Below are 57,224 nucleotides of genomic sequence, written 5' to 3' on the forward strand. Positions count from 1 at the left end.
CCGATGCTCTCGGACGGATCGTATTACAAGGCCTCCGACACCTACATAGAAATGTGCGCTGACACGCTGGATTTCTATGCCGAAAAGGGCGCGCCGCTGGACAGCGGCAACGACCCCGCCAAGGGTTGGATCAAGTGGGTGTTTGTGTTTGTCATTCCGCTGGCAGTGGCGAGCATCGTCTGCGGCATCTTCTACGCGCAGATGAAAACCGCCAACGAGCAGACCCACGCCAACGCCTACATGCCCGCCGAGGGCCTGGCGCTGTCCGTGGTGGAGGACACCTACACCCACACCACCGAAACCGAGCGCTACGACCCCGTCAAGGACGACAGCAGTTCCAGCGGGTCGAGTACCGACAGCGACGGTTTTGGCGGCAGCTCGGGCGGAAAATTCTGATAGGGGTACAGCAAAAGGCTGCCGCAATGCGGCAGCCTTTTTGGGTGTGTCAATAAACTGAATGGGACGATTGCGAATTTTCGGTAGGTTTGTAGGGGACGCATATATGCGTCCCGTGCGGTTTACCCGGTATACCGCATGATCGGGACGGCTGCGGCGGGCGGCATAGTAGCCGTGCCTACAAGCCACCCCATTATGTTCATTATAGTATATGGTCGCGGGCGGGGCGTGCCCCGCCCCTACAAGAGTTTTTCGGCAGCCTTTTTGCTGTGCTTACGCCTCAAACTGCTTGGCAACGCGCTTGAGGTTTTCGATGATGGGCAGGTGCTGCGGGCATACGCTCTCGCACTGGCCGCAGCCAATGCAATCACTTGCCTTGCCGAATTTCAGCGTCAGGTTGTCGTAGTAGGCGCCTTGGGAGGTAAAATCCTTGTCCTTCAATTCCTGCAAATCGGCGTTGTACAGCGAAAAATACTTGGGGATGGCAATGTGCATCGGGCAGCCTTCCGTGCAGTAGGCACAGCCCGTGCAGGGTATGGCGATGCTGGCGTTGATGGTATCCACTACCTGCGCGATGACCGCCTGCTCCTGCTGCGTCAGCGGGACAAAATCCTGCATAAAGCCTGTGTTGTCCAGCAGCTGCTCGGTGCTGCTCATGCCCGAAAGCACCATTTTAACGTTGGGCAAACCGGCGGCGAAACGCACCGCCCAGCTGGGAACAGATGCCTCAGGGTTTGTGGCGCGCAGCAGCTTTTCGGCAGCGGCGGGCAGCTTGGCCAGCGTGCCGCCCTTGACAGGCTCCATTACAATAACGGGCTTGCCGTGCTTGGTCGCAACCTCGTAGCATTTGCGGGACTGCACGCCCTCACTGTCCCAATCCAGGTAGTTGATCTGCAGCTGCACAAACTCCATCTCGGGATGCTCGGTCAAAATCTTGTCCAGCACCTCGGCGGTATCGTGGAAAGAAAAGCCCATGTGCTTGATCAGCCCCTGGCGCTTTTTCTCAGCAATCCAGGCAAAGCAGTCATACTTTTTGTAGATTTCGTAATGCTCGGCGCCCATATCGTGCAGCAGGTAGTAGTCAAAGTAATCGACGCCCGTCTTTTCGCGCTGGGTGTTAAAAATAGCGTCGCGGTCGTCCAGGCTGTGGATATACGCCGCATGCAGCTTGGTGGCCAGGGTGTAGCTTTCGCGCGGGTGGCGGGAGGTCAGCACGTCCTTGACGGCGTTCTCGCTCTTGAAGGCGCAGTACATCCACGCGGTGTCAAAATAGGTAAAGCCGCGCTGCAAAAAGGTGTCCACCATCTGTTTGGTCTGTTCCAGGTCGATGCTGCCCTCATCGTTGGGGTTCAGGCGGGGCAGACGCATCAAACCAAAGCCCAGCTTTTTGGCGTTGTTAAAAATATCCATTTTCGTTGCCTCCGTTTTTGTATGTGTTATCCTATTATACACCCTTACCCCCGTATATCGTCAAGCCTTTGCGGGCATAGAATAGGCTTGTAACCGCGCAAAAACTATGCTATAATAAATTGTTTATAGAACAAATCTTTTTAGCGGGGTGAGTCAGCTATGGATTTTGAGAAGCATTGCTGGGTCGAGATCGACCTGGACGCTCTGCGCAGCAATTTTGCCTATATACAAAAAGCGGTGGGCGGCGACATCTGCGCCGTGGTCAAGGCCGATGCCTACGGCCACGGTGCCGCTGAAGTTGCCGAGGTTTTGCAGCAGGAAGGGGCCGCCGGTTTTGCCGTAAGCAACCTGAACGAGGGGTTGTACCTGCGGCGCCACGGCATCAACAAGCCCATCCTGATTTTGGGCTACGCCGCGCCCGACCGCGCCGCCGTGCTCGCCAAAAACAATATCGCTGCGGCGTGTTTTTCCACCGAGTATGCGCGGGCGCTTTCCGCCGCCGCTGCCGCCGCCGGGGTGCAGGTGCCGGTTCACTTAAAAGTAGACACCGGCATGGGGCGCATCGGCTTTGCGGTGCGTTCCGGCTTTGAGGAAACCCTGCGCGAGATGGAGGCGCTGTACGCCCTGCCGGGGCTGAAGATCAGCGGCGTGTTCCAGCATTTTGCCGTGGCCGACAGCGAAACCCCCGAAAACCGCGCCTACACCGAAGAACAGCACGACCTGTTCGCCGCCGTTCTGGATCGGCTGCAAACAGACGGGTTCCCCACGGGCACGGTGCATTGCGCCAACTCCGCCGCGCAGCTCTGCCACCCCGAATGGCGCTGCGATATGACCCGCGCGGGCATTATCCTGTACGGGCTGGACCCCAGCGACGAGGTACACTTCCCTGCCCTGCAGCCCTGTATGACGATGAAAACCGTGGTTTCCTTTGTCAAAACGCTGCAGCCGGGGCAAAGCGTCAGCTACGGGCGTACCTTTACCGCCCGCGCACCGATGCGGGTCGCCACCGTCTGTGTGGGTTACGCCGACGGCTACAGCCGCGCACTGTCCGGCACGCTGCGGCAGGGGCTGATGCTGGTCAACGGCAAGCCCGCCCCCGTTTTGGGCCGCGTGTGCATGGATCAAACGCTCATCGACGTCACCAACATCCCCGGTGTCGCCATGGGCGACGAAGTCACGGTATTCGGCCCCGGCGGTGCCGACACGGCGGACACTCTCGCTGCCAAGCTGGGCACCATATCTTATGAAATCATCTGCGGCATTTCGCGCCGCGTACCCCGCGTTTATCTGGAAAACGGCAAGCCCGTAAAAGTCTGCAACAACTTGGAGGAAACCTGATGGCACGCAAGAACATCCGAAATTTCTGCATCATTGCCCACATCGACCACGGCAAATCCACCCTGTCCGACCGTATGCTGGAGCTGACCGACAGCGTGGACAAACGCACCATGACGGATCAGGTTCTGGACAATATGGACTTGGAAAAAGAGCGCGGCATCACCATTAAGGCGCGCGCCGTCACCATGCGCTACAAGGCGGACGACGGCGAAACCTATGAGTTTAACCTGATCGACACCCCGGGTCACGTGGACTTTCAGTACGAGGTCAGCCGCAGTCTGGCCGCCTGCGAGGGCGCGGTGCTGGTCGTGGATGCCAGCCAGGGCGTGGAGGCGCAGACCCTTGCCAACTGCTATCTGGCGTTGGATCACAACTTGGAGGTCGTGCCGATCCTGAACAAGATCGACCTGCCCAGCGCCGACCCCGACGCGGTTGCCAAGGAGGTCGAGGACGTCATCGGTCTGCCCTGCATGGAGGCACCGCGCGTGTCCGCCAAGATGGGCATCGGCATCAAGGACGTGCTGGAGAGCGTGGTGCAGAACATCCCCGCCCCCACCGGCGACCCCGACCTGCCGCTGAAGGCGCTGGTATTTGACTCGGTCTACGACAGCTACAAGGGCGTTATCGTCTACATCCGCGTGTTTGAGGGCAGCGTGAAGCCCGGCGATACCATCCGTTTGATGAACACCGGCGCGGAATTCCAGCTGGTGGAGGTCGGGCATATGGGCGCGACCCAGCTAAGCCCCTGCGACAAGCTGGAGGCGGGCGAGGTCGGCTACCTGACCGCCAGCATCAAGACCGTGCGCGACACCCGCGTGGGCGATACCGTGACGCTGGCCAATAACCCCACCGCAGAACCGCTGCCCGGCTTCCGCACCGTGACGCCGATGGTGTTCTGCGGCATCTACCCCGCCGACGGTGCCGATTACCCCGATTTGAAGGACGCGCTGGAAAAGCTGCAATTGAACGATGCTTCGCTGACTTTTGAGCCGGAAACCAGCGCCGCGCTGGGCTTTGGCTTCCGCTGCGGCTTTTTGGGGCTGCTGCATATGGAGATCATCTCCGAGCGGTTGGAGCGCGAGTTTGACCTGGAACTGATCACCACTACTCCCGGTGTCCAGTACCGCCTGACGCTGACGGACGGCACCGTGGAGGTCATCGACAACCCGTCCGCCTACCCCGACCCGACCCGCATTGTCAAATCGGAGGAGCCGTTTGTCAACGCCCACATCTACACCCCCAACGAGTATGTGGGCCCCCTGATGGACCTTTGCCAGACCAAGCGCGGCATTATGGTCGATATGAAATATATGGACGAAACCCGCGTGGACCTGCATTATCTGATCCCGCTGGGCGAGATCGTCTATGACTTCTTTGATGCCATTAAATCCCGCAGCCGCGGCTACGCCAGCTATGACTACGAGTGGGAGGGCTGGCACGAGAGCAAGCTGGTGCGTATGGACTTTTTGCTCAACGGCGAGGCGGTGGATGCGCTTTCGATGATCGTATTTGCCGACAATGCCTACGCCAAGGGCCGCCGCATCTGCGAAAAGCTGAAAGAAAATATCCCCCGTGCGCTGTTTGAAATTCCCATTCAGGCAGCCGTGGGCGGCAAGGTCATTGCGCGCGAAACCGTGAAGGCGATGCGCAAGGACGTTTTGGCGAAGTGCTACGGCGGCGACATCAGCCGTAAAAAGAAGCTGCTGGAAAAGCAGAAGGAAGGCAAAAAGAAGATGCGCCACCTCGGCAGCGTGACCCTGCCCAGCGAGGCGTTTACCGCCGTGCTGAAATTGGACAGCGAATCGTGATATCCGGGCGGTTGCCACGGGCGGCATAGTAGCCGTGCCTACGAACGACCCGTTATATTCGTTATAACATATACGGTCGCGGGCGGGGTGCTTGCACCCCGCCCTTTCCTTATCTTAACTCTGAAAAAGCGGGTGCCCGCCGTATGGCGGGCACCCGCTTTGTTTAGCATAGCAAAAATTACATCAGGCTGCGGTACAGGGCCTCGATCTCCTCGACGCTGGTGTCGCGGGGGTTGCCCGGGCAGCAGGCATCGGCAAAGGCGGACTCGGCGAGGAAATGAACGTCCTCTTCCTTCAAAATGCTCTTGAGGTCGGTGGGGATGCCCACATCGGCGCTCAGCTTCTTGACGGCGGCGATGGTGGCATCGGCGGCCTCGGCGTCGTTCATCTCGTCAATGCCGACAACTCCCATGGCCTTGCCGACGGCGCGGTAACGCTCGCCCGCAACGTCCTTGTTGTACTCCAGACCCGTGGGCAGGATGATGGCGCAGGCCACGCCGTGGGGGGTGTCATACAGGGCGGACAGACCGTGCGCCATGCTGTGCACAATGCCTAAGCCCACGTTGGAGAAGCCCATACCGGCAATGTACTGGCCCAAAGCCATACCCTCGCGGCCTTCAGGGGTGTTGGCAACGGCGCCGCGCAGGTTCTCGGCAATCAGCTTGATGGCTTCCAGATGGAACATATCAGAGATGGTGCAGTGACCCTTGGTGATGTAACCCTCGATGGCGTGGGTCAGGGCGTCCATACCGGTAGCGGCGGTCAGGCCCTTGGGCATGCTGGACATCATATCGGGGTCAACGACAGCGACCTCAGGGATATCGTTGGTGTCAACGCAGACAAACTTGCGCTTTTTCTCGACATCGGTGATGACGTAGTTGATGGTGACTTCGGCAGCGGTGCCGGCGGTGGTGGGCACGGCGATGGTGAACACGGCGTGCTTCTTGGTGGGGGCCACGCCCTCCAGGCTGCGGACATCGGCAAACTCGGGGTTGTTGATGATGATGCCGATAGCCTTGGCGGTGTCCATGGAGGAGCCGCCGCCGATGGTCACGATGCAGTCTGCCTCGGCAGCCTTAAAGGCAGCGACGCCGTCCTGTACGTTCTGAATGGTGGGGTTGGGCTTGATCTCGCTGTAAACAGCGTAGGCAAATTTGGCAGCGTCCAGCAGGTCGGTGACCTTTTTGGTGACGCCGAACTTGATCAGGTCGGGGTCAGAGCAGACACAGGCCTTCTTGTAGCCGCGGGCGGTCAGTTCGGGAACGATGTTCTCGATCGCGCCGTGACCGTGGTAGGAAATGGTGTTCAAAACAATGCGACTTGCCATAATAATATCTCCTTTTTTTATCCGGCAAAACGCCGGTTTTTCCTTGGATAACTTTAGGCAACACCGCACAATTCCCGCCTTACGGCTTAAGCACCGCTCCGGCGGCTGCGGCACGGCATCTGCGTTGCCAAAATGCTCGATAAGACATCCAGTATTATCTGCGCTTTTGGCTTAGCAGCTGCCGCACCTCGCTCGCCGTATCGGCACTTAGAATTATGTGGTATTACCTTTAGTATACCGCATTGGACAGTTTGTTTCCATCTGTAAAATCTGCGCAGACTTTGTGAAAATTCTAGTGAACCTCGGCGGTTTCCGGCTGCGGCTCCGGCTCAGCGGTGGGCAGGGCGTGACCAAAGGCGGGTACATACAGATACCGGCGGATGATGAAAATCAGGGCGATGGCACCCACGCTGATCAGGTTTTGCAGCGCGTCGCCGTGCCCGACGATCATATTACGGGCAATGGCGGTCAGCAAAACCTCCAGCACACTGCCGGGGCTGTGCTTGGCAAGCATCTTGACGAACTCGATGCCGATGACAATATCCAACGCATGTACGAGAAAATCATGCACCCCTACCCCGTTATCGTCGATAAACAGGCTGGGCAGCAGCTCGATGAGCGGGACGATGCTGATCAGCAATGCAATCAGCACAATGATGGCAAGCAGGACCTCCAAAAGCCCGGCAATGCCCGCCAGTTGGTTGCGCAGCACGTTTTTGATATGCTCCTCTTTGCGGCGCAGCCCTGTGTTGGTTACGATGTGGTTTCCCAATTTCATAGTTTTCATACTCCCCTATTTGATAGTCTTATCATACCACAAAAGCAGTGTCCGCGTCTTGTAAAAAATGTAAACATTTTTTTGTGCAATCTGCCATGCCGACAGCGGCAGCGGGAGCGCAGGATTTGATATCTTTTTCACATTGTGAAAGTCGTACTTCTGCTGTCAAAACCTCATCAAAAACGACAAAAAGCGCTGGTGAAAACCGTTTTCGGTTGTTTTTTGGCTGAAAAACGCCCCCGCATCTTGCATTTTTTCGCCGTTGGCTTTACACTAATCTTACAAGGGAACCACAGGGATACACACTCAATGAGGAGGTACCGCTATGATCGGCAAAAAACAGAATCTCGGTTGCGGTATGTCCTACCTGTACCCTATCCGCAGTATAGTATAAAAGCGCAGTGTACCGTTCTATCGGTTGCTGCGCTTTTTTGTTTTTCCGGAAAGGAAGGTCGCATTATGAAAAAAGTTGCCGTCATTATGGGTTCCGACAGCGATTGGCCGATTGTAAAAGGTGCCTGCACGGTGCTGAAGGATTTCGGCGTACCGTTTGAGGCCCACATTCTTTCGGCGCATCGCACCCCCGAGGCTGCCGCCGCCTTTGCCAAGTCTGCCCGCGCCAACGGCTACGGCGTGATTTTGTGCGCCGCCGGTATGGCTGCCCACCTCGCCGGGGCTTTTGCCGCCAACACCACCCTGCCGGTGGTGGGCATCCCGATGAAGGGCGGCGCCGTGGACGGTCTGGACGCCCTGCTTGCCACCGTGCAGATGCCCGGCGGTTTCCCCGTTGCCACCGTTGCCCTGAACGGCGCCAAGAACGCCGCCTATCTGGCGGTGGAGATCCTCGCCCTGAGCGATGACAGCCTTGCCGAAAAGCTGGATGCCTTCCGCGCCGACACCGCCGCCGCCATCGCCAAGAAGGACGCCGCCATCGCCGCCGAGGCTGCCGCCCTGTAAACCCGACACCCTACCTTATTTAATATTAAAACATACACAAACATAAAAGGAGCGTTTCTTATGAATTACGAAGTTAAAGAGCAGATGTACGAAGGCAAGGCCAAGCAGGTTTTCGCTACCAGCGACCCCAACGTTGTTATGGTCCACTACAAGGACGATGCCACCGCCGGTGACGGCGAAAAGCGCGGCACCATCCGCGACAAGGGCATTGTCAACAACAAGCTGTCCAACGCTCTGATGCAGAAGCTGGAAAAAGAGGGCATCCCCACCCATTATATCGAGGAGATCAACGACCGCGACACCTTTGTCAAGAAGGTCGAGATCGTGCCGCTGGAGGTCATCGTGCGCAACGTTGCCGCCGGCCACTTCAGCCTGCGCATGGGCGTACCCGAGGGCAAGGTTTTCAAGACCCCCATTCTGGAGTACAGCTACAAGAACGACGACCTGCATGACCCGTTCATCAACCACTACTACGCGCTGGCTCTCGACCTGGCCACCCAGGAGGAGCTGGACACCATCGCCGCTTATGCCTTCAAGGTCAACGAAGTGCTGAAGAAGATCCTGCTGGATGCCAACATCCGCCTGATCGATTTCAAGCTGGAGTTCGGCCGCCTGGCGGACGGCACCATCATTCTGGCGGACGAGATCAGCCCCGACACCTGCCGCTTCTGGGATGCCACCACCGGCGCACACCTCGACAAGGATCTGTTCCGCCGCGGTATGGGCGGCGAGGCAGACGCTTATCAGGAAGTTATGAAGCGCCTGCTGGGCTGATTTGCCCCGCATTTTACAGAGTTGGGAGAACGTGAATGAACGAAATTTCCGAATACAGCCAAGGTCTGCACGAGGAGTGCGGCGTCTTTGGCATCTACGATAAAACCGGCGAGACCGATATGGTCAGCGCCGTGTACAGCGCCCTGTATGCCCTGCAGCACCGCGGGCAAGAAAGCTGCGGCATTGCCCTGAACGTGGACGGTGTGCTTTCCGGCTACCGCGACCTGGGTCTTGTCAGCGAGGTTTTCACCAAGCGCGTGCTGGAGGAGCTGCCCCAGGGCGCCAAGATGGCGACCGGCCATGTGCGTTACGCCACCGCCGGGCAGCGCAGCCGCTCCAACGCCCAGCCGATGATTTTGCATCACTGCAAGGGCGCCATGGCGGTCTGCCACAACGGCAACCTTGTCAACGCCGCGCAGCTGCGCCGCAAGCTGGAGATGAGCGGTTCCATCTTCCACGGCACCTCGGACACCGAGGTCATTGCCTATCTGCTGACCCAGAACCGTCTGGTGACCCCCAACATTGAGATGGCCGTCAGCCGCACGATGGACGACATCGAGGGTGCGTACAGTCTGGTCATTATGACCCACACCAAGCTGATCGCCGCGCGCGACCCCCACGGCTTCCGCCCGCTGTGCATCGGCGCTTTGCCCGACGACAAGGGCTGGGTCTTTGCCAGCGAAACCTGCGGTCTGGATGCCGTCGGCGCCAAGTTTGTGCGCGACGTGCGCCCCGGCGAGGTCGTGATCGCCGACCGCCACGGTCTGCGCAGTCTGGACAGCCACTGCGGCATTGCCCCCCACACCCTGTGCGTGTTCGAGTACATCTACTTTGCCCGCCCCGACAGCGTGATCGAAGGCACCTGCGTACACGAAGCCCGTCTGCAGGCCGGACGTTTTCTGGCGCAGGAGCATCCCGTGGAGGCCGATGTCGTCATCGGCGCGCCGGACTCCGGTCTGGACGCCGCGCTGGGCTACGCCCAGGAGAGCGGCATTCCCTACGGCGTGGGCTTTATCAAGAACAAGTATGTCGGACGTACCTTTATCCAGTCCACCCAGGCCCAGCGCGAGAGCAGCGTGCGCATCAAGCTGAACGCCATCTCCGCCACCGTCAAGGACAAGCGCGTTGTCTTGGTCGATGACTCCATCGTGCGCGGCACCACCAGCGCCCGCACCATCCGCCTGCTGCGCGAGGCGGGCGCCAAGGAAGTGCATTACCGCATCAGCGCCCCGCCCTTTGTCCACCCCTGCTATTTCGGCACCGACATTCCCGACGAAAAGGACCTGATCGCCACCGGGCACACCGTCGAGGAGATCAACAAACTGGTCGGCTCGGATTCCCTTGGCTACCTGAGCATTGAACACGTTCAGCAGCTGGGCATCCACAGCAGCTGCGGCTACTGCACCGGCTGCTTTACCGGCAAGTATCCCGTTGCCCCGCCGACCGAACCCTTGGAGATCGTCTACGATAAACCCCTGAGCCAGTCCAACCCCAGCAAGATGCTGTGATGACATAACGAATGTAGGAGTTTGCAATGGAAAAGAGTTATTCTGCCAGCTACGCCGCTGCCGGCGTGGATATTACCGCCGGGTACCGCTCGGTGGAATTGATGAAGCAATACGTTGCCCGCACCATGACCGAGAACTGCATCGGCGGCCTGGGCGGCTTCGGCGGCCTGTTTGAGCTGGATTGCACCGGCATGGAGCATCCCGTGCTGATCTCCGGCACCGACGGCGTCGGCACCAAGCTGCGCGTCGCCATGCTGCTGGACCGCCACGACACCATCGGCATCGACTGCGTTGCCATGTGCGTCAACGACGTCATCTGCGCCGGTGCCAAGCCGCTGGTGTTTCTGGACTACATCGCCTGCGGCCGCAACATTCCCGAAAAGATTGCCGAGATCGTCAAGGGCGTTGCCGAGGGCTGCGTGCAGGCAGGCTGCTCCCTCGTGGGCGGCGAAACCGCCGAGCATCCCGGCATGATGCCTGAGGACGAGTACGACCTGGCCGGCTTTACCGTGGGCGTTGTGGACAAGGCCAAGATCTTGTCCAACGCCGATATGCAGGCGGGCGACGTGCTGATCGCCCTGCCCAGCACCGGGGTACATTCCAACGGTTTCTCGCTGGTGCGCAAGATTTTTGACATTGACAACCACCCCGAGGTTCTGCAAAAAACCTTTGATGGCATGGACAAGCCCTTGGGCGAAGCCCTGCTGGCACCCACCCGCATCTATGTCAAGCCCGTGTTGGCGCTGCTGGATGAAGTGAAGGTCAAGGGCATCAGCCACATCACCGGCGGCGGCTTTTATGAGAACATTCCCCGCAGCCTGAAGGACGGCTGCGCTGCCCGCATCGCCAAGGCGGACGTGCGCACCCCTGCCCTGTTTGACGTGATGCAGCGCGAGGGCGGCATCTCCGAGCATGACATGTTCAACACCTTCAATATGGGCGTAGGCATGGTCGTGACCGTCGCCGCCGAGGACGCCGACAAGGCGATTGAAATTCTGCAGGCACACGGCGAGGACGCCTACCGTCTGGGCACCGTCGTCGAAGGCAGCGGGGTCGAGCTGGTATGAAGCGTGTAGCGGTTTTGGTTTCCGGCGGCGGCACCAATTTGCAGGCGCTGCTGGACAGCGAGCGTCGGGGCGAAAACCCCAACGGCAGCATCTGTCTGGTGCTGGCCAGCAAGCCTGGCGTGTACGCTTTGCAGCGCGCCGCCGATGCCGGGGTAAAAAGCGTGGTGGTCAGCCGCAAGGCGTTTGCCACCGCCGAGGAATTTGACGAGGCGCTTTTGTACGAGCTGCAATCCAACCGCATTGACGTGGTGGTGCTGGCAGGTTTTTTGAGCGTTCTGGGCGAAAAGGTCATTGCGGCCTACCGCAACCGGATTTTGAACGTCCACCCCAGCCTGATCCCCAGCTTTTGCGGGCCGGGCTATTACGGCCTGCGCGTACACGAGGCCGCCCTGGCGCGCGGCGTAAAAATCACCGGTGCCACGGTGCATCTTGTCAACGAAGAATGTGACGGCGGGCCGATTTTGCTGCAAAAGGCCGTGGCCGTGCAGCCCGACGACACCCCCGAAACTTTGCAGAAACGCGTCATGGTGGAGGCCGAATGGCAGCTTTTGCCGCAGGCCCTGGCCATGGTTTGCCGTGATGAGGTATAATGATGAAGAAAAATCTGAACAAGTTCCTGGCCGGAAACGATTACCCCGGCCGCGGCATTGTGCTGGGCCAAAGCCCCGACGGCGAAAAGGCCTACGTTGCCTACTGGATCATGGGCCGCAGCTCCAACAGCCGCAACCGCGTGTTTGAGCCGATTCCCGGCGGTATCCGCACGGTAGCCGCCGACCCCGCCAAGCTGGAGGACCCGCACCTGATCATCTACAACGCCGTGTTGACCCTGCGCGAGACCACCGTGGTGACCAACGGCGACCAGACCGACACGATTGCCAAGTTTATCAGCGGCAATCTGTTCCCCGGCTACAGCTTTGAGGCCGCGCTTGCCACCCGCACCTACGAGGACGATGCCCCTAACTTCACCCCCCGCATCTCCGGCGTGGTGGACAACCGCACCGGCGCATACAAGCTGTCCATCTTAAAATCCTGCGAGGGCAACGCCGCCAGCGTGCAGCGCCAGACCTTCGACTATCCCCAGCCCGTGGCCGGCGAGGGGCATTTCATCAGCACCTACCAGAAGAACGGCAGCCCCATCCCCAGCTTTGCGGGCGAGCCGATGCGGGTAGCCATTGACGAGAACGACCCCGACAAGTTTGCCTACAAGCTGTGGGATTCCCTGAACGATGACAACAAGGTCAGCCTGTTTGTGCGCAGCATCAGCCTGGCGACCGGCACCTACGAGGATATGATCCTGAACAAGTACACCGCTGTGGAGGGTTAATCAATGAACGAGTTTCAGCTGAAATACGGCACCAACCCCAACCAGAAGCCCGCCCGCATCTACATGGCGGACGGCTCTGACCTGCCCGTGACCATTCTGAACGGCCGCCCCGGTTATATCAATTTCCTGGACGCCTTCAACTCCTACCAGCTGGTGCGCGACCTGAAAAAGGCGCTGGGTCTGCCCGCCGCCGCCAGCTTTAAGCATGTCTCCCCCGCCGGTGCCGCCGTGGGTCTGCCCCTGGACGACACACTGCGCAAGATGTACCACATCGCCCCCGAGACCGAGCTGTCCCCCCTGGCCTGCGCCTACGCCCGCGCCCGCGGTGCCGACCGTATGTCCAGCTTCGGGGACTGGATCGCCTTGTCCGATGTGTGCGATCTGTCCACCGCCAAGCTGATCCAGCACGAGGTATCCGACGGCATCATCGCCCCCGGCTACGACGCCGACGCGCTGGAGGTTCTGAAAAGCAAGAAGAAGGGCAACTACGCCGTGGTCGCCATCGACCCCGACTACACCCCCGCCCCGCTGGAAACCCGCACCGTCTTTGGCGTGACCTTTGAGCAGGGTCGCCAGGATCTGGAAATTTCCAACGAAACGATGCTGCAGAACATCGTGACCGAGAACAAGGTCATCTCTGACGAGCAGCGCCGCGATCTGGTCATGAGCCTGATCGTGCTGAAATACACCCAGTCCAACAGCGTCTGCTATGTGCAGGGCGGCCAGACCATCGGCGTCGGCGCCGGGCAGCAGAGCCGCGTACACTGCACCCGTCTGGCGGGTCAGAAAGCCGACAACTGGCAGCTGCGCCATATGCCCAAGGTGCTGGAGCTGCCCTTCCGCGACGATATCGCCAAGCCCAACCGCGACAACGCCATTGACGTGTACATCGGCGACACGCCGGAGGACGTCATCGGTGAGGATGTCTGGGCCGAGACCTTCACCCGCCGCCCTGAGCCGCTGACCGCCGAGGAAAAGCGCGCCTGGCTGGACAAGGTGACCGGCGTATCCTTGGGCAGCGATGCCTTCTTCCCCTTTGGCGACAACATTGAGCGCGCGCGCCGCAGCGGCGTGACCGCTATTGTGGAGCCGGGCGGCTCCATCCGCGACAGCCAGGTCATTGATACCTGCAACAAGTACGGTATCGCCATGGCATTCTGCGGCATCCGCCTGTTCCATCACTAAACCCAAATCCAACTTGCCTGCGCTGAAAATTCTCCGCGGGCTGTTGGTGTTTTATACGGAGGGATCTTTTATGAAGATTTTAGTTGTGGGCGGCGGCGGCCGTGAACACGCCATTATCCGCGCCCTGAAAAAAAGCCCCCGCTGCACCGAGATCTGGTGCGCCCCCGGCAACGGCGGTATCAGCTATGACGCCAAGTGCAAGGCCATCGCCGCCACCGACGTGCCCGCCATGGTCGCCTTTGCCAAGGAGGAAGCCTTTGACTACGTTGTGGTAGCGCAGGACGACCCGCTGGCACTGGGCATGGTGGATGAGTTGGCCAAGGTGGGCATCCCCGCTTTCGGCCCCGACAAGGCTGCCGCCCGCATTGAGGCCAGCAAGGTGTTCAGCAAGGACTTGATGAAGAAATACGGCATCCCTACGGCCAAATACGAGACCTTTGACGATGCCGCCAAGGTCATGGACTATATCCGCGCCGAGGGCAAGTACCCCGTTGTCATCAAGGCGGACGGTCTGGCGCTGGGCAAGGGCGTGCTGATCTGCCAGAACGAGCAGGAGGCCGCCGACGGTGTCAAGGAAATTATGCTGGACAAAAAGTTCGGTGCCTCCGGCAACCACGTTGTGGTGGAGGAATTCCTGACCGGCCCCGAGGTCAGCGTGCTGAGCTTCTGCGACGGCAAGACCGTCAAGCCGATGGTTTCCAGCATGGACCACAAGCGCGCCCTCGACTACGACGAGGGGCTGAACACCGGCGGTATGGGCACCGTGGCCCCCAACCCCTACTACACCGCCGAGGTTGCCGACCGCTGCATGAAGGAGATTTTCCTGCCCACGGTCGCCGCCATGCAGGCGGAGGACTGCCCCTTCAAGGGCTGCCTGTACTTCGGCCTGATGCTGACCCCCGACGGCCCCAAGGTCATTGAATACAACTGCCGTTTCGGTGACCCTGAAACGCAGGTCGTGCTGCCCCTGCTGGAAAGCGACCTGCTTACCGTAATGCAGTCCACCACCGACGGCACACTGGACAAGACCGAGGTGAAATTCCGTGACGGGGCTGCCGCCTGTGTCATTTTGGCCAGCGGCGGCTACCCCCTCGCCTACGAAAAGGGTAAGGAGATCACCGGCCTGACCGACGGGCAGCTGGACGCCGCCGATGTGACGGTGTACCACGCAGGCACCGCCGTCAAGGAGGGCAAGCTCGTCACCAACGGCGGGCGCGTTCTGGGCGTGACCGCCACCGCCGACACCCTGCCCGCCGCCTTGGAAAAGGCCTACGCCGCCAGCGAGAGCATCCGCTTTGACGGGCTGCACAAGCGCCATGACATCGGCGCCCGCGCGCTGGCTGCCATGCAGAACTGACCGATACTTCTATTTTTAGGAGGAAAATTCAATGGTATATCGCATTTATGTTGAGAAAAAGCCCGGCTTTGACGGCGAGGCGAAGGATCTTTGCCGCGAGCTGAAGGAGCTGCTGGGCATCACCCGTTTGCAGAACCTGCGTCTGGTGAACCGCTACGATGTCGAGGGCATCGACGAAGCCCTGTTTGAAAAGGCGATCCCCACCGTTTTCAGCGAGCCGCCCGTCGACGTGACCTACGACGCCCTGCCCGCCGCACAGTACGTCTTTGCCGTGGAGTACCTGCCCGGCCAGTTTGACCAGCGTGCCGACTCTGCCAGCCAGTGCATCCAGCTGCTGAGCCAGGGCGAGCGCCCCGACGTGCGCAGCGCCCGCGTCTATTTGCTGGACGGCGATCTGACCGACGAGGACATCGCCGCCATCAAGAAGTATGTCATCAACCCCGTGGAGGCCCGCGAGGCCGATTTGGCCGAACGCACTACCCTGAAGATGGACTTTGCCGTTCCCACCGAGGTGGAGACGCTGGACGGCTTTACCGCACTGGACGATGCCGCGCTGGAAACCTTCCGCAACGAGAAGGGCCTGGCGATGGACCATGCCGACATCGTGTTCTGCCAGCAGTATTTCCGCAGCGAACACCGCGACCCCACCATCACCGAGATTCGCCTGATTGATACCTACTGGTCTGACCACTGCCGCCACACCACCTTCGGCACCATTCTGGACAATGTGCAGATCGACGATGAGATGGTGCAGGCTGCCTTTGACCGCTACATGGCTCTGCGCGCCGAAACCGGCCGCGACAAGAAGAACCGCACCCTGATGGACTGCGCCACCATCGCCGCCAAGGCGCTGAAGGAGCGCGGCGTGCTGAAAAATCTGGACGAGAGCGAGGAGATCAACGCCTGCACCGTCAAGATCCAGTGCAATGTGGACGGCGAGCTGCAGGATTGGCTGTTCCTGTTCAAGAACGAAACCCACAACCACCCCACCGAGATCGAGCCGTTCGGCGGTGCCGCCACCTGCATCGGCGGTGCCATCCGCGACCCGCTGTCCGGACGCAGCTATGTGTATCAGGCGATGCGCGTCACCGGCGCTGCCGACCCGCTGAAACCGGTTTCCGAAACGATGCCCGGCAAGCTGCCCCAGCGCAAGCTGGTGACCACCGCCGCCGCCGGCTACTCCAGCTACGGCAACCAGATCGGCCTTGCCACCGGGCAGGTCGCCGAGCTGTACCACCCCGGCTATGCCGCCAAGCGCATGGAGATCGGCGCTGTGGTCGGCGCCACCCCCGCCAGCCATGTCCGCCGCGAGGAACCCGCCCCCGGCGATGTGGTCATCCTGCTGGGCGGCCGTACCGGCCGTGACGGCATCGGCGGTGCCACCGGTTCCTCCAAGGCGCACAAGCTGACCAGCCTGGAAACCTGCGGCGCCGAGGTGCAGAAGGGCAACGCCCCCATTGAGCGCAAGCTGCAGCGCCTGTTCCGCCGTGAGGATGCCTGCCGTTTAATCAAGCGCTGCAACGACTTTGGTGCGGGCGGTGTTTCGGTTGCCATCGGTGAGCTGGCGGATGGTTTGAACATCGACCTGAACAAGGTCACCAAAAAGTACGAAGGTCTGGACGGCACCGAGCTGGCCATCTCCGAGAGCCAGGAGCGCATGGCCGTTGCCGTTGCCGCCGAGGATGCCCCCGCCTTTATGCAGTACGCTGCCGAGGAAAATTTGGAGGCGACCATCGTTGCCACCGTTACCGAGGAAAAGCGTATGCGCGAATACTGGAACGGCAAGGCAATTGTCGATCTGTCCCGCGAGTTTTTGAACTCCAACGGTGCCGAGCGCCACGCCGATGTGCATATCCTGCCCGGTCATGTCTGGCAGCCCCAGTTTGCCGGCAGCAATTTTGCGGAAAAGCTGGAAAGCCTCGTCACCGATCTGAACGTCTGCAGCCAGAAAGGTCTGGGCGAGCGCTTTGACTCCACCATCGGCGCGGCCACCGTGCTGATGCCCTACGGCGGCAAGTACCAGCTGACCCCCTCCATGGCCATGGTCGCCAAGCTGCCCGTGGACGGCGAAACCACCACCTGCTCCGGCATGGCGTGGGGCTTCAACCCCTACCTGACCGAGGCCGACCCCTACCGCGGCGCCTACCTGGCCGTAGTGGAGAGCATCACCAAGCTGGTGTGCGCCGGTTTCCGCCACAAGGATATGTACCTGACCTTCCAGGAGTACTTTGAGCATCTGGGCGACGCCCCCGAGCGCTGGGGCAAGCCTATGGCCGCCCTGCTGGGTGCGCTGGATGCCCAGATGGGTCTGGGCATTGCGTCCATCGGCGGCAAGGACAGTATGTCCGGCAGCTTTGAGGGGCTGGACGTTCCCCCGACGCTGGTCAGCTTTGCCACCGCCATCGGCGACACCCGCAATGTGCAAAGCCCCGAATTTAAGAAATCCAACAGCGCGGTCGTGCTGCTGCGCCCCAACTACAAGAACGGTCTGCCCGAAATCGGCAGCCAGATCGCCGTGTACAAGGCGGTAGAGCAGATGATTGCCGAGGGCAAGGTACTGTCCGCCGCCACCCCCGGCTACGGCGGCATTGCCGAGGCGCTGTTCAAGATGTGCGTGGGCAACCATGTAGGCTTGCAGCTGTCCAACGACATTGACCCCGATACCCTGTTCAAGCCCGCCTACGGCTCGGTCATTCTGGAATTGCTGGACCCCTCTGCCGGTGAGTTCCTCGGCTTTACCACCGTGGATTACACGATGGAGGTCGGCGGCAAGTTCATTGACCTGGCCCGCCTGCAGGACAAGTGGGAAGGCAAGCTGGAGCCGGTATTCCCCTACCGCCGCGCCGGCGAGCAGGTGACCGCGCTGGAGTTTGACTGCCCCGCCAACAAGCGCAAGGCACCTGCCGTGCGCCTGGCCACCCCGCGCGTGGTCATTCCCGTGTTCCCGGGCACCAACTGCGAATATGACACTGCCCGCGCGTTCCGCCGTGCCGGCGGCGACCCGCACATTCTGGTTCTGAAAAACCTGACCCCTGCCGATGTTGCCGAAAGCTGCGAGGCGCTGGTTCGGGAATTGGACGAGGCACAGATTTTGATGCTGCCGGGCGGCTTCTCCGGCGGCGACGAGCCGGACGGCTCCGCCAAGTTTATTGCGGCGTTCTTCCGCGCCCCTGCGGTGGCCGATGCCGTCAACCGTCTGCTGAACCAGCGCGACGGTCTGGCACTGGGCATCTGCAACGGTTTCCAGGCGCTGATCAAGCTGGGTCTTGTGCCTTACGGCGAGATCCGCCCCATCACCAAGGACGACCCGACGCTGACCTTTAATACCATCCACCGCCACCAGAGTATGCTGGTGCGCACCCGCATCGCCAGCAACAAGAGCCCCTGGTTGAGCGAGTGCAGCGTCAACGACGAGCACCTGATCGCCATCAGCCACGGCGAGGGCCGCTTTGTCTGCGAGGAAAAGCTGCTGAACCAGCTGATTGCCAACGGTCAGGTTGCCACCCAGTATGTTGACCTTGCCTGCCAGCCCACGATGGATATGAGCTGCAACCCCAACGGCTCCGTGCTGGCCATTGAAGGCATCACCAGCCCCGACGGACGTGTGTTCGGCAAGATGGGTCACAGCGAGCGCAGCGGCGATCTGCTGTACAAGAACGTTACCGGCGACAAGTACCAGCCCCTGTTTGAAGGCGGCGTGAACTATTTTAAGCTGTAAGCTGAAAATAGAGTTAAGAGTTGAGATAAGGTCTGCGCGCGGCGCGCGCAGATTTCTGAAAAACGCTCTTTTCTGATTCCGCATTGTATGGTATACTTGCTAACAGGTAAACGATACCCAAACACCCTTGCAGAGTTGCGCCCCCCTACCCCAAACTCTGACAAAACCTCGGAGGTTCTATCATGTCTGAGCATAACCGTTATATTTCCCCCTTCTCCACCCGCTATTCCTCGGACGAGATGCAGTACATCTTCTCAGAGGATAACAAGTTCCGCACCTGGCGCAGACTGTGGATCGCGCTGGCTAAGGCGGAGCAGAAGCAGGGTCTTGCCATCACCGATGCCCAAATTGCCGAGCTGGAAGCCCACAAGGACGACATCAACTATGCCGATGCCATCGCCCGCGAAAAGCTGGTGCGCCATGACGTCATGAGCCACGTCTACGCCTACGGTCTGCAATGCCCCACCGCCAAGGGTATCATCCACTTGGGCGCTACCAGCTGCTATGTAGGCGACAACACTGATGTTATCATTATGCGTCAGGGCTTGCAGCTGGTGCGCAAAAAGCTCATCGGTGTGCTGGCCAACCTGGCCGCGTTTGCCGACCAATACAAGGATATGCCCTGCCTGGCCTACACCCACTGCCAGCCCGCCCAGCTTACCACCGTGGGCAAGCGCGCCACGCTGTGGATGAACGAGTTCTTCATGGATTTGGAGGAGATCGACCACCAGATCGATCGGCTGGCGCTGCGCGGTGTCAAGGGTACCACCGGCACCCAGGCCAGCTTTGTGGAGCTGTTCAACGGCGATTCTGCCAAGATCAAGGCGGTTGAGGCCGATGTCTGCGCCCAGATGGGCTTTGCCAAGGTCGTGCCTGTGTGCGGCCAGACCTACAGCCGCAAGGTGGACTACAACGTGCTGTCCGCTGTGGCGGGGCTGGCGCAGTCCGCCATGAAGATGGCCACCGACATCCGCCTGCTGGCCAACTTCAAGGAGATGGAGGAGCCGTTTGAGAAAAACCAGATCGGTTCCTCCGCCATGCCCTACAAGCGCAACCCCATGCGCTGCGAGCGCATCTGCGCCCTGAGCCGCTACCTGATGGTCGATGTGCTGAACCCCGCCATGACCAGCGGCACCCAGTGGTTTGAGCGCACGCTGGATGACTCTGCCAACAAGCGCATTGCCATGGCAGAGGGTTTCCTGGCCGCCGACGCCATTTTGAACATTCTGCTGAACGTTTCCGACGGTCTGGTCGTCTACCCCAAGGTCGTGCGCGCCCGCGTCATGGCAGAGCTGCCCTTTATGGCCAGCGAAAACATTATGATGAAGGCCGTCAAAAAGGGCGGCGACCGTCAGGAGCTGCATGAGCGTCTGCGCGGGCACGCCGTGGCTGCCGCTGCGGTTGTCAAGCAGGAGGGTCTGCCCAACGATATGATCGCCCGCGTCGAAGCCGACCCCGCCTTTGGCCTGACCCGTGAGGAGATCGAGGCCGAGCTTAGCCCCGAAGCCTTTACCGGCCGCAGCGCCGAGCAGGTCACCGAGTTCCTGCACGATGTTATCCGCCCCGTGCTGGACGCCAACCAAGAGGACTTGGGTCAGCACGTTGAGCTGAACGTCTGATTTTTCCGTAAACGAATCGCCCCGCCGCAAATTTGCGGCGGGGCGATTTTTTGTAAACAATGCTTTACGGCGCGGTGCCGGGGTCAAAATAGGCTTTGATGCTGCCGTCCGATTCTGTCATGCTGACATCCAGCGTGCCGCGGTCGGCGGGCAGCAGCCCCTCGTCAGGGTCGGTCAATGCCACGGCGGCCAGGCGCAGCTTGTATTCCATATTGGTATCGTTGCCCAAAATGACCCGCACACGGTCCTGGTACACGACGCTGATGCGGCTTAAATCGGCAATATCCACGGCGGTGATGCCGTCAAACAGGTCTTTTTCGTGCAGCTCGGTCAGCAGGGTTTGCAGCACCTCGGGCGCGGGGGTTTGCAGGTAGACGACCTCCGGCGCGGCGGTGGCCGTCGGCGTGGGCGTGGGTTCGGCGGTATCCCCGCTTGCGGCGGCTTGTTCGGGCGCATCCAGCAGCGAATTGTAGCTGGCAGGTTCAACGTAGGTGCCCACCTGCGGGTCAAAGGTATCGTCCAGCGTCATCGAAAGTGAGAGCATCCCGTCGGGACGGCTGTCGGCCAGGCGCAGAATTTTCAGCCTGTCACTCAAAATCGCCCAGCCGCCGTCATAGGGCACGGCAAAACGCTCGGTGGCAGGTTCCACCTTGACGACCACAGTGCCCGGCAGCTGGATATCCACCTGCACACGGTCGAGGTACGGCAGCGCAAGAGAAAGCTCCTGCGTCTTGGCGGCGGTGGAAAAGCCGAACAGGTTGCTGTCCTGCTCGATTTGCAGGGCGTTCAGGATATCCTCCCCCGAATAGATGCCTGTGTCGGCGGGGGTGGTGCGGTCAAAATTTTCGATGCGGAACGCCGTGACCTTGAACAGCAAATTGACCGACAGCAGCACGGCGGCGGCCAGCACCGCCAGCACGGCCAGCACACCCAGCATACGGCGGCGACGGCGGCGGCGCAGCTGCTCGGCCTGGGTGACGCGGCGCTGCTTTTTTGGTGCGCCGGGTCGGTAGCCGGGCTTTTGCGGGTTCAGCTGGTTTTGCGGGCGCGGCGGAGTCTGCTGCGGGCGGGACGGCGCTTGTTGGGGGCGCGGCGGGGTTCGGGCGGGGCGCGGTGCGCTTTGCGCGGCACGGCGCGGCGGCGAGGTCGCTTTTTGCAGCCCCACGCGGCTGCCCAGGCTGCGTTTTTTGTTGGCGGAGCCGTTGTTTCGGCGGTCATTCCCCATATTGCGGCTCCTCCTTTTGGATTTATTGCATCAGTTCCAGTAATTTTTCGGTAATCAGTTCCAGACTGCGGGGGTTGCCCACGGCCTTGGCATTTTGCCCCATGGCGGCCAGCTTGCCGGGTTCGGCCAGCAGCTTTTGCACAGTGTCCGCCAGCAGCTGCCCGGTGAGGTTTTTCTCCTCAATGACGATGGCGGCGCCGGCATTTTGCAGCTCCAGCGCGTTATAATACTGGTGATTTTCTGCCACGTTGGGGCTGGGGATCAAAATGGACGCCCGCCCCACAGCCTCCAGCTCGGCCAAGGTCAGCGCACCCGAGCGCGCAATGACCAAATCGGCAGCCGCCAGCATCTGGGGCATATTGTTGATGTAGGGCATGACCTGCAGGTTTTCACCGGGGGCAAAGCCCTTTTCTTTTTGCAGGCGCTCAAACAGTGCCACGCCGCGCTTGCCTGTGGCGTGCAGGTGCAGCACATCGGCGTGGGTGTCGGCCTCCCACTTGCAGAGGTCGGCCACCACCTCGTTGACGCGGTCGGCACCCAAGCTGCCGCCAAAGCTGACAATGACGGTGCGCTGCCCCGCATTCAGATTGCGGCGGGCGGTCTCGCGGTCGGCAGACAGGATTTCAGGCCGCACGGGGTTGCCCACGACCAGCGTTTTTTCGGGCGCGCCGAGCTTTTCCACCGCGTCGGCGCTGGCGGCAAAGATGATGTCCACGTCCTTCGCCAGCAGCTTGTTGGTCACGCCGGGGAAGGCGTTCTGCTCGTCAATGGCGGTCTTGATGCCGCGCCTGGCGGCGGCGCGCACGATCGGCCCGCTGACATAGCCGCCGCAGCCGATGACCAAATCCGGCGATACTTCGTTGAGGATTTTTTGTGTGCGCGGGCCGGACAGTGCCAGATGCCACAGTGCCACCACATTGCGCACGATGTTTTCGGGCGTGATGCGGCGCTGAAAGCCGTTGATCTCAATGTGGTGGAAGGGATACCCCGCCTTGGTGACAAGGCCGTACTCCATCCCCTCTCTGCGCCCGGCAAAGTGAATTTCCGCCGTGGGGTCGGCGGCTTTCAGCGCACCGGCAATGGCCAGCGCCGGGTTGATGTGTCCGGCGGTGCCGCCGGCGGCAATCAAAACACGCATAGTTACACCTCGTTAAGCTTGATGTCCGGCGGCAGGCTTGCGGTAGACGCGGCGCTGCCCCAGCACCTTTTCGGTTTCGGCGCGCTCCTGCTTGCGGCGCGCGGCCTCGCGGGCGTTGCCGGCCCGCGATATACTGAGCAGGACGCCCATTTCACCCAACAGTATCAGCAAACTGGTGCCGCCGTAGGAAAAGAACGGCAGACCGATGCCGGTGTTGGGCAAAAGCGCCGTGTTGACGCCGATATGCCAGAATACCTGCCACGCGATCTGCGAGATAATGCCGATGCCCAACAGCGTGCCGAAATAATCCGGCGAGCGCAGCGCAATAAAAATGCCCTGCAAGATCAAGGCCGCAAACAGCAGAATGACCGCCACGGCGCCGATATAGCCCAGTTCCTCGCAGACGATGGCATAGATAAAGTCGTTTTCGGCGTAGGGCAGCCACTGGTGCTTTTGCACGCTGTTGCCGATGCCCACGCCGAACAGCCGCCCGCTGGCAATGGCGTAAATGCCCTGCCGCGTCTGGTAGCCCATACCGGCGGTGCTCGAGGGGGTCAGGCCGAAGGCTGCGCCCAGACGCACCGACTCGTAGCCCTTTTTGGTTTGGGTCAGGTAGTACAGATACGCCGCCGCCGCGCAGCCCGCCGTCGGTATGGCCATCGGCCACCAGCGCATACCCGTGCCCGAACAAAAGATGACGGTGCCCAAAATCAGCAGCATCAGCGCCATGCCGGAGCTGTGCTTTTGGAAGAACATAAGCACCAGAATGGGCAAAATGGGCAAAACCGGCTGAACCAGGCCATAGTAAAAGGTGGTGTTTTTATCGCGGTTGCGGTCGATGATATCCGCCGCGCACAGCATGACCGAGAATTTGGCCAGCTCCGACGGCTGAATGGAAATACCAAACACATACGCCCAGCGGTAGGTGCCGTTGGTGTCGTCCTTGGTGAAAAACGCGGCGATGATCATCAGAATTATGGTCACGATATACAGCGCCGTTTTGCCGTAGCGCAGGGCGCGGTAGTTGATGCGCGAAATGCCCAGCATGGCGACAAAGCCCACCACGGCGATCATAAACTGGGGACCGATATAGTGGTAGATATCCTTGTATTTGCTGTTGTATCCGCTGGAATAGCTGGCCGAAAACAGCATGACCAGCCCAAACACCAGCGTGACCGCCAGCGTGGCGACAAAGCCCCAGGAGACCGGCCCGCGGTCCTTTTTGGGCAGAGAAATTTGCAGCAGCATACGCAGGATGTTGCCCACCGTGCGGTCTGCCAGCAGACAGAGCATCTGCCACAGCAGGGCGAGGGCGCTTTGGTTTTGCGGTTCCATGGCTTGTCAGCTCCTTTCAGGGGGAATGTACGCGGTTACGCCGCGTCAGACGATGCAGATGTACAGAAGGCCCAGCGCCGCGCCGATGGCACCGATCAGGGCAAAAAAGCCGTCGATCTTGACTTCGTTCCAGCCGCGCAGTTCAAAGGCGTGGTGGATGGGCGTCATGCGGAAAATGCGCTTGCCGTGGGTGGCCTTGAAGTAGGCACGCTGGATCACCACGGTCATGGCGTCCCAGATGTAAACGATGCCGAAAAACAGCACCAGCTCGGGGCGGTCCATCACAAAGGCCAGCGCCGTGACCAACCCGCCGAAGAACATACTGCCGGTATCGCCCATAAAGACCTTGGCGGGGTAGAAATTCCAGACCAGAAAGCCCACGCAGGCCCCGGCGGCGGCTGCCGCCAGCAGCGAAACATGGATAAAGCCCAGCAGGCTGCCCGCCAGCAGGTAGCCGATCATCGACACAAAGGTCACGCCCGTGCAAAGACCGTCCAACCCGTCGGTCAGGTTGACGGCATTGACCAAAAAGATAATGCCAAAAAACGCGATGGGATAGTACAAAATGCCCAGATTCACCGCGCCCGCCACGGGAAACATGACCGTGGTGGACATCAGCCCCAGGGCGCGCAGCCCCAGCATGAACACACCTGTGACGACGACCTGCATAATGATTTTCTGCACAGGCGTAAGACCCAGGTTGCGGTGCTTGGCGACCTTGATAAAGTCATCCAAAAAGCCGATCAATCCGCTGCCCAGCGCCAAGAACAGCACCAGCAAAATGGCGTGCAGATGGCTTGCGCTGAACACACCGGCCTCCTTGCGGGCAAAGCCCAGCCATGCCGCGCCGACTGCGACCAGAATGCCAAAGATAAAGCACAGCCCGCCCATGGTGGGGGTGCCGTTTTTCTTGCTGTGCCAGGTGGGGCCTTCCTCTCGGATGGTCTGCCCGAAGTGCAGCTTGTGCAGGGCGGGTATCAAAAAGTAGCCGGTAACGGCGGTGACGAGAAAGCCGAACAAGGCGGCGGTCGCCAGCATCAGGGAAACTGTCTGTTCCACTAGGGATTCCTCCAAATTCACAAAGCGCGGGGCACCTTGCCCGCCCCTGTGTTATTTTTGGGCATCGGCATAGAAACGCTGCAAAAGCGTTTCCAGCCCCATGGCGTGGCTGGCCTTGGCCAGCAGCGCGTCACCGGGGTGCACAGATTGCCGTAAACATTGTAGCACTTCCTGCTCGGTTTGGCAATGCACGGTTGTTACACCCTTTGCCTTGGCGGCCTCGGCCATGGCGGCGCTGTGGGGGCCGTAGGCAATCAGTAAATCGACGCCTGCCTCCCCTGCCCAGACACCCGCATCGCGGTGGCCCTGCTCGCTGGCAGAGCCAAGCTCCAGCATATCGCCCAGCAGGGCAATTTTGCGGGGGTTGGGCAGTTCGCCCAACACCGAGAGGGCAGCCTTCATGCTGTCGGGGCTGGCGTTGTAGCAGTCCTCAATGACGGTGATGCCGTTCTTTTCGACAATATTCTGGCGCATACCCGTGGTCTGGTAACGGCTGAGTGCGGCGGCGCACTTGGCAGCGTCCAGCCCCAGGCGGGTGGCGGCGGTGTAGGCGGCCAGCGCATCGTACACGGTGTGCCGCCCCACGGTGGGGATGCTCACAGCAAAGCGGCCGTGTTCGGCGTCCGCCAGCGTAAAGCGGGTGCCGCCCGCCACGGTGGTGATATCCAGTGCGCGGACATCGGCTTCGGGCGCGTCGATGCCGAACCAGACGGCGCGCAGCCGCGGCGGCACGTTGGCGGTGGGCAGCAGGTCGTCGTCGGCGTTCAGCACCAGCGGCGCGCCGTCGGGCAGCCCTGCGCAGATCTCCATCTTCGCTTTCAGTATATTCTCCCGCGTGCCGAGATTTTCCAGATGGGACACGCCGATCAGCGTAATAATGGCGGCAGAGGGGCGGGCACAGCGGGTCAGGCGCTCAATCTCACCCGCATGGTCCATGCCCATTTCCACCACAGCGTACTCGGTGTCGGCGGTCAGGCGGAACAGCGTGTTGGGCACGCCGATGTCGTTGTTCTGGTTGCCCTCGGTCTTTAAGGTGTTGCCGAAGGCCGACAGCACTGCGTAGCAAAACTCCTTGGTGGTGGTCTTGCCCACGCTGCCGGTGACGCCGATCATACGCGGGCTGAACAGCATACGGTAGTTGGACGCCATGCGCACCATGGCCAGGGCGCTGTCCTGCACAAGGACGGTGCGGTTTTCGGGCACACCGGGCACGGGGTGGTTGGCGATGATATACGCCGCGCCGTTTTGGTAGGCGGCGGCGGCAAAGTCGTGGCCGTCCACTCGCTCGCCCGCAAAGCAGACAAAGACACAGCCCGGCTGCACCTTGCGGCTGTCGGTAACAACGGCGGTAACGGGCACAGGCTCGGCCAGCGTCAGCCCCGCCAGCAATTCATTGGCATGGATGGTTTGCATGATTTGTTGCCTCCTTTGGCAATTTACTCGGTGGTGATGGTCACAACGGTGCCGTAGGCAGCCTCGCTGCCGCCCGCCACATCCTGGCTGACCACCTTGCCGGACTCGCTGCCCACAAGGCGGACGTTCAGGCTGCTGCTTTTCAGCATCTGGGCGGCAAAGGTGCCGCTGCTGCCCACAACGTCGGGCACGGTGGTCTTGCTGTCCTGGTCGGTCTGGGTGTACAGATACACCGTCGAGCCCGCGGGCACGGTGGCACCTGCCACGGGGTACTGGTAGACGATGGTGCCGTTTTCGCCGATCAGGCGGTGCTGCAGGCCCTGCTTGTTCAGCTCTACCTGCGCGCCCGTCCATGTGTTTTCCAGGCAGTAGTGCACCTTGACTTCCTCGGTGGGGTTGTAGCTTGGGTCTTGCTCCAGACCCAGGTAGGGTGCGACCTCGCTGATGATGTTGCCCACAATGGGGGCCACGATCTGGCCCGCCAGGTCGCGCACCCAGCGCGGGTCGTCCAGCATGACGAACACTTCAATTTCGGGGTCGTCCACAGGCAGCACGGCGGCAAAGCTCATCTGCTTGTAGTAGTCGCCGTCGCTGCGCAGCGAACGGTCGGTACGCTCGGCTGTGCCGGACTTGCCGCCGATGCGGTAGCCCGCCACATAGGCGTTGCGGTTGGAGTGGCCTTCCTCGCCGTGACCGACGGTTTCCTCCATCATGGAAAGCAGCTGAGCGCTGACTTCCTCGGAGATGACCTGGCGGCGGATATCGGTCTCGGTCTGGGAGACCACGTTGCCCGCCTTGTCGGTGATTTTATCCACCACATAGGGCGTCACCAGATACCCGCCGTTGGCGACCGCCGCCACGGCCGTGGCCATCTGCAGCGGGGTGATGGACTCGTTTTGGCCAAAGGCCGCCGTGTACAGGTTGGTGTCGACGTTGGCCATCTGCTCGGCATTGTAGACGCTGGTCCAGCGGGTTTCGTTGGGCAGGTCAATGCCGGTGGGTTTGGTAAAGCCGAACGCCTCGATATAATTGTAAAAAGTCGAGGGCTGCAGGGTTTGCGCGGCCTGAATAAACCAGATGTTGCAGCTGTTGTTCAGCGCCTGCGCCATATCCTGCAAACCGTGGGTGTAGCCCAGGGCGCAGTGGTAGGTGTGCTTGTATTTTTCCGAGTCCTCGTTGACGGTCAGCTCGCCGCCGCAGTAAAACTCCTGCCCGGCGGTCATCACGCCGGAATCCAGCCCGGCAGCTGCCGTGACCAGCTTAAAGACCGAACCGGGGATATACAGCTCGGTGATGTTCTTATTCTTCCACTGGGACTCGCGCAGCATACCCTGCAGCCGGGTGTACTCGCTGCTGACGGTGTTGCCGTCCTCGTCCTGCGTGGTCTCGCGGCTGATGAGGCCGTCCGCCACAATGTCGGCCACCTGCTTTTCGCCCAGGCGGCTCTGCAGCCACTCGATGTCGTCGGCGGTGAGCGATTCGGCGTCGAGGATCGACTGCATTTTCTCGTCGGAGATCACATACGGCTGGTTGGGGTCAAACTGCTGGGTGGTGGCCATGGCCAGCACCGCGCCGGTCTTGACGTTCATCACAATGGCACAGCCGCGGCCGTGCACCTGATAGGTGTCCATGGCCTCGTCCAGATATTTTTCCACGATGGACTGCACGTTTTCGTCAATCGTCAGCACAAGGTCGTTGCCGTCCACAGCGTCATAGACCTTGGCGGCAGACTCGTCCAGCACCTCGCCGTCGCGGTTGGTTTCGGCAATGCTGCGTCCGGGCGTACCCGCCAACGTTTCCTCGTAGGATTTTTCCAGCCCGTAGGAACCCTCGCCGTCGGCATTGCAGAACCCCAGCACCGATGCCAGAAATTCGCCGTAGGGGTAGCTGCGCACACTGGTCTGCTCGGTGCGCAGGTAGACAATGCGCGCCCCCGTGGCGTTTTCATTTTCGGCGGGGATACGGTATTCGTCCGCATAGGCAAGGATCGCATCGGCCACGGGCTTTTCCACGCCCTTGGCAACCACGCGGTACTGGTACGGCTCGCCCGCGTCGTTTGTGGCGGTCAGTACGCTGTACACGGCCTCGGCGGTGGTGCCGTCGTTCAAAAGGTTGGCGATCTCCTCGGCGGCGGTTTGCAGCTGGGCGTCGGTCGCCCCCGCCTTGACGGAGGACGACGGGTCGCAGATGATGTTCCACACGGTGTTGGATTTGGCCAGCACCTTGCCGTTGGCGCTTAAAATGGAGCCGCGCGCGGCGGGCAGCACGGTGTCCTTGAGCTGCTGGGCCACAGCCTCGGTGCGGTACAGCTCGGCATCGCGCAGCTGCAGGGCGTACAGCTGGTAGATCAGCACACCGAAGCCGAAAATCAGAAACAACGCCGTGGCCACCAGCGTGCGCAGACGCATGTGAATATCCTGTTTGCGGCGGTCTGCCTTGTTTGAAGATTGTGCCATAAGCGGATTCCTTTTTTGCCTATTGCGGCTGCGAGCCTTCTTGCACAACGCGGCAATGCCGCATGGCAAAAAGGCTCGCAGCTACGGTGTTTTGTTGTCGTTACGGGTTCAGGCTGCCCCACAGGCTGAGCGCGGCGGTGCGTACCTTTGCCAAAAAGCGGGTGGCGCTGTCGCCGGTTTTTTCAATGACGCTGTCCTCCTCAAGCCGGACATAGGTGATCTGGCTTGCGTCCAGGCGAACCAGCCCCAGCCGACCCTCGGCAACCTCCTGCAGGCTGCTGCGGGAGGTAATCTCCCCCATTTTGGTGGAAAGATAATCGTACTCGCTGCAGGCGGCGGTCAGTTCGGCGCGGGCGCTGTTGATCTGGCCATTCAGCTCGGTCAGTTTAGCCTGGCTGTATACCACGCTGACGATCAGCCCCAGCAGCAGGGCGGCCGCCAACACGCGCAGGGTATTGGCCAAAAGATGCCCGGCCTTGCGCAGGCCGGTTTTGCCGCCGCGCACAACGCGCACGCTGGGCTGCGGGCGATCCAGTCTTTCGGCCGCCTGGTCATGCAGAAGTACAGTTGTCATAAGGGTGCCTTTCTATGCGCAAGCCTTACACCTTTTCCAACACGCGCAGCTTGGCGCTCCGCGCACGGCGGTTCTGCTCCAATTCTTCGGCGTTGGCTTCTATGGGCTTGCGGGTGATAAGTTTGGCCTTGGGTACGCCGCCGCAGGTGCACACCGGTTGTTCCGGCGGGCAGGTGCAGCGCAGCGCCCAATGGCGGAATTTGTTTTTGACGAGGCGGTCCTCCAGGCTGTGGAAGGTAATAACGCACAGCCGACCGCCGGGGGCCAGGCAGTTGAAGATGGCGTCCAGCCCTTCGTTGAGGGCGTCCAGCTCCGAGTTGACCGCAATGCGCACAGCCTGGAAGGTGCGGCGCGCGGGGTTTTTGGCCTTGCGGCGCTCGGCCGGGGGCACGGCGCTTGCCACAATGTCAGCCAGCTGCAGGGTGGTTTCAATGGGGGCTGTCTCGCGCACGGCGACGATCTTGCCGGCGATCTGCCAGGCATACGGTTCCTCGCCGTAGTCGCGCAGGATGCGGGTCAGCTCCTCACGGCTGAGGGTATTGACCAGATCCGCGGCGGTAGGGCCCTGCTGACTCATGCGCATATCCAGCGGGGCGTCGGCATGGTAGGAAAAACCGCGCTCCGCATCGTCCAGCTGATGGCTGGAAACGCCCAAGTCCAGCAAGGCCCCGTTGACCGCCGGGATGTCCAGTTCCGCCAGGACACGCGCCGCCTCGCGGAAGTTTACCTGCACCACCTGCGCCGGCAGGCCCTTTAGCCTTTCGGTGGCAACTGCCACCGCATCCGGGTCCTGATCCAACGAGATCAACCGGCCGGTCGTGAGGCGTTTTGCAATTTCTTTGCTGTGCCCTGCGCCCCCCGCCGTGCCGTCCAGATAGACACCCGTGGGGTCAATGTTCAAGCCGTCCAGGCAGGGCTGCAGCAGGACGGGAATGTGGGAAAATTCCATAACCAAATCCCTTTATATATCAAGACTTAACTCAGAAGTCCAGTTCTTCCATTTCGGCGGTAAAATCCTCGTCACTGTCGGCCTGGTTTGCGTTCCAGGCGGCGGTGTTCCAGATTTCGGCAAAGCTGCGGTTTCCGATGATGGTCACATCGTGGTCCAGCCCCGCGTACTCGCGCAGCTTGGCGGGCAGCTGGATGCGGCCCTGCTTGTCGGGCGTGACCTCCACAGCCGAGGCATACAGCATACGGCTGACCTTGCGCCCCTTTACAAGACCTTTTTCCTCGATCTTGGCCGCAACCTTTTCAAATTCATCGGCAGGGAAAGCGGCCAGGCAGTTGTCCAGCCATCGCGCCACAATAAAGGTCTCGCCCATCGTGTCACGGAAACGGGCAGGGAAATTCAGGCGGCCCTTGGCATCGATGGCGTAATCGTATTGACCAACCAGCACGCGGTTCCCCTCCCCTTTTGACAGATTGCACAAGAATTCGTTCTTGTTTTTGACGTTGCTGCGTTATCGCTGTGGAAAACTCGGTGGAAAGTGTGGATAACTACCCACATTTACCCAAAACCATGGGTGAATTACCCCTTTTTACCCACCTAGTACATTTAGTCTACCATCTGCCGATACAAAAAGCAAGCCCACAACAGAAAAAATCTGCTGTGGGCTTGAAATTTCACATATTTTTGGGAGCGACAGCTTTAGCGGCCCTGGCTGCGGGGGTTGCGGGCGGCGGCGTTGCGCAGGTTCATGCGGGTATTTTTGATTTCCGACACGCTGCGGGCCAGCGCCTCCTCCGAGTTTTTCAGGATGCTTTCGCAGTAGACGGTGGCGTTTCGGCTCAGCTCCTTGGCCTGGGTCTGCGCGGCGGTCAAAATCTCCACGGCGCGCTGCTGGCTGCGCTTGACGATTTCCTGCTCACTGACCAGTGTGCGGGCGCGCTCCTCGGCCTGCTGGATGATGCCCTCGGCCTCGATGCGGGCATTTTTTACGATTTGTTCGCGGTCGTTGACGATTTTTTTGCTTTCCCGCACTTCGTCGGGCATGTTGTTGCGCACCTCGTCAATGATATCACGCATACGGTCGACGTCCACCACGCGCTTGGCAGAGGCAAACGGCACAGCCGAACCTGCATCCAGGGTCTCCTCCATCATATCCAGCAATTCTTCTACGTTCATACCTGTTCCTCTTTCTCATAGCGGCTGACCATGATCTTGCCGTAAATATATTGTTTGGTGCGCGTCAGGCTGCCCACGGTCTCCGGCAGGTCGGCCTCGCGCTCGCTCTCGCAAAGCACCACGCCGCCGGGGGCTACCTTGCTCTCCAGCGCGGGCAGCACCGCCGCCAAAGTATTGTGCCTGTACGGCGGGTCGAGCAATACGATGTCAAACGGGCCGCGGATGTTGGCCAAAAAGCGCAGGGCCTCGCCGCTGCGGATATCGGCAGCGCGCTCCACGCCCGCCGTCTTGCAGTTGGCGGCAACAACAGCCAGTGCACTTGCGTTTTGATCTACAAAGACACAGCTTTTTGCCCCGCGGGACAGCGCCTCAATGCCCAGTTGGCCGCTGCCGGCAAACAGATCCAGCACCCGCGCACCGGGCACCAGAAACTGCACGCTGGAAAACATGGCCTCCTTGACACGGTCGATGGTGGGGCGGGTAACTTCCTCGCCGGGAAGTGCCTGCAAATTTTTGCCGCGGGCTGTACCTGCGATGACGCGCATGGGCTGTACCTCGTTTCTGTGGGTTGGTTAAAGAATATCAATATAATTATGATACCTCCCTCCCCCATTGTCAAGGGGTGGAAGGTGTAAAATAAATGGAGTATTTCAGTTTGTCAAAAAAGCCCTTTGTCGGGTAGTAATGTAGGGATGGGTCTTGACCCATCCGCACCGCTGGCTGCGCGCAGCGCATAAAATCGCGCCGAACGGCGCGCGGTTTTCTCGTTACGCCGCGCTTTTGGCAAGGCGGCACGGAACGGTCAAGACCGTTCCCTACAAACCAACCGTTAGGTTGCAAATGCTGCATAAAGGCAAAGAAGGTTTTTCGACAGTCTGCCAACACCCCACCGGGGTGTTGGTTCCCGCTTGCGGGTGGTCGGGCTGTTCGACTCCTCATCACCGCAATTAAAAATCAAGCCCCCGAACCGGGACACGGTTCGGGGGCTTGGTTTTTAAGCGGCTGATGGGAGTCGAACCCACGTCCTCAGCTTGGAAGGCTGATGTACTAGCCGTTGTACGACAGCCGCACAACGTACTTATTATACGTTCATGGGGGTCGTTTTGTCAAGGCTTTTCGGCGGGGTCACTCATAATTTTTTCGTCAGATGCTGGAATAGCCAAAGCTGTTTACCAGCGCATCGATCTTTTTGCCCTCCTTGCACCAGGGGCAGTTGTGGGCGTCGTAGCTGCGGTAATCGGGCAGGTCGTTGGGGTCAAAAATGCTGCGCACGGGGTAACCGGCGCACTCGGTTTCGGTGGCGAAGATGGCCGCAATACCGGCAGGCTCGCCGCCGTAGTAGCGGATGGCCTCCACCGCACCCTGCACGGTGTAACCGGTGGTAACGGACGCCGCCAGCACCAGAACGTGCTTGCCTTTGATCATGGGAGCGGTATTTTCGCGGAACAAAAGCTGGCTGCCGGTGGTATGCTCCGGCGTGACAACATAGATGGTCTGGTGGGCGTTCATGTTGGTAAAGCCGTCCTTGGTCAGCTCGCTGGCCATGCAGGCACCGATGACCTCGGTGCCGTCCAGGCAGAGGATCGTGTCAATGATCGTGGTGGATTTGTACTCGCTGACAAGCTCGGCCGCCACGGCACGGGCCTCGGACAGGCGGAACTTACTGAGGGTCACATCAATATAATAGTTGATGTGGCTGTGACTGGTTGCGTAGTGACCTTTGCTGACACGCAGCAGCAGGTTGGGATTGCCGGTGGGAAGTTTTACAAGATTCATGGCCATGGGGGTTCCCTCCTTACAATGTATATGTACTATTGTACAAACTTTGTATAAATATTGCAACGAACGCATTCACCAAAATCGCAGCCTTATTTTTGGTAACTTTTTTCTGCCCCTTTGCACTTTGATTTGGGATATGGTATAATGAGACAATTCCGCATAATTCTAAGTGCCGATACGGCGAGCGAGGGGCGGCAGATGCTAAGCCAAAAGCGCAGGCAATACTTTGTGTATTGGCGAGCATTTTGGCAACGCAGATGCCGTGCCGCAGCCGCCGGAGCGGTGCTTAAGCCGTAAGGCGGGAATTGTGCGGTGTTGTCTAAGTAAAATTTGTAAATTGGGGAGGTTTGCGCATGGCATACAAACTGGCAGAATTGCACGGTGACACGGTAGCCGTGCCGCAACTGGTGCTGGCGCGCCTGACCCAGACCGACGGCAACACAATGCGCGCCGCGCTGTATATTTTGCAGACCGGCGACACTGACCCCCACACCATGGCGCGGGCGCTGGGTCTGCCCAGTGTGGAGGCAGCCCGCCGGGCACTGCAATACTGGTCAGGGGCTGGTCTTTTGGAAAAAGAGCGCGGCACCGCTGCCGCCCCCGCCGCCGAGGCACCTAAAAAAATCGACCTGGCCGGCCTGAATGACCCGTATATTTCCGTATTGTGCGAGGAATCGCAGACGGCGCTGGGCAAGGCGCTGAGCCGCAGCGAGCTGCTGCGGCTGGTTGCCCTGTACACCGAGGACGGCTGGCAGCCCGATGTGATCCTGCTTTGCTGTGCCGAGCAGGCCCGCCGCAAGCACGGCACCGTGGCCGCCGTGGTGCGCGAATTGACCCGCTGGCGGGCGGACGGCGTGGAAACCGGCGAGGACGCCGAGCGCTACCTGCGCAAGGTCAAGCAGCGCGAGGAATGGTGCGACGACGACGCCGCGCAGTTCGGCACCGCGTCCGACAAGCTGACCGCGTGGGAGCGCAAGGCCATCGCCCGCTGGCATGAGGAATGGGGTGCCTCGGCCGAGTTGATCGGCGAGGCGATCCTGCGCGCCGGGGACAAGCTGTCCGTGCGCTATGTGGACGGCATTTTGCGGTCCTGGCGCGCACAGGGCATCACCACCGTGGCCGCCGCGCGCGGGCAGGGCCAGCTGAACGGCAGCAACATTTTGACCACCGCGCGCCCGGCAGCAACCCCCGCCGCCGCGCAGAAAGACCTGTTCAACCGCGATTGGGCGGCTGTTTTTGACGAGGAGGGCTAACCCATGCGCACCAAAGATGAACTTTTCCGAGCGGCTCAGCGGGAAATCGCTGCCCGCCGCCAGCACGCCGTAATGCTGGCCGATACCGCCCGCCGTGCCGCGTTTGCCGCCCACCCGGAGCTGGCCACCGCCGATGACGCCCACATGCGCGCCGGTCTGGGGCTTGCCAAGGCTGCCGCCCTGGGCGGCAATATGGCCGCTGCACAGGCCGCCCTGGCCGATGCAGACGCCGCCCTGGCCCGCGCCTACAGGGATGCCGGTTTCGGCGAGGACGCCTTTGCTCCCGCCTTTACCTGCCCCGTTTGCGGCGACACCGGTATGCAGGGCGGCAAGACCTGCCGCTGTGTGGCCGAGACCGCCCGCCGCCTGCGCCGCGAGGAGATCAACGACGCCAGCCCGCTGGGACTTTGCCGCTTTGACAGCTTTGAGGTCACCCGTTACAGTGAGGCTGTGGAGCCGGAGTTGGGCATCCCGCCGCGTGTCTACATGCAAAAGCTGCTGGATTTCTGCAAAAACTACGCTGCACAGTTCCGTTCCGACAGCAAAAACCTGCTGTTTATGGGAAGCAGCGGCCTGGGCAAGACCCATCTGGCGCTGGCCATCGCCGACGCCGTGCTGGAAAACGGTCACGACGTTTTGTACACCAGCTCCGCCGCGCTGGCCGCCCACCTGGGACGCGAGCACTTTGACTTTGACGGCGGGGACGAGTGGCTGACCGCCTGCCAGGAGGCTGACCTGCTGATTCTGGACGACCTGGGCACCGAGTACATCAGCCCGCTGACCATCAGCATTTTGTATGAGCTGATCAACACCCGTATGCTGACCCAGCGCCCCACCATATACACCACCAACATCACCGATCAGGCTGTGTTCACCGCACGCTATACCGAAAAGGTCGCCAGCCGCATTATGGGCAACTGCCGGATGTTCAAGTTTTTCGGCACCGACCAGCGGCTGCCGGGCAACAAAACGAAATAAATTTATAGGCAGCGCGGGTTTTGCCCTGTGCTGCCTATATTTTTAACACAAAAACGTGAATCTGTTCTTTTTCTTTTCATATTTATGCGGTATAATAAGATAAGTATGGTGGGTTTTGCCCACAACAGGGAGGAAATTGAGAGTATGGCTAACGAAAAAATTCTGGTCGTGGATGACGACAAGAACATCTGCGAGCTGCTGCGCCTGTATCTGGTCAAGGAAGGCTACAACGTGACGATGGCGCACGACGGCGCCGCCGCCCTGACCGAGTTTGATAAGCTGCACCCCGACTTGGTCCTGCTGGACGTTATGATGCCTGTGATGGACGGCTGGGAGGCCTGCCGCAAGCTGCGCGCCAAGAGCAACACCCCCATCATTATGCTGACCGCCAAGGGTGAGACCTACGACAAGGTGCTGGGTCTGGAGCTGGGCGCCGATGACTACATCGTCAAGCCCTTTGACGCCAAGGAGGTCACCGCCCGCATCAAGGCCGTGCTGCGCCGCACCGCCGCCAAGGACGAAGGCAGCAAGGGCGTGTATGATTTCGACAACCTGCATCTGGATATGAGCCGCTATGAGCTGAAGGTCAAGGGCAAGGTGGTGGAGGCCCCGCCCAAGGAGCTGGAGCTGCTGGCCTGCCTGGCCGGGCACCCCAACCGCGTGTACACCCGTGACCAGCTGCTGGACGAGGTGTGGGGCTTTGAGTATTACGGCGACTCCCGCACCATTGACGTGCACGTCAAGCGTCTGCGCGAAAAGCTGGAGGGTGCCTCCGACAAGTGGAGCCTGAAAACCGTCTGGGGCGTCGGCTACAAGTTTGAGGTCAAGGAATGAGCCGCCGCAACACGATAAGCCGCGAGCTGCTTTCGACCATTGCCACCGTGTTGGTGCTGGGGCTGGCGTTTATGTGCGTGATCCAGACCGCGCTGTCGGCGGCGTATTTTGTCAGCGAGCGCCATGCCGCCCTGAGCGCCGTGCTGGACGGCGCCACCGCCCTGAGCAACCGCTTTGCGGACGAAGGCTCCATTGTGACGCGGCCGTTTTCTGACGATACCATGTTGGAAAGCGCGCAAAACGGCTTTGAGCTGTTCAACACGGCGTCGGGCGCGCTGGTTTACATTGCCGACAAAAACGGCAACATTTTGCTGCACACCAGCTGTGCCGATTTGACGGGGCAGAGTATCCCCGCCGAACTGCTGCAGGGCATCGGCCCCGGCAGCGACCTGTTTGACACGGGCAAGATGGGCGGCGTGTACACCCAGCGGTACTATACCGCCGGGCGGCTGATCAGCATGGGCGGGTACGACGGCTATCTGTTTGCCGCCACCCCCATGCGCGGGCTGTTTTTGTACATAAAAGATATGCTGATCATGTTCGGCATTTCGGCGGCGGCCATTTTGCTGCTGTGCAGCTTGCTGTGCATGCTGCTGGCCAAGCGCATCACCACCCCCATCGAAAACATCAGCGTGGCGGCCCGCCGGCTGGGCAGCGGCGATTTTACCGCCCGTGCCCCCGTGGACGGCTGCGTAGAGCTTGCCGACTTTGCCACGACCTTTAACAATATGGCGGCGCGGCTGCAAACCATCGACAACTCGCGCGGGCAGTTTATGGGCAACATTGCCCACGAGCTTCGCACCCCCATGACCACCATCAAGGGCTTTATCGACGGTATGCTGGACGGCACCATCCCGCCGGAGGAAAACCAGCGGTATCTCGCCATCGTCTCGCAGGAGACGGGGCGTTTGGCGCGCCTTGTGCAGAATATGCTGGACATCACCAAGCTGGAGGCGGGCGAGGTGCCCATTCACGCCAAGACCTACGACGTGTGGCAGACCATCACCGACGTGGTGCTTGCGGACGAGCAGCGCATCGAGGACGGCAAAATCGATATTCAGGGCTTGGGGGGCGACCCGCTGCCCATCTACGCCGACCCAGATTTTGTACATCAGGTCGTCTATAATATCGTGGACAATGCCATCAAGTTCACCCCCGAAAAGGGCGTTATCACCTTCTCGGCCCAGCGTCGGGGCGACATGGTGGAGGTGTGCATCGAGAACACCGGCGCGGGCATTGCCGCCGAGGCGCTGCCCTTTGTGTTCGAGCGCTTTTATAAAGAAGATCGCTCCCGCGGGATGAACACGCGCGGCAGCGGCCTGGGGCTGCATATCTGCAAAATTTTGATCAACCTTTCGGGCGGCGAGATTCACGCCGAGAGCGAGGAAGGTCAATGGTGCCGGTTTGTGTTTACCCTGCCGGCGCATCCGTAATTTAGAGCAACAAAAATAAACCGTATGGAATTGTTTTTCCATACGGTTTTGTTTTTGCCTGTTTTTATCAGTCTGCCACGGCGGGCTGGTCCATCAGCAGCTCGGGGGGCAGGTCATCGTCGTCCAGTTCTTCCTCGCGGGAGGCGTCGTAGTCAAAGCTGACATTCAGGGCGGTGGCGGCGCTTTCGATGACATCATCCACATCCACCAGATCGTCCTCTGCCATAACGAACAGCACCTTATCGCCAAAGGTCACCACGCGGGCGTGGTCGGCGGCCACACAGACCCACTTGTGCATATTCACGCCGTTCAGCACGGCATCCGCGATGGTTTGGGCGTCCTCGGCATTTTTAACGCGCAGCAGCACCATGCTGTACGGCTGGCTGCCGATGCTCGGCTCGGTCAGGACAGCCGCGTCCACAAGGGCGGCCTGTTCGGGGGTCAGCCCCGTCTGGTAGGTGTACCAGGTTTCGTCGTTCAGGTCAACGGCCACGGTTTCCACCATCATCAGCCCGACGTCGTAGACAGCAGTCATCTTGTCGACGATTTCCTTCAGTTCGGCGTCCGGCTCGGGCATCTCCTCGTCCACGCCGAACTCCCCGTCAATATCCTCGGCGGGGGCGGAAGTGGCCGGCTCGCTGTCGGGGGTGGGGGTCGGTTCTGCCGCAGAGGAGGATGCGGCATTGCCGCAGGCAGTCAACAGCAGGGCGGCAGCCAGGGCGGCGGCGGTCATCATCTTTTTCATGGTAGCAATCCTTTCTCGGTCAAGATCTCTTGCGGGGAAAACGGTACATCCCAGGGGTCCTGCGGGGGCATCGGCATAACCAGCGCAGCGGGGCAAAGCAGCAGCTTTTCCCCTGTATAGTGTGCCAAAAAGCGGTCGTAATACCCGCCGCCGCGTCCCAGCCGTGTGCCGTTTTGCCCGGCAGCCATGCAGGGCACCAGCGCAAGCGCTGCACCCGGCAGGGTGGCAGGGTCAACGGCGGGCAGGGCGGCGGGCGGCTCGGCAATGCCGAAATGCCCCGCAACCAACTGCGACAGTGACGTAATGTGCACCCAGTCCATCTCGGTTTTGGAGACAACGCGCGGCAGCAGCAGGCGCTTGCCCTCCGCCAAGGCGCGGTGCAGAATGGTGGAGGTGTCCGGCTCGTCCGGCAGGGCGGCAAAGCACAGCACGGTGTCGGCGCGCTGCCACACGGGCAGGGCGAACAGTATGCGGGCCATATCGGCCCCGATGCCGTGCATATCCAGCACGGCGCGCTGCTGCGCCGCAAAGCGGCGGGCTTCCTGTTTGGTCATGGGCAGTACCTCCTTGTTTGCAAGGTATCATACCATATTCCCCGTCAATATACAAGACGGGAAATTCTGCGGTGTGTTACACCCCGTCGCAAAAAAGTGCATATTTTCCTGCCGCAGCTGCCATACTGCCTGCAAGGAGGAGTATGCAGATGAAAACTTTCAAAAAATGTATGCTTTTGCTGTCCGTCATCGGCAGCATCAACTGGGGCATCTACGGCATTTTCGGGTTCAATGCCATCGGCTGGCTGCTGGGCGGCAGCCTGAGTTGGCTGTCCCGCGCGGTGTTTATCGTGGTAGGTGCGGCGGGCCTATACCTGCTTTTTGAGCTTTGCTGCAAGGATGACTAAACAAAGGCGGGCAGTCGGAACTGCCCGCCTACTTATTACGGCTACAAAATTTCTTCCCCAAGGGTCCGGTCGGTGCGGCTGTGGGCGCGCACGCTCAGCACAATGCCGACGCACAGGTACATCATCAGGGCGCTGGAACCGCCTGCCGAGAAAAACGGCAGCGTCACGCCGATGACGGGCAGCACCTGCAGGTTCATCCCCAAATTGATGACCGTCTGCAAAAACAGCGCCGCAAAAATCCCCACGCAGATGCTGCACCCCAGCGCGTCCGAGGCGCCGCGGGCTGTGTTCAGGGTGCGCAGGCAGATGGCCACCAGCAGCGCCAGCACCGCCGCCGCGCCCAAAAAGCCCAGCACGTTGGCGGTGTAGGCAAAGATGAAATCGTTCCACGCGTTGGGCACAAAGATGTGCTCGCCGTCAAACAGTCCCTGCCCCGTCAGCCCGCCTGTGCCGATGGCCATTGCCCCCTTATTTTGCTGGTAGGCAATGTCCGCCAGCGCGGGGTCGTCGGGCGTCAGCACTGCCAGAATTCGCTTGAACTGGTAGCCCTTTAAGATGCCGGGACGTATCGCCAGCAGGGCACCGACCCCCGCACACCCCGCTGCCAGCCCGCCGCCCACCAGCCAGTGCGACAGCCCGCCCGCATACAGCATGACCAGCCCCACGCCCAAAAACACCAGCGCGGTGCCGTCGTCGCCCTGCAGGTGAATGGCCGCAGCCGGGGCCAGCAGGTGCACCAGCAAAAGCAGCAGCATTGCGGGGCGGTTGATCTTGTCCCGCACACGGCTCAGATGCAGCGCAAAGGTCAGGATAAAACTGATTTTTGCCAGCTCGGCGGGCTGAAAGGTCATGCCGCCCACGCGATACCAGCTGTAATTGGACGTGCCGCCCGCATCGTAGCCGATGGTCACAAACCCGGCATGGAAATTGTGCAAAAACAGCGTAGGCAGCACAAACCCCCACGAAACCGCGCAATGCAGCGGCCACGCATGAGCCAGGGCACGGTAGTCCACCGTGGAGAACACCACGGCCAGCAGCAGCCCGAACAAGGCTGACAGCAGCTGCACCGATGCCTTGTTGTTGGAGCCAAGCTGCGTCTGCCCGATGGACATCAGCACCAGAATGCTCAGGGCGCTGCACACCGCGCACAGCGCCAGATACCCTGCGTCCACGCGGCGCAGATACCGCCGAATCAGCCTATACACGGCATACGCCTCCCCTCTGTCTGTACTCTATTATACTGTATGGGCGCGGAATTTTCCACTACATAAATTAAATTTTACAAAACGCGAACTTTGTAGTATAATACTATTATTACCGTGTGTCTGTAAACGGGACGCGGCGTATAGGCAATACCGCATAATTCTAAGTGCCGATACGGCGAGCGAGGTGCGGCAGCTGCTAAGCCAAAAGCGCAGACAATACTTTGTGTATTATCGAGCATTTTGGCAAAGCAGATGCCGTGCCGCAGCCGCCGGAGCGGTGCTTAAGCCGTGAGGCGGGAATTGTGCGGTGTTGCCTCAAGCAAAGGAGTATGCAGCTATGCAGCAGATCATTACCCATTCCCGGCAGGAAACCGTAGACTTTGCCAGGCAGTACGCCAAAACCCTGCCCGCCGGTGCCTTGCTGGCGTTTACGGGGGGCCTGGGCGCGGGCAAGACCGCCTTTTGCCAGGGTCTGGCCGAAGGGCTGGGCTGTACCGACCCTGTTTCCAGCCCGACGTTTGCCATTGTGAATTACTACCGCGGTGCACGCCCGATGGCACACTTTGACCTTTACCGCATCCATACCGAGGGGGATCTGGCCGCCGCCGGGTTCTACGACTATCTGGATATGGGCGCTGTTGTCGCCTGCGAGTGGAGCGAAAACTGTGCCGAGCTGCTGGCATTGGAGCACCCCATACACATTCACATTGAGCGGCTGGACGAAAACACCCGCCGCATCACGATTGACTGATCGTATTATTTTACATTTTGTATAATTTAAGGTGAGCTTATGAATCTTTTGGCTGTCGATACCGCCGGCAAATCCTGTGCCGTGGCGGTCATGCGGGACGATACCCTGCTGTACGAAGCCCAATGCAACAACGGCCTGACCCACAGCGAAACCCTGCTGCCGATGATCGACACCGCGCTGCGCGCCTGCGGCCTGACGGTGGACGACCTGGACGTGCTGGGTGCCACCAACGGGCCAGGCAGCTTTACGGGGCTGCGCATCGGGCTTTCGGTCATCAAGGGGCTGGCGCAGCCGCGCCAGATCCCCTGCGTGGGGGTTTCCACCATGGCGGCGCTGGCCTACGGCATGAACGGCGAGGGCACGGTGATCGCCGCGCAGGACGCCCGCCGCGGCCAGGTCTACTGGGCCGGCTTTGACCTTGCCGACCACACCCGCCTGACCCCCGACGCCGCCGCCCCCGTGACCGAGTTAGAAAATTTTGTCAAAACCTGTAAAAAACCTTTGTTTTTTGTTGGCGACGGCGCGTACTTGTGTTACAATACCTATGGGCAGCAGAACGGCGTTGTCCCCTGCCCCCCTGCATTGCAGGTGCTGCGGGGTGCCGGTGCGGCGCTGGCTGCCAAAGCCCTGGCCGATGAAGGCCAATGTGTACCCCCTGCCCGGCTTTTGCCGGACTACCATCGCTTGAGCCAAGCCGAGCGGGAACGCGCAGAGCGCGTAAAACAACAGGAAGGAATTTGACCATGCAATTTGATAAGCCTATCGCACTGGCTGCCGACCACGGCGGCTATGAACTGAAAGAAGCCATCAAGGCCCACCTGACCGAGCAGGGCATCGCCTTTGTGGATTTCGGCACCGATTCCACCGCCAGCGTGGACTACCCCGACTACGCCGCCAAGGGCTGCGATGCCGTTGTGGACGGCCGCTGCGCCCTGACCATCCTGTGCTGCGGCACCGGCGTGGGCATGTCGATGTGCGCCAACAAGATCAAGGGCATCCGCGCCTGCTGCTGCAGTGATACCTTCAGCGCCGAGTTTACCCGCCGCCACAACAACGCCAACTGCCTGTGCCTGGGCGGCCGCGTGGTGGGTGCGGGTCTGGCTTTGCAGATCGTGGACGCCTTCCTGAACGCCGAGTTCGAGGGCGGCCGCCACCAGAACCGCATCGACAAGATGATGGCGCTGGAAAACCGCTGATTTCCCTGTTTCTCTGCCTGTAGCGACAGGCTGACCAATAATGTATTTCTTAATTTGAAGGAGATTGTATTATGAGCGTTGTCGAAATCGTCGATCATCCCCTGATCCAGCACAAAATCAGCCTGCTGCGTGACCGCAACACCGGCACCAAGGAGTTCCGCGATCTGGTAAGCGAGATCGCCATGCTGCTGTGCTACGAGGCCACCCGCGACCTGCCCACCGAGGAGGTCGAGGTCGAGACCCCCGTGGCGCTGGCCCGCACCAAGGTTCTGGCCGGCCGTAAGCTGGCACTGGTTCCCATCCTGCGCGCCGGTCTGGGCATGGTCGACGGTATGCTGAGCCTGATCCCCGCCGCCAAGGTCGGCCACATTGGCATGTACCGCAACGAGGAGACTCTGGAGCCTGTTGAATACTACTGCAAACTGCCCAACGACATCAACGAGCGTGAAGTCTTTGTTCTGGACCCGATGCTGGCCACCGGCGGCTCTGCTTCCGACGCCATCGGCCAGATCAAGGCACGCGGCGCCAAGCACATCAAGTTCATCGGCCTGATCGCCGCACCGGAGGGTCTGAAGGCCCTGCATGAGGCCCACCCCGATGTGGACATCTACGTTGCCGCGCTGGACGAGCGCCTGAACGACAACGGCTACATCATCCCCGGTCTGGGCGATGCCGGCGACCGTATCTTCGGCACGAAGTAATTTGGGTTATAACAAAAGGCGTATGCCCCTTGGGGCATACGCCTTTTTGCATTATTTTAGGTTGCGCAGGTCGGCGCTTTCGCGGAAATCTTCGTAATCTTTGGAAAGCGACGGGCTGTAATAGGGGTCGTGCAGGATATTTTCCTTGCCGTGCACAGCGTACAGGCGGTCATGTTCGGCGTCAAAGCGTGCTTTTTTGGTAGCGTCCTTCTCGTCCGAGCCGCGGGATTTGCTCTCATAATGGTACAGCTCCGCATACGGCGTCCAGACGATGCGCCAACCGGCATCGCGCACCCGCAGGCAGAAATCCACATCGTTGAAGGCAACGGTGAACGCTTCGTCCAAGCCGTGAACGGCATCGTACACGGCGGTGCGCACCAGCAGGCAGGCCGCCGTCACGGCGGAGTAATCCTGCACGGTGGCCAGCCGGAACATATACCCGCTGCCGCCCCGCTTATGGAACTTGTGGCTGTGCCCGGCGTAGCCGCCCAGCCCCGTGACCACACCGGCGTGCTGCACGGTGTCGTCGGGGTAGTACAGCATCGCGCCGCAGATGCCCACGCCGGGCTGGCTGCACTCGCCCACCATCTGGGTAAGCCAGTCGCCGTTGATGACCTCGACATCGTTATTCAGCAGCAGCAGATACTGCCCGTGGGCGTACCTGCGCCCAAAGTTGTTGATGGCCGAGAAGTTAAACCCGCCGTTGTAGGTCACCACGCGGGCGTTTTCGTACCGTTCGGGCAGGTTTTTGTAGTAGGCAAAGGTGGCACGGTCGGCGGAGTTATTCTCGATGACCAGCACCTCAAAGTTTTCGTAGGTGGTTTTTGCGTACAGGCTGTGCAGGCACTTTTCCAAATCGTCGATGTGATCCTTGTTGGGGATCAGAATGGACACCAGCGGCTGCGGCTCGTCAATCTGCCAGTTGACGTGGCAGGTGCCGGGGAACTTGCCCTCCTCCACGGTGCCGCGGCGGCCTGTCGCGGCCAGGTGGTCGGCCACGGCCTTTTGCGCCGCCTTGACCACATAGGGCTTGGCGCCCGTGCCGCTGCTGGTGGACGCCGCGTGTACCCGCCAGTAATACAGCACCTGCGGGATATGCAGGGGCTTGGCGGCGGGGTCGCGGCGCTGCATTTCGTCGATGATACGCAAAAACAGGTCGTGATCCTGTGCGCCGTCGCACGCTGCGCGCTCACCGCCCACAGCCTCAAACAGTTCCTTTTTGAACACTGCCAGGTGGCAGATGTAGTTGACGGCCATCAGGTATTCGGGCGCGTAGTCGGGCTTGAAGTGCCCGACCTTGGGGCGTTCGGGGGATTTTTCAAACAGGGCCTCGTCGCTGTACACAAAGTCGGCATCGGTTTCGGCCAGCAGTTTGCCCGCACAGTACACAGCGTGGGGAGCCAGCATATCGTCGTGGTCCGCCAGCGCAAGGTAGGGGCCTGCCGCCAGCTTGGCGGCGGCGTTGGTGTTGGCGGAAATGCCCTGATTTTCGATTTTGGCGTAGACGATGCGCGGTTCGTTGGCGGCGTATTCCCGCACGATCTCCGCCACCTTGGCGTGGTCGGCATTGCTGGCGTCCACCAGCACAAGCTGCCAGTTGGGGGCGGTCTGCCCGATGACGCTTTCGATATATTGGCGCAGGAAGTTTTCCGGCGTGTTGAACAACGGTGTCAGGATACTGACAGTAGGAAAATTTTGCGACGCCGCGTCCTGCCGCTGGGCTTGCAGGGTTTCCTTGCTTGGCAGGTAGCGCGCCTTTTTGCCCAGGAACCGCCGCTTAAAAAAGCCCGCCGCGCGAGATGCCATGGCACCCACGCCCTGCTCCCGCGTGAGGGTGCAGGCGTAGCCGAACAGCTCCTTGATTCGTTTGGATTTTTGACTCATAGCAGCTCCTCATAAAAGCAATCATTTTCCCACGTTTATTCACCCGATGGGTTGCCTTGTCGGGGTAGTTGCCGGGCGGCATATATGCCGCCCCTACAGACCGACCCGTAAAATCAGTATTGCCGTAAAGCTGCGGGCGGGGCTTGCCCCGCCCCTACGGCGCAACAGTTTTATGCGTTGCAACGCAGGTTTATCGTTTTTACCGCAGGCCGAAATTTTCGACCTTGTTGGTGAAATGGGGGTTGTAATAGGGGTCGTAATTGTCGATATACGGTTGATATTTCTCGTAGAAATTGGCTTTTTCGCGCTCGTAGCGCTTGGCGTTTTCGCTCAGGGTGTCCAGCCCGCGGCTGCGGCTTTCGTAATGGATGGCCTGCGCCAGGGGGGTGTAGACGTTCAAAAGACCCTTTTGCCACAGCTTCAGGCAGTAGTCCACATCGTTGTACGCCACCGCGAACTTTTCTTCGTCCAGACCGCCCATTTCACGGTAGAGCGCTGTTTTCGTCATCAGGCAGGCACCTGTCACGGCCATGAAATCCTGTGTGGTGACAAGGCGGTACATGTCGCCCACGGCATCGGCGGGGTGGCCCTTATGGCTGTGACCCGCGCTGCCGTTGATGCCCATAACAACGCCCGCGTGCTGGATCTCGTTGTCGGGGTAGATGAGCTTGGCGCCCACCGCGCCCACGTCGGGACGCTGGCTGTAGCTGAGCATCTCCCGCAGGAAATCCTGTGAGGTGATCTCGATATCATTGTTCAGCAGCAGCAGCTGTTCGCCGTTGGCAAACTGTGCGCCAAAGTTGTTGATGGCCGAGAAATTGAACCCGCCCTGATACCGCACCACGCGGCAGTTGGCAAATTTCTGCGGAATTTGCGCGTAGTAACGTTCGGTTTCGGGGTCGGTGGAGTTATTCTCGATGACCAGCACCTCAAAATTGTCGTAGCCCGCATTTTTATACAGGCTCGTCAGACAGCGGTCCAGGTCGTCCGTGTGGTCCTTGTTGGGGATCATAACCGTGATCAGCGGGTGCCCCGTCAGCTCATAGTGCAGCTGGAACGCGCCCGGTGCGCCGGGAATGGCGTGGGCTTCGCCCTGCAGCCCGATGCGCTGCAGGTGCGCGTTGATGGCGCGCTCCCCTGCCGCAACCGCGTAGGGCTTGGCGTCCATGGTTTGGGCGGTGGAACCGGCGGCGGCGCGCCAGACGTACAGACACTTCTTGATGTGATAGATTTTTGTTGCTTTTTCGGTCAGGCGCAGAATCAGGTCGTGATCCTGTGCGCCGTCAAAATTCGGGTCCTCATACGCGCCCGCAGCGTTCAGCAGTTTGCGGCTGAACACAGCGAGATGGGTAATATAGTTGACCCCGCGCAGGTAATCGGGCGCGTAGTCGGGCTTAAAGTGGTAACCGCCCAGCTCCTTGAAGTTGTCCGAGAGGACAATTTCGTCACTGTATACAAAATCCGCGCCCGTGCTTTGTATAGCCTTTACAACGTCATACAGGGCGTTGGGGTACAGCACGTCGTCGTGGTCCAGCAGGGTCAGATACTCGCCCGTGGCGGCCTCGAACCCTTTGGTGGTGTTGGCGGCAATGCCGGCGTTTTCAACCTTGCGGTAGACAATGCGGGCGTCCTTTTGTGCCAGCGCCGCCGCCTTGGCGGAACACTGCGCATGGGCGGCATCGCCGGCGTCCACCAGCACCAGCTGCCAGTTGGTGTAGGTCTGTTGCAGCACGCTGCCGGTCATCTGCTTAAAATACCGCGCAGGTGTGTTAAAAAGTGGCACAACAATGCTGATTACAGGCCCCTGCAGGTTTTCGGCGCGCTGGGCTTTCAATTCACGCTTGAGGGGAATATCGGCGTAGTGCTGCCAAAAATCCTTGTGCATCGCCAGCCCCACGCGAAAGCGCACGTCGCGCCACATCTGCTCGCCCCCCTGCTCACGCAGGGTCTTTACGGTGCGGCCCACGACAGCCCCCAGGTGTGACGGGTCGGCCAGACGGCGGGCCATCTTGCCCAGGCTGTCCCGCCCGGATGCTTGGTTGTTGCCCATAGCAGATTACTCCTCGCTCTTTTTTGCCGGCATGGCGTCCTTTTTCTCAAAATGGCGGTATTCCTTGGTTACCTCGGCGGTGGGGCCGAGACGGCGCAGATGACCATGGTCAAGCCAGGCGACCTTGTTGCACATACGCTCGATCTGGTCGATGGAATGGCTGACCAGAATGACCGTTGTGCCGCCAGAAAGCAGCTCTGCCATGCGCTTTTCGCACTTTTCCTGAAACAGAAAATCACCCACGGACAGAATCTCGTCCGCAATCAGGATATCCGGTTTTGTCATAGTGGCGACGGCAAACGCCAGGCGCGCCACCATACCGGAGGAATAGTTTTTCAGCGGTACATCGAGGAAATCCTGCAATTCGCTGAATTCCACGATGTCATCAAACTTGGAGTCGATGTACTTGGGGGTGTAGCCCAGCACGGTGCCGTTGAGGTAGATATTTTCACGCGCGGTCAGGTCCATGTCAAAGCCCGCGCCCAGCTCGATCAGCGGGGCGATGGTGCCGTTGACGGTCACCTTGCCCGCGCTGGGCTTGTACACGCCGGAAATTACTTTTAGCAGCGTGCTTTTTCCGCTGCCGTTCAGACCGATCAGGCCGTAAAAATCGCCGGGCATAATGTCAAAGGTGACATCGTCCAGGGCGAAAAACTCGTCAAAACGGATGCCGCCGTGCAGCAGTGCCACGAAATATTCCTTCAGGCTTTCGTGGCGTTCCTTTGCAAGGTTAAAGCGCATCGAAACATGGTCAATGGAAATAATCGGTTTTACATCTGCCATTTTTGCGTTTCTCCTTACATATACAAAACGAACTTGTCCTGGCTCTTGCGGAACACATACACGCCCAGGCCCAGGCTGACGGCGGCGCAGACAAAGGGCACCAGCACCATATTTAAGGTAAGGCCGCGGCCCCACATCACGCAGGAACGCACCGAGGTGATGTACCAGTAGATGGGGTTCAGGTTGATGATGCTCTGCATCCAGCCCTCCATCTGGGTGGGGTCATAGAAGATGGCGCTGGCGTAGACCAGCAGTGTGCAGAAAACCTCCCAAATGTGCATGATATCGCGCACAAACACATACAGGGTGGACAAGATAAGCCCAACGCCGAGGCTGAACACAAACAGCATGGCGATGGGATACACCGCCAGAAGCACGGTGGCAAAGGAAATGTGCGAAAGGGTCAGCAGCGCCACGATCAGCAGTGCCACCAGGCTGAAAGCAAAATTGACCAGCGCAAAGCAGCATTTTTCCAGCGGGAAAATATACTTAGGTATGTAAACCTTGCGCAGCAGCGGGCCGTTTTTCAGCACACTTTCCATGGCCATGGAGGTAGATTCGCGGAAGAAGTTGAACACCAGCTGGCCGATGATCAGAAACAGGGGGAAATCCTCGATCCCCTGCCCGCGCGCATTGAACAGCGCACCGAACACAGCCCACATGACCAGGCAGGTCAGCAGCGGGTTGAGCACGCTCCACGCAACGCCCAGGACGCTGCGGCGGTATTTGAGCTTGAAGTCACGGGTGATGAGGTTTTGCAAAAGGTAGCGGTATTTCCAAAATCCCGCCCAGGTATTTTTCAGTCTTTGCACGGCAGCTCCTTAGTATTTTTCAAAATATTCAAACTTCTGTTCGGCAAAGGGGGTGTGCTCCTTGTCCTTGGCGCTGGTCTTATGCTCGCAGCCGCAGTCGGGCCACTGCACGTTGACGGTGGGGTCGTTGTAGGGGATGCCGCCCTCGGCCGTGGGGTCGTACACGTCGGTGCACTTGTAGGTAAATTCCGCTACATCGCTCAAAACCACAAAGCCATGGGCAAAGCCTTCGGGAATCCAGAGCATACGCTTATTCTCGGCCGAGAGGGTCGCGCCCACCCATTTGCCGAAGGTCGCGCTGTGGGGGCGGCAGTCGACAGCGACGTCAAAAACCTCGCCCAGCGTCACGCGCACCAGCTTGCCCTGCGTGTGCTGTTTCTGGAAATGCAGCCCGCGCAGCACGCCCTTGGAAGAACGGCTCTGGTTATCCTGCACAAAGGGCTTGTCGATGCCGGCGGCAGCGAACTCGTCGATTTGGTAGGTCTCCATAAAATAGCCGCGGTCGTCACCGAAAACGGTCGGCTCGATGATTTGGACTTCGGGAATGTCGGTCTTGATAAAGTTAAATTTACCCATGGTTTTTTCCTCCTGTATAGCCTGGTCATAATTATTTGCATACATATATAGCATACATTATACTCCAATTTGCCGTGTTGGGCAAGGGGTAAAATCTACCCCGCGCTTTGACGATTTGCCCCTTGCCGTATTGCCCCAACTGCGGTATAATGTAAACGTATTATTGTAAGTGTAAGTACGCGCAACGGCGTACCCTGTATAGGAGGCTTTTCTATGTCCCGTTTTATTCCCCTTTCCGTTCCGAATTTCGGCCCGCGCGAGGCCGAGCTGGCCGGTGAGGCCATTACCTCCGGGTGGGTGTCCACCAGCGGCGGCAAGGTCACCGAATTTGAGCAAGCTCTGGCTGACTATGTACATATGCCCCGCGCCGTGGCCTGCAACGCCGGTTCCAGCGCGCTGCACCTGGCCGCCATGGCTGCGGGCATCACCCGCGGGGATGAAGTTATCGTACCCACGCTGACTTTTATTGCCGCCGTCAACCCGCTAACCCGCTATGTGGGGGCAGAGCCGATTTTTATCGGCTGCGACGACTCGCTTTGCATCGACCCCGATGCCGTGGAGAAATTCTGTGCCGAGCACTGCGAAATGCGCGGCGGCAAGCTGTACAACAAAGCCACCGGTGCCCATGTCAAGGCGCTGGAGGTCGTGCATGTTTTCGGCAACCTGGGCGACATGGAACGCCTGACCGAGATTGCAGAGAAGTACCATCTGATTTTGATCGAGGACGCCACCGAGGCCCTGGGCACCCGCTTTACCGCCGGTAAATTTGCGGGCAGGTTTGCGGGCACCGTGGGCGATATCGGCTGCTACAGCTTTAACGGCAACAAAATCATCACCACAGGCGCGGGCGGTGCGGTCGTGTCCAACCACCCCGATTGGGCCGAGCATGCCAAGCATCTTTCGACCCAGGCCAAGACCGACCTGCTGCAATTTTTGCACGATGAAGTCGGCTATAACTACCGCATGACCAACGTGCAGGCCTGCCTGGGCATTGCCCAGCTGGAACGGCTGGAAGGCTTTATCGCCCACAAAAAGGCGCTGTACGACCACTATGTCGAAAAGCTGGACGGCGTCAAGGGGCTGCGCATCCTGCCCTTCCGCGAGGACTGCACCCGCTCCAACCACTGGTTCTTCAGCCTGTATGTGAAGGATTTTGCCCTTGACCGCGATGAAGTTATTGAAAAGCTGCAGGCGCAGGGTATCCAGACCCGCCCCGTGTGGGCGCTGATCCACGAGCAGGCCGATTACCCCCGCAACGAAGCCTATGCGTTGGACAAGGCGCTGGATTACCGCAAGCATATCGTCAACCTGCCCTGCTCCACCAACCTGAGCATGGAGGACTGCGACCGCGTCATTGATGCCGTTTTGGCCCTGTAACATCTGACCCAAAAAATACTGGCCCAAAAAATAATTTTTAGGGGGACAAACCCTTGCTGAAAGTCGAAGAATTGTTTATTGAACCCACCTCCACCGTGCTGGACTCTCTGCGCAAATTGGACGAGACCGGCCAGCGCATCCTGTTTATTGCGCCCCACGGCGAATTGCAGGCCGTAGTGACGGATGGGGATATCCGCAAGTTTTTCCTGCGCGGCGGCACGCCCGACCAGACCGTGGACAAAGCTGCCAACTACCACCCGCTGAGTCTGCCCGTGGCCGAGCGCGGCAGGGCACGGGAGATGCTGCAGCGCCACTGCATCGACGCGCTGCCCATTTTGGACAAGCGCGGACACATTGCGGATATCGTATTTGCCCACGGCCTCGATGTGGACAATCGCAAGCGAGTGGATATCCCCGTTGTGATGATGGCGGGCGGCCTTGGCACCCGGCTGTACCCCTACACCAAAATTTTGCCCAAGCCGCTGATCCCTGTGGGCGAACAGCCGATCGCCGAGCTGATCATGGATCGTTTTCGCAGCTTTGGCTGCCACGAGTTTACGATGATCGTGAACTACAAGCGCGGCATGATCAAGAGCTATTTCAACGAACTGGAAAAGGATTATCAGGTTGATTTCGCCGACGAGGAAGTCTTTATGGGCACCGGCGGCGGCCTGTGCCTGTTGAAGGGCAAAATCAACAGCCCCTTCTTTTTTACCAACTGTGACACCCTGTTGGACGTGGATTTCGGTGATTTGTACGCCTACCACAAATCCCACGGCAACTTAGTTACGATGGTATGTGCTTTTAAGCACTACACAGTTCCCTACGGCGTGGTGGAGCTGGGCGAGGACGGCGGCATTGCCGCCATGCGCGAAAAGCCCGAACTGGACTTTTTGACCAACACCGGCGTGTATGTGGTGGAGCCGCGCGTTGTGCAGGAAATGCGCGACGGCGAGAAGATCGGTTTCCCCGATGTGATCGAGCGCTACCGCTTGGCCGGGGAAAAGGTGGGGGTATACCCCATCAGCGAGAGCAGCTGGATGGACATGGGCCAACTTGAGGAGCTGGAAAAAATGCGCCGCAAGCTGGAAAATCAACAGTAACGGGAGGTTTATTATGCCTGTCACAATCATTGCCGAGGCCGGCGTCAACCACAACGGCAGCCTGGAAATGGCCAAGGAGATGGCGCGCGTTGCCAAGGCGTGCGGCGCCGACATTGTAAAATACCAGACCGCCGTGCCGGAGCTTGTCGTCAGCAAATTTGCCGAGAAGGCCGAGTACCAGAAACAGACCACCGACGCTGCCGAGAGCCAGCTGGAGATGATCCGCAAGCTGCATTTTTCCTTTGAGGCGCACCGTGAGCTGAAGGAATACTGCGATTCCATCGGCATACAGTACCTGTCGGCCGCATTTGACATCCCCAGCGTGCGGTTTTTGGGTACGCTGAACCTGCCGCTGCTGAAGATCCCTTCCGGCGAAATCACCAACCTGCCGTATCTGGAGGAGGTCGCCAAGCTGCACACCCCCGTGCTGCTTTCCACCGGCATGAGCAATCTGAATGAGATCACCGATGCACTGGCCGTTTTGGACGAGGGCGGCTGCCCCGAGGCCACCGTGCTGCACTGCAACACCCAATACCCCACCCCCTACGAGGACGCCAACCTGACCGCCATGCTGGAGCTGTTTGAGCAGTTCGGCCTGCCGGTGGGCTTGTCCGACCATACGCCCGGCTGGGAATGTGACGTAGCCGCGACGGTTTTGGGCGCGCAGGTCATTGAAAAGCACTTTACGCTGGATAAGACCCTGCCCGGCCCCGACCAACAGGCCAGCTTAGACCCCACCGAGTTCGCCGCCATGGTACAGGCCGTGCGCCATGTGGAGGCCGCCCTGGGCGACGGCCACAAGCACCTGACCGCAAGCGAAGCCCCCAACAAGGCCATTGCCCGCAAGAGCATCGTGGCCGCCCGCCCCATCGCCGAGGGCGAGGTTTTCACCGAGGAAAACCTGACCACCAAGCGCCCCGGCGACGGCGTAAGCCCCATGCGCTGGCATGACGTCCTGGGACAAAAGGCCAAGCGCGCCTTTGCCGAGGACGAAAAAATCGAACTGTAAGGGGAAACTATGCGCAGCATTTGTGTTGTTACCGCCACCCGCGCGGAATACGGTTTACTGCGTCCTGTCGTGCAAAAATTGGCGGCAAGCGCCGATTTGCGGCTGCGGCTGGTCGTGACGGGGGCGCACCTTTGCCCACGGTTAGGGCTGACGGTGACCGAAATTGAGAAGGACGGCTTTGCCATTGATGCCCGTCTGCCCATTTTTACCGACGATGCCGCCGAGCCTGTGGCGCAGACCATCGCCCGCACGCTGACGGTGTTTGACGAATATTTTGCCCAAAACCGCCCCGACTGCCTGCTGGTACTGGGCGACCGCTTTGAGATTTTTGCCGCAGCCACGGCGGCTGCGGCGCGGCATATCCCCATTGCCCATATTTCCGGCGGGGATGTGACCCTGGGCGCCGCCGATGAGTACTACCGCCACTGCATCAGCAAGATGGCGGCGGTGCATTTTGCCTCCTGCGCCGACAGCGCCGCCCGCCTGGTACGGCTGGGCGAAGCACCCGACCGCGTGTTTTGCGTGGGCGGGCTGGGGGACGAAAACATCCGCACCCTGCCCAAGTTGAGCCGGGAGGCACTTTGCGAATCCACCGGCTTTGCCCTGATGCAGCCCTTTGCGCTGGTGACCTACCACCCCGAAACCAGCGCCGATGCTGGCTCCCCCGCGGCGCAGAGCCAAGCGCTTTGCCGCGCGATGGAATCCGTAACGGGGATCTTTTGGCTGATGACCGGCTCCAACGCCGACGCGGGCGGGCAGGTATGCTCCGACACGCTGCGCGCCTTTGCCGCCGCCCACCCCGACCGCGCCGCCTTTGTGCAGAACCTGGGGCTGCAGCGGTATCTTTCGGCCATGCAGTATGCGTCGCTGGTGGCGGGCAACTCCTCCTCCGGCGTGGTGGAAACGCCGACCTTCCGTGTGCCCACCGTCAACATCGGCAAGCGGCAGGCAGGGCGCATTGTGTGCGCCAACGTGCTGGGCTGCACCCCCGATGCCGATGCCATTGCCGAAACGATGCGCAGGGCGCTTTCGCCGGAGTTTGCCGCCATTGCCGCCACGGCCAAAAGCCCCTACAACGGCGGCGACACCAGCGCGAAAATCTGCGCTGTGCTGCAAAACTTTGATTTTTCTGCCCCCAAGAGCTTTTACGACGGCCCCGTGCCGCACTTTGACCCCGAAAGGAAGATCGACCTATGAAACTTTTGATCGTCGGTTTGGGCAGCATGGGCAAGCGCCGCGCCCGCCTGTGCAAAGGAATTGACGCTGCCACGCAAATCATCGGCGTAGACACCTCCGAGGAGCGCCGCAAGGAGGCCGCCGCCCTGCAGCTGGCGGACGAAACCTGCGCCACCATTGCCGAGGCTGCCGCCCTGCACCCCGACGCCGCTCTGGTCTGCACCGCGCCGCTGACCCACGCAGCCATTATCAGCGAACTGCTCGACTGCAATTTGCCCGTTTTTACCGAGCTGAACCTTGTCAGCGACGGCTACGCCGAGAACATGGCCAAGGCCGCCGAGAAAAACCTGCCGCTGTTTTTGTCCAGCACCATGCTGTACCGCCGCGAAACGCAGTACATCAAGGCGCAGGTGCAGCAGTTCGGCAAGCCGGTGCATTACATTTACCACATCGGGCAGTACCTGCCCGACTGGCACCCCTGGGAGAACTACAAGAATTTCTTTGTCGGCAACGTGCGCACCGGCGGTGTGCGCGAGATTTTCGGCATTGACCTGCCGTGGCTGCTGGACGCCTTCGGTGAGGTGGAATCCGTCACCGTGATGAAGGACACCCTGAGCGATCTGGGGCTGCCCTACCCCGACTGCGTGACCCTGCTGCTGCGCCACAAAAACGGCGTGCAGGGTGTGCTGGCCGCCGATGTGGTCAGCCGCAAGGCGGTGCGCAGCTTTGAGTGCTTCGGCGATGGGCTGCATCTTTTCTGGGAGGGCAACCCCAAGGCGCTGTACGAGTTCCGCGACGGCGACAAGCAGTTTGTGGACACCTACACCAGCTTTGAGCACGACAGCCGTTACAGCGACAACATTGTAGAAAACGCCTATGTGGACGAATTGACGAACTTTTTCGGCGTTCTGCAGGGCACCGAGACCCCCCGCTGGAGCTTTGAAAAGGACCTGGCCGCCATTGCCCTGATGGACAAGGCCGAGCAGGCATAAGGGGGAGCTATGCGTACTTTGACTGCCCTGTTTGTGGGGCTGGGTTCCATCGGCACCCGTCACCTGAAAAACCTTGCCAACCTTTGCGGCGACCGCGGCTGGACGCTGCAGGCCGACGCTTTGCGCAGCGACCCTGCCCGCCCCCTGCGGGACGGCGTTGCCGAGCTGCTGCACCGCCAGTTTGCCGACATCCGCGACGCTGCACCGCGTTACGATTTGATTTTTATCACCAACCCCACCAGCCTGCACGCCGACGCCCTGCGCACGGTGTACGGGCGCGGCGAAGCGCTTTTTATCGAAAAACCGCTGTTTTCTGCCGAGCAGACTGCCCTTGACCCCGCCGACTATCTGCCCGAAGGGCAAAAAGCCTATGTGGCCGCCCCCATGCGCTGGTGCGGCGTTATGCAGGCTGTCAAGGAGCGTCTGCCTGACCTGCACCCCTACTGTGCGCGGGTCATCTGCTCCAGCTACCTGCCCGACTGGCGGCCCGGTGTGGACTACCGCACGGTGTACAGCGCCCGCAAGGAATTGGGCGGCGGCGTGACCATTGACCTGATCCACGAGTGGGATTATTTGGCAGATTTGTTCGGCATACCGGAGCAGCTATACAATTTCAAGGGGCATTACTCGGAGTTGGAAATAAATTCTGACGATATATCGATGTATATTGCCCGCTACCCCCACCTTTTGGCGGAGGTGCATCTGGATTATTTCGGCCGCGGCTACCGCCGCAAGCTGGAGCTTTTCTGCCCGGACGGCAGTTATCTGGCGGATTTCGGCGCCGGTACGCTGACCCTGCCCGACGGCACCATTGAGCATTATGAGGAGGACGTCAACCGCCGCTACGAGCGCGAGATGGACTACTTTGTGGACTATGCCCTGGGCGGGGAGCGCGTCAGCTGCAACCCACCCGAACTGGCCCTGCAAATTTTGAAACTGACATTGGGGGAACTGTAACATGAACCGTTTGTTGATCACCATCTGCGGCCGCGCAGGCAGCAAGGGCTTCAAAAATAAAAACCTGAAGGTTTTCTGCGGCAAGCCGCTGGTGTATTATTCCTTGAGCGCCGCCGAATTGTTTGTCAAAAACCACCCCGAACTGAGCGTAGACATTGCCCTGAACACCGACAGCGAGGATCTGGCCAAGCTGGTTCTGACACAGTACCCTGAGGTCGTGTATCTGCCGCGCGGCGAGGAGCTGGGCGGCGACCGTGTGCCCAAGATGGCGGTGTATCAGGACAGCCTGCGCCGCATGGAGCAGCGCGCCGGGCAGCCTTATGACTGGCACATGGACCTGGACATCACCAGCCCGCTGCGCACCGCCGCCGATATCGAAAACGCCTTTGCGGCCAAGCAGGAACGGCAGGATCTGGATCTGGTCTTCAGCGTCTGCGAGGCGCGCCGCAACCCGTGGTTCAACATGGTCAAGACCGTGGACGACCATGTGGAATGCGTCTGCAAGAGCGAGTTCACAGGCCGCCAGCAGGCACCCGACGTATATGACGTCAATGCGTCGATTTATGTCTTTAAGCGCGACTTTTTGGCCAACAACACCGACGGCATCCTCTGGCGCGGCAAAATCGGCATCAGCGTCATGATGGACACCGGCATCATTGACATCGACTCGGAGCACGACTACCTGCTGATGGAGGCCATCGCCGCCCACCTGTACGCCCATTATCCCGAATTCAACGCTGTACGGGAGAATATCCGTGGATAATGTCATGTTTGCACGTTCGCTCTCTCTGGTGCTGGACGCCGGGCAGACTCTGCTGGAAAACGGCAGCGAGGTGTT

The 57,224-nt window shown here is 60.2% G+C and carries 52 protein-coding genes, 1 tRNA gene and 1 pseudogene (1 of these 54 running past the window's edge); 30 read left to right on the top strand and 24 right to left on the bottom strand.

Annotated elements, in window-relative coordinates:
- A pseudogene (locus Q0I19_RS05990) lies at positions 1-396 on the top strand (TPM domain-containing protein); the annotation flags it as partial.
- Positions 397-669: 273 nt separating this feature from the next.
- On the opposite strand, the gene Q0I19_RS05995 reads toward Q0I19_RS05990, so the two are convergent.
- Positions 670-1,806: an aldo/keto reductase gene (locus Q0I19_RS05995; protein WP_294758237.1), complete on the bottom strand. Its 1,137-nt coding sequence runs from the start codon at positions 1,804-1,806 to the stop codon at positions 670-672.
- Positions 1,807-1,965: 159 nt separating this feature from the next.
- Between Q0I19_RS05995 and alr the strand changes: the two genes are divergently transcribed.
- Together alr and lepA are read left to right on the top strand one after the other, a co-directional pair.
- Complete coding sequence (alr, locus tag Q0I19_RS06000) at positions 1,966-3,144, top strand: alanine racemase (RefSeq protein ID WP_294758239.1); 1,179 nt, start codon at positions 1,966-1,968, stop codon at positions 3,142-3,144.
- Positions 3,144-4,952, top strand: coding sequence for a translation elongation factor 4 (gene lepA, locus Q0I19_RS06005; RefSeq protein WP_294758241.1), 1,809 nt, complete (start codon positions 3,144-3,146; stop codon positions 4,950-4,952). Before alr ends, lepA begins: the two co-directional genes overlap by 1 nt.
- A gap of 178 nt (positions 4,953-5,130) precedes the next feature.
- On the opposite strand, the gene fucO is transcribed toward lepA, so the two are convergent.
- Positions 5,131-6,279: a lactaldehyde reductase gene (fucO, locus tag Q0I19_RS06010; RefSeq protein ID WP_294758242.1), complete on the bottom strand. Its 1,149-nt coding sequence runs from the start codon at positions 6,277-6,279 to the stop codon at positions 5,131-5,133.
- A 292-nt stretch (positions 6,280-6,571) separates the two neighbouring features.
- The gene (locus tag Q0I19_RS06015) at positions 6,572-7,057 is read right to left on the bottom strand and encodes a transporter (RefSeq protein WP_294758244.1); all 486 of its coding nucleotides are present in this window, start codon (positions 7,055-7,057) and stop codon (positions 6,572-6,574) included.
- A 456-nt stretch (positions 7,058-7,513) separates the two neighbouring features.
- On the opposite strand from Q0I19_RS06015, the gene purE reads away from it, so the two are divergent.
- From purE to purB, 10 genes are all read left to right on the top strand, one after another.
- The gene (gene purE / locus Q0I19_RS06020) at positions 7,514-8,014 is read left to right on the top strand and encodes a 5-(carboxyamino)imidazole ribonucleotide mutase (protein ID WP_294758370.1); all 501 of its coding nucleotides are present in this window, start codon (positions 7,514-7,516) and stop codon (positions 8,012-8,014) included.
- A gap of 60 nt (positions 8,015-8,074) precedes the next feature.
- Positions 8,075-8,788, top strand: a complete 714-nt coding sequence (gene purC, locus Q0I19_RS06025) for a phosphoribosylaminoimidazolesuccinocarboxamide synthase (protein WP_294758245.1) — start codon at positions 8,075-8,077, stop codon at positions 8,786-8,788.
- Positions 8,789-8,832: 44 nt separating this feature from the next.
- The gene (gene purF, locus Q0I19_RS06030; protein WP_294758371.1) at positions 8,833-10,296 is read left to right on the top strand and encodes an amidophosphoribosyltransferase; all 1,464 of its coding nucleotides are present in this window, start codon (positions 8,833-8,835) and stop codon (positions 10,294-10,296) included.
- 26 nt (positions 10,297-10,322) lie between these two features.
- Positions 10,323-11,363, top strand: a complete 1,041-nt coding sequence (purM, locus tag Q0I19_RS06035; RefSeq protein ID WP_294758247.1) for a phosphoribosylformylglycinamidine cyclo-ligase — start codon at positions 10,323-10,325, stop codon at positions 11,361-11,363.
- Positions 11,360-11,953, top strand: a complete 594-nt coding sequence (gene purN / locus Q0I19_RS06040) for a phosphoribosylglycinamide formyltransferase (RefSeq protein ID WP_294758250.1) — start codon at positions 11,360-11,362, stop codon at positions 11,951-11,953. The genes purM and purN overlap by 4 nt, the downstream gene beginning before the upstream one ends.
- Positions 11,953-12,687, top strand: coding sequence for an IMP cyclohydrolase (locus Q0I19_RS06045; RefSeq protein WP_294758252.1), 735 nt, complete (start codon positions 11,953-11,955; stop codon positions 12,685-12,687). The genes purN and Q0I19_RS06045 overlap by 1 nt, the downstream gene beginning before the upstream one ends.
- A 3-nt stretch (positions 12,688-12,690) precedes the next feature.
- A complete protein-coding gene (locus Q0I19_RS06050) occupies positions 12,691-13,872 on the top strand; it encodes a phosphoribosylaminoimidazolecarboxamide formyltransferase (RefSeq protein ID WP_294758253.1) in 1,182 nt (393 codons plus the stop codon).
- Positions 13,873-13,942: 70 nt separating this feature from the next.
- Positions 13,943-15,229: a phosphoribosylamine--glycine ligase gene (purD, locus tag Q0I19_RS06055; protein ID WP_294758254.1), complete on the top strand. Its 1,287-nt coding sequence runs from the start codon at positions 13,943-13,945 to the stop codon at positions 15,227-15,229.
- 31 nt (positions 15,230-15,260) lie between these two features.
- Entirely contained in the window at positions 15,261-18,947 is a 3,687-nt protein-coding gene (locus Q0I19_RS06060) for a phosphoribosylformylglycinamidine synthase (protein WP_294758256.1), read from the top strand.
- A 182-nt stretch (positions 18,948-19,129) separates the two neighbouring features.
- The gene (purB, locus tag Q0I19_RS06065; protein WP_294758260.1) at positions 19,130-20,566 is read left to right on the top strand and encodes an adenylosuccinate lyase; all 1,437 of its coding nucleotides are present in this window, start codon (positions 19,130-19,132) and stop codon (positions 20,564-20,566) included.
- Between the two features lie 64 nt (positions 20,567-20,630).
- Here the strand turns inward: purB and Q0I19_RS06070 are convergent, their stop codons facing one another.
- The 13 genes from Q0I19_RS06070 to Q0I19_RS06130 form a co-directional block, all read right to left on the bottom strand.
- Positions 20,631-21,791, bottom strand: a complete 1,161-nt coding sequence (locus Q0I19_RS06070; protein WP_294758262.1) for an FtsQ-type POTRA domain-containing protein — start codon at positions 21,789-21,791, stop codon at positions 20,631-20,633.
- Positions 21,792-21,813: 22 nt separating this feature from the next.
- The gene (gene murG / locus Q0I19_RS06075; RefSeq protein WP_294758263.1) at positions 21,814-22,929 is read right to left on the bottom strand and encodes an undecaprenyldiphospho-muramoylpentapeptide beta-N-acetylglucosaminyltransferase; all 1,116 of its coding nucleotides are present in this window, start codon (positions 22,927-22,929) and stop codon (positions 21,814-21,816) included.
- 12 nt (positions 22,930-22,941) lie between these two features.
- Positions 22,942-24,264 carry an FtsW/RodA/SpoVE family cell cycle protein gene (locus tag Q0I19_RS06080; RefSeq protein WP_294758265.1) on the bottom strand — a complete coding sequence of 441 codons (1,323 nt, stop codon included), beginning with the start codon at positions 24,262-24,264 and terminating at the stop codon, positions 22,942-22,944.
- A 45-nt stretch (positions 24,265-24,309) separates the two neighbouring features.
- The gene (gene mraY, locus Q0I19_RS06085) at positions 24,310-25,323 is read right to left on the bottom strand and encodes a phospho-N-acetylmuramoyl-pentapeptide-transferase (RefSeq protein ID WP_294758267.1); all 1,014 of its coding nucleotides are present in this window, start codon (positions 25,321-25,323) and stop codon (positions 24,310-24,312) included.
- Between the two features lie 51 nt (positions 25,324-25,374).
- Positions 25,375-26,736, bottom strand: a complete 1,362-nt coding sequence (murF, locus tag Q0I19_RS06090) for a UDP-N-acetylmuramoyl-tripeptide--D-alanyl-D-alanine ligase (protein ID WP_294758269.1) — start codon at positions 26,734-26,736, stop codon at positions 25,375-25,377.
- A gap of 23 nt (positions 26,737-26,759) precedes the next feature.
- On the bottom strand, positions 26,760-29,192 hold the full coding sequence (locus Q0I19_RS06095; RefSeq protein WP_294758271.1) for a penicillin-binding transpeptidase domain-containing protein: 2,433 nt from the start codon (positions 29,190-29,192) through the stop codon (positions 26,760-26,762).
- A 100-nt stretch (positions 29,193-29,292) separates the two neighbouring features.
- A complete protein-coding gene (locus Q0I19_RS06100) occupies positions 29,293-29,766 on the bottom strand; it encodes a cell division protein FtsL (protein WP_294758273.1) in 474 nt (157 codons plus the stop codon).
- A gap of 25 nt (positions 29,767-29,791) precedes the next feature.
- The gene (gene rsmH / locus Q0I19_RS06105; protein WP_294758275.1) at positions 29,792-30,715 is read right to left on the bottom strand and encodes a 16S rRNA (cytosine(1402)-N(4))-methyltransferase RsmH; all 924 of its coding nucleotides are present in this window, start codon (positions 30,713-30,715) and stop codon (positions 29,792-29,794) included.
- 31 nt (positions 30,716-30,746) lie between these two features.
- Positions 30,747-31,163 carry a division/cell wall cluster transcriptional repressor MraZ gene (mraZ, locus tag Q0I19_RS06110; protein ID WP_294758276.1) on the bottom strand — a complete coding sequence of 139 codons (417 nt, stop codon included), beginning with the start codon at positions 31,161-31,163 and terminating at the stop codon, positions 30,747-30,749.
- Positions 31,164-31,414: 251 nt separating this feature from the next.
- A complete protein-coding gene (locus Q0I19_RS06115; RefSeq protein ID WP_294758277.1) occupies positions 31,415-31,891 on the bottom strand; it encodes an HrpE/YscL family type III secretion apparatus protein in 477 nt (158 codons plus the stop codon).
- Positions 31,888-32,436 carry a 16S rRNA (guanine(966)-N(2))-methyltransferase RsmD gene (gene rsmD, locus Q0I19_RS06120; protein ID WP_294758279.1) on the bottom strand — a complete coding sequence of 183 codons (549 nt, stop codon included), beginning with the start codon at positions 32,434-32,436 and terminating at the stop codon, positions 31,888-31,890. The genes Q0I19_RS06115 and rsmD overlap by 4 nt, the downstream gene beginning before the upstream one ends.
- A gap of 452 nt (positions 32,437-32,888) precedes the next feature.
- A tRNA-Gly gene (locus Q0I19_RS06125) sits at positions 32,889-32,960 on the bottom strand.
- A gap of 74 nt (positions 32,961-33,034) precedes the next feature.
- Entirely contained in the window at positions 33,035-33,673 is a 639-nt protein-coding gene (locus tag Q0I19_RS06130; RefSeq protein ID WP_294758280.1) for an orotate phosphoribosyltransferase, read from the bottom strand.
- A gap of 350 nt (positions 33,674-34,023) precedes the next feature.
- Between Q0I19_RS06130 and Q0I19_RS06135 the strand changes: the two genes are divergently transcribed.
- The 4 genes from Q0I19_RS06135 to Q0I19_RS06150 all read left to right on the top strand — a co-directional run bounded on the left by Q0I19_RS06135 (position 34,024) and on the right by Q0I19_RS06150 (position 38,168).
- Positions 34,024-34,923 carry a DnaD domain protein gene (locus Q0I19_RS06135; protein ID WP_294758281.1) on the top strand — a complete coding sequence of 300 codons (900 nt, stop codon included), beginning with the start codon at positions 34,024-34,026 and terminating at the stop codon, positions 34,921-34,923.
- A 3-nt stretch (positions 34,924-34,926) separates the two neighbouring features.
- Positions 34,927-35,901: an ATP-binding protein gene (locus Q0I19_RS06140; protein WP_294758282.1), complete on the top strand. Its 975-nt coding sequence runs from the start codon at positions 34,927-34,929 to the stop codon at positions 35,899-35,901.
- Between the two features lie 144 nt (positions 35,902-36,045).
- Positions 36,046-36,735, top strand: coding sequence for a response regulator transcription factor (locus Q0I19_RS06145; RefSeq protein WP_294758283.1), 690 nt, complete (start codon positions 36,046-36,048; stop codon positions 36,733-36,735).
- Entirely contained in the window at positions 36,732-38,168 is a 1,437-nt protein-coding gene (locus Q0I19_RS06150; protein ID WP_294758285.1) for a HAMP domain-containing sensor histidine kinase, read from the top strand. Before Q0I19_RS06145 ends, Q0I19_RS06150 begins: the two co-directional genes overlap by 4 nt.
- A 67-nt stretch (positions 38,169-38,235) precedes the next feature.
- Here Q0I19_RS06150 and Q0I19_RS06155 read toward each other — a convergent pair whose 3' ends face one another.
- Together Q0I19_RS06155 and Q0I19_RS06160 are read right to left on the bottom strand one after the other, a co-directional pair.
- Positions 38,236-38,913, bottom strand: coding sequence for a hypothetical protein (locus tag Q0I19_RS06155; RefSeq protein ID WP_294758287.1), 678 nt, complete (start codon positions 38,911-38,913; stop codon positions 38,236-38,238).
- A complete protein-coding gene (locus Q0I19_RS06160; RefSeq protein ID WP_294758288.1) occupies positions 38,910-39,467 on the bottom strand; it encodes a 5-formyltetrahydrofolate cyclo-ligase in 558 nt (185 codons plus the stop codon). Before Q0I19_RS06160 ends, Q0I19_RS06155 begins: the two co-directional genes overlap by 4 nt.
- Positions 39,468-39,616: 149 nt before the next feature.
- On the opposite strand from Q0I19_RS06160, the gene Q0I19_RS06165 reads away from it, so the two are divergent.
- Complete coding sequence (locus Q0I19_RS06165; RefSeq protein ID WP_294758290.1) at positions 39,617-39,814, top strand: DUF378 domain-containing protein; 198 nt, start codon at positions 39,617-39,619, stop codon at positions 39,812-39,814.
- Positions 39,815-39,855: 41 nt separating this feature from the next.
- Here the strand turns inward: Q0I19_RS06165 and Q0I19_RS06170 are convergent, their stop codons facing one another.
- Positions 39,856-41,019: an FtsW/RodA/SpoVE family cell cycle protein gene (locus Q0I19_RS06170; protein ID WP_294758292.1), complete on the bottom strand. Its 1,164-nt coding sequence runs from the start codon at positions 41,017-41,019 to the stop codon at positions 39,856-39,858.
- Positions 41,020-41,356: 337 nt separating this feature from the next.
- On the opposite strand from Q0I19_RS06170, the gene tsaE reads away from it, so the two are divergent.
- The 4 genes from tsaE (at position 41,357) to upp (ending at position 43,667) form a co-directional block, all read left to right on the top strand.
- Positions 41,357-41,770, top strand: a complete 414-nt coding sequence (gene tsaE, locus Q0I19_RS06175; protein ID WP_294758293.1) for a tRNA (adenosine(37)-N6)-threonylcarbamoyltransferase complex ATPase subunit type 1 TsaE — start codon at positions 41,357-41,359, stop codon at positions 41,768-41,770.
- A 39-nt stretch (positions 41,771-41,809) separates the two neighbouring features.
- Positions 41,810-42,511: a tRNA (adenosine(37)-N6)-threonylcarbamoyltransferase complex dimerization subunit type 1 TsaB gene (gene tsaB, locus Q0I19_RS06180; RefSeq protein WP_294758294.1), complete on the top strand. Its 702-nt coding sequence runs from the start codon at positions 41,810-41,812 to the stop codon at positions 42,509-42,511.
- Positions 42,512-42,513: 2 nt separating this feature from the next.
- Complete coding sequence (gene rpiB / locus Q0I19_RS06185) at positions 42,514-42,966, top strand: ribose 5-phosphate isomerase B (RefSeq protein WP_294758295.1); 453 nt, start codon at positions 42,514-42,516, stop codon at positions 42,964-42,966.
- A 71-nt stretch (positions 42,967-43,037) separates the two neighbouring features.
- A complete protein-coding gene (gene upp / locus Q0I19_RS06190; RefSeq protein WP_294758296.1) occupies positions 43,038-43,667 on the top strand; it encodes a uracil phosphoribosyltransferase in 630 nt (209 codons plus the stop codon).
- Between the two features lie 51 nt (positions 43,668-43,718).
- On the opposite strand, the gene Q0I19_RS06195 is transcribed toward upp, so the two are convergent.
- The 5 genes from Q0I19_RS06195 to rfbC all read right to left on the bottom strand — a co-directional run bounded on the left by Q0I19_RS06195 (position 43,719) and on the right by rfbC (position 49,772).
- Entirely contained in the window at positions 43,719-45,551 is a 1,833-nt protein-coding gene (locus Q0I19_RS06195) for a glycosyltransferase family 2 protein (protein ID WP_294758297.1), read from the bottom strand.
- 199 nt (positions 45,552-45,750) lie between these two features.
- Positions 45,751-47,601: a glycosyltransferase family 2 protein gene (locus tag Q0I19_RS06200; protein WP_294758298.1), complete on the bottom strand. Its 1,851-nt coding sequence runs from the start codon at positions 47,599-47,601 to the stop codon at positions 45,751-45,753.
- Between the two features lie 6 nt (positions 47,602-47,607).
- On the bottom strand, positions 47,608-48,384 hold the full coding sequence (locus tag Q0I19_RS06205) for an ABC transporter ATP-binding protein (protein ID WP_294758299.1): 777 nt from the start codon (positions 48,382-48,384) through the stop codon (positions 47,608-47,610).
- 14 nt (positions 48,385-48,398) lie between these two features.
- Positions 48,399-49,196 carry an ABC transporter permease gene (locus tag Q0I19_RS06210; RefSeq protein WP_294758300.1) on the bottom strand — a complete coding sequence of 266 codons (798 nt, stop codon included), beginning with the start codon at positions 49,194-49,196 and terminating at the stop codon, positions 48,399-48,401.
- Positions 49,197-49,205: 9 nt separating this feature from the next.
- A complete protein-coding gene (gene rfbC / locus Q0I19_RS06215) occupies positions 49,206-49,772 on the bottom strand; it encodes a dTDP-4-dehydrorhamnose 3,5-epimerase (protein ID WP_294758301.1) in 567 nt (188 codons plus the stop codon).
- Between the two features lie 213 nt (positions 49,773-49,985).
- Between rfbC and Q0I19_RS06220 the strand changes: the two genes are divergently transcribed.
- The 8 genes in view from Q0I19_RS06220 to Q0I19_RS06255 are tightly spaced (at most 53 nt apart) and all read left to right on the top strand, a layout consistent with a single transcriptional unit that may run on beyond the window.
- Positions 49,986-51,149: a LegC family aminotransferase gene (locus Q0I19_RS06220; protein ID WP_294758302.1), complete on the top strand. Its 1,164-nt coding sequence runs from the start codon at positions 49,986-49,988 to the stop codon at positions 51,147-51,149.
- Between the two features lie 53 nt (positions 51,150-51,202).
- Positions 51,203-52,252 carry a nucleotidyltransferase family protein gene (locus Q0I19_RS06225; RefSeq protein WP_294758303.1) on the top strand — a complete coding sequence of 350 codons (1,050 nt, stop codon included), beginning with the start codon at positions 51,203-51,205 and terminating at the stop codon, positions 52,250-52,252.
- Positions 52,253-52,265: 13 nt separating this feature from the next.
- The gene (gene neuB, locus Q0I19_RS06230; protein ID WP_294758304.1) at positions 52,266-53,261 is read left to right on the top strand and encodes an N-acetylneuraminate synthase; all 996 of its coding nucleotides are present in this window, start codon (positions 52,266-52,268) and stop codon (positions 53,259-53,261) included.
- Positions 53,262-53,270: 9 nt separating this feature from the next.
- Complete coding sequence (gene neuC, locus Q0I19_RS06235) at positions 53,271-54,458, top strand: UDP-N-acetylglucosamine 2-epimerase (protein WP_294758305.1); 1,188 nt, start codon at positions 53,271-53,273, stop codon at positions 54,456-54,458.
- Positions 54,455-55,429: a Gfo/Idh/MocA family oxidoreductase gene (locus Q0I19_RS06240; RefSeq protein WP_294758306.1), complete on the top strand. Its 975-nt coding sequence runs from the start codon at positions 54,455-54,457 to the stop codon at positions 55,427-55,429. Before neuC ends, Q0I19_RS06240 begins: the two co-directional genes overlap by 4 nt.
- Before the next feature lie 9 nt (positions 55,430-55,438).
- Positions 55,439-56,386, top strand: coding sequence for a Gfo/Idh/MocA family oxidoreductase (locus Q0I19_RS06245; RefSeq protein WP_294758307.1), 948 nt, complete (start codon positions 55,439-55,441; stop codon positions 56,384-56,386).
- Between the two features lies 1 nt (position 56,387).
- Complete coding sequence (locus Q0I19_RS06250; RefSeq protein ID WP_294758308.1) at positions 56,388-57,149, top strand: acylneuraminate cytidylyltransferase family protein; 762 nt, start codon at positions 56,388-56,390, stop codon at positions 57,147-57,149.
- Positions 57,142-57,224 carry the beginning of a threonine/serine exporter family protein gene (locus Q0I19_RS06255; protein WP_294758309.1) on the top strand. Its footprint extends 694 nt past the window's final position, so only the first 83 of its 777 coding nucleotides appear in the window; the start codon lies at positions 57,142-57,144; its stop codon lies off the right edge, out of view. Before Q0I19_RS06250 ends, Q0I19_RS06255 begins: the two co-directional genes overlap by 8 nt.

Origin of the sequence: uncultured Gemmiger sp., assembly GCF_934561205.1 — a bacterium.
Lineage (GTDB): Bacteria > Bacillota > Clostridia > Oscillospirales > Ruminococcaceae > Gemmiger.

Excerpts from the sequence above, each read along its gene's own strand:
- Q0I19_RS06070 (WP_294758262.1), bottom strand. The coding sequence starts at position 21,791 with ATGGGGAATGACCGCCGAAACAACGGCTCCGCCAACAAAAAACGCAGC.
- Q0I19_RS06155 (WP_294758287.1), bottom strand. The coding sequence starts at position 38,913 with ATGAAAAAGATGATGACCGCCGCCGCCCTGGCTGCCGCCCTGCTGTTG.
- Q0I19_RS06045 (WP_294758252.1), top strand. The coding sequence starts at position 11,953 with ATGATGAAGAAAAATCTGAACAAGTTCCTGGCCGGAAACGATTACCCC.
- Q0I19_RS06145 (WP_294758283.1), top strand. The coding sequence starts at position 36,046 with ATGGCTAACGAAAAAATTCTGGTCGTGGATGACGACAAGAACATCTGC.
- neuC (WP_294758305.1), top strand. The coding sequence starts at position 53,271 with ATGCGCAGCATTTGTGTTGTTACCGCCACCCGCGCGGAATACGGTTTA.
- Q0I19_RS06160 (WP_294758288.1), bottom strand. The coding sequence starts at position 39,467 with ATGACCAAACAGGAAGCCCGCCGCTTTGCGGCGCAGCAGCGCGCCGTG.
- purB (WP_294758260.1), top strand. The coding sequence starts at position 19,130 with ATGTCTGAGCATAACCGTTATATTTCCCCCTTCTCCACCCGCTATTCC.
- Q0I19_RS06135 (WP_294758281.1), top strand. The coding sequence starts at position 34,024 with ATGGCATACAAACTGGCAGAATTGCACGGTGACACGGTAGCCGTGCCG.
- lepA (WP_294758241.1), top strand. The coding sequence starts at position 3,144 with ATGGCACGCAAGAACATCCGAAATTTCTGCATCATTGCCCACATCGAC.
- upp (WP_294758296.1), top strand. The coding sequence starts at position 43,038 with ATGAGCGTTGTCGAAATCGTCGATCATCCCCTGATCCAGCACAAAATC.
- Q0I19_RS06100 (WP_294758273.1), bottom strand. The coding sequence starts at position 29,766 with ATGACAACTGTACTTCTGCATGACCAGGCGGCCGAAAGACTGGATCGC.
- fucO (WP_294758242.1), bottom strand. The coding sequence starts at position 6,279 with ATGGCAAGTCGCATTGTTTTGAACACCATTTCCTACCACGGTCACGGC.
- Q0I19_RS06250 (WP_294758308.1), top strand. The coding sequence starts at position 56,388 with ATGAACCGTTTGTTGATCACCATCTGCGGCCGCGCAGGCAGCAAGGGC.
- Q0I19_RS06015 (WP_294758244.1), bottom strand. The coding sequence starts at position 7,057 with ATGAAATTGGGAAACCACATCGTAACCAACACAGGGCTGCGCCGCAAA.
- purN (WP_294758250.1), top strand. The coding sequence starts at position 11,360 with ATGAAGCGTGTAGCGGTTTTGGTTTCCGGCGGCGGCACCAATTTGCAG.
- Q0I19_RS06200 (WP_294758298.1), bottom strand. The coding sequence starts at position 47,601 with ATGGGCAACAACCAAGCATCCGGGCGGGACAGCCTGGGCAAGATGGCC.
- Q0I19_RS06140 (WP_294758282.1), top strand. The coding sequence starts at position 34,927 with ATGCGCACCAAAGATGAACTTTTCCGAGCGGCTCAGCGGGAAATCGCT.
- Q0I19_RS05995 (WP_294758237.1), bottom strand. The coding sequence starts at position 1,806 with ATGGATATTTTTAACAACGCCAAAAAGCTGGGCTTTGGTTTGATGCGT.
- Q0I19_RS06205 (WP_294758299.1), bottom strand. The coding sequence starts at position 48,384 with ATGGCAGATGTAAAACCGATTATTTCCATTGACCATGTTTCGATGCGC.
- Q0I19_RS06095 (WP_294758271.1), bottom strand. The coding sequence starts at position 29,192 with ATGGCACAATCTTCAAACAAGGCAGACCGCCGCAAACAGGATATTCAC.
- alr (WP_294758239.1), top strand. The coding sequence starts at position 1,966 with ATGGATTTTGAGAAGCATTGCTGGGTCGAGATCGACCTGGACGCTCTG.
- rsmH (WP_294758275.1), bottom strand. The coding sequence starts at position 30,715 with ATGGAATTTTCCCACATTCCCGTCCTGCTGCAGCCCTGCCTGGACGGC.
- Q0I19_RS06060 (WP_294758256.1), top strand. The coding sequence starts at position 15,261 with ATGGTATATCGCATTTATGTTGAGAAAAAGCCCGGCTTTGACGGCGAG.
- Q0I19_RS06050 (WP_294758253.1), top strand. The coding sequence starts at position 12,691 with ATGAACGAGTTTCAGCTGAAATACGGCACCAACCCCAACCAGAAGCCC.
- tsaB (WP_294758294.1), top strand. The coding sequence starts at position 41,810 with ATGAATCTTTTGGCTGTCGATACCGCCGGCAAATCCTGTGCCGTGGCG.
- tsaE (WP_294758293.1), top strand. The coding sequence starts at position 41,357 with ATGCAGCAGATCATTACCCATTCCCGGCAGGAAACCGTAGACTTTGCC.
- Q0I19_RS06115 (WP_294758277.1), bottom strand. The coding sequence starts at position 31,891 with ATGAACGTAGAAGAATTGCTGGATATGATGGAGGAGACCCTGGATGCA.
- neuB (WP_294758304.1), top strand. The coding sequence starts at position 52,266 with ATGCCTGTCACAATCATTGCCGAGGCCGGCGTCAACCACAACGGCAGC.
- rsmD (WP_294758279.1), bottom strand. The coding sequence starts at position 32,436 with ATGCGCGTCATCGCAGGTACAGCCCGCGGCAAAAATTTGCAGGCACTT.
- Q0I19_RS06220 (WP_294758302.1), top strand. The coding sequence starts at position 49,986 with ATGTCCCGTTTTATTCCCCTTTCCGTTCCGAATTTCGGCCCGCGCGAG.
- Q0I19_RS06165 (WP_294758290.1), top strand. The coding sequence starts at position 39,617 with ATGAAAACTTTCAAAAAATGTATGCTTTTGCTGTCCGTCATCGGCAGC.
- Q0I19_RS06130 (WP_294758280.1), bottom strand. The coding sequence starts at position 33,673 with ATGGCCATGAATCTTGTAAAACTTCCCACCGGCAATCCCAACCTGCTG.
- Q0I19_RS06150 (WP_294758285.1), top strand. The coding sequence starts at position 36,732 with ATGAGCCGCCGCAACACGATAAGCCGCGAGCTGCTTTCGACCATTGCC.
- Q0I19_RS06240 (WP_294758306.1), top strand. The coding sequence starts at position 54,455 with ATGAAACTTTTGATCGTCGGTTTGGGCAGCATGGGCAAGCGCCGCGCC.
- Q0I19_RS06245 (WP_294758307.1), top strand. The coding sequence starts at position 55,439 with ATGCGTACTTTGACTGCCCTGTTTGTGGGGCTGGGTTCCATCGGCACC.
- murG (WP_294758263.1), bottom strand. The coding sequence starts at position 22,929 with ATGCGTGTTTTGATTGCCGCCGGCGGCACCGCCGGACACATCAACCCG.
- murF (WP_294758269.1), bottom strand. The coding sequence starts at position 26,736 with ATGCAAACCATCCATGCCAATGAATTGCTGGCGGGGCTGACGCTGGCC.
- Q0I19_RS06080 (WP_294758265.1), bottom strand. The coding sequence starts at position 24,264 with ATGGAACCGCAAAACCAAAGCGCCCTCGCCCTGCTGTGGCAGATGCTC.
- purC (WP_294758245.1), top strand. The coding sequence starts at position 8,075 with ATGAATTACGAAGTTAAAGAGCAGATGTACGAAGGCAAGGCCAAGCAG.
- purD (WP_294758254.1), top strand. The coding sequence starts at position 13,943 with ATGAAGATTTTAGTTGTGGGCGGCGGCGGCCGTGAACACGCCATTATC.
- rfbC (WP_294758301.1), bottom strand. The coding sequence starts at position 49,772 with ATGGGTAAATTTAACTTTATCAAGACCGACATTCCCGAAGTCCAAATC.
- Q0I19_RS06195 (WP_294758297.1), bottom strand. The coding sequence starts at position 45,551 with ATGAGTCAAAAATCCAAACGAATCAAGGAGCTGTTCGGCTACGCCTGC.
- rpiB (WP_294758295.1), top strand. The coding sequence starts at position 42,514 with ATGCAATTTGATAAGCCTATCGCACTGGCTGCCGACCACGGCGGCTAT.
- purM (WP_294758247.1), top strand. The coding sequence starts at position 10,323 with ATGGAAAAGAGTTATTCTGCCAGCTACGCCGCTGCCGGCGTGGATATT.